This is a genomic window from Ideonella lacteola, from assembly GCF_038066555.1.
Taxonomy (GTDB): Bacteria; Pseudomonadota; Gammaproteobacteria; order Burkholderiales; family Burkholderiaceae_C; genus Ideonella; species Ideonella lacteola.
This window is the reverse complement of the sequence record NZ_JBBUTG010000027.1, coordinates 1-57,463: the sequence shown is the minus strand read 5'-3', so window position 1 is coordinate 57,463 and position 57,463 is coordinate 1. Positions and strand designations below refer to the sequence as shown.

Annotated in this window: 52 protein-coding genes and 1 tRNA gene (1 of these 53 cut by a window edge); 7 read left to right on the top strand and 46 right to left on the bottom strand. The window is 65.0% G+C overall.

Annotated elements, in window-relative coordinates:
* Positions 1-1,700, top strand: partial view of a response regulator gene (locus AACH06_RS26210; RefSeq protein ID WP_341428760.1) — the 3' portion only. 166 nt of this gene lie to the left of the window's left edge; only the last 1,700 of its 1,866 coding nucleotides appear in the window; the start codon falls outside the window, past its left edge; the stop codon is at positions 1,698-1,700.
* 249 nt (positions 1,701-1,949) lie between these two features.
* Here AACH06_RS26210 and AACH06_RS26205 read toward each other — a convergent pair whose 3' ends face one another.
* From AACH06_RS26205 to ppsA, 7 genes are all read right to left on the bottom strand, one after another.
* Complete coding sequence (locus tag AACH06_RS26205; protein ID WP_423222087.1) at positions 1,950-3,086, bottom strand: PA0069 family radical SAM protein; 1,137 nt, start codon at positions 3,084-3,086, stop codon at positions 1,950-1,952.
* Positions 3,087-3,293: 207 nt separating this feature from the next.
* Positions 3,294-4,724: a replicative DNA helicase gene (gene dnaB / locus AACH06_RS26200; protein WP_341428759.1), complete on the bottom strand. Its 1,431-nt coding sequence runs from the start codon at positions 4,722-4,724 to the stop codon at positions 3,294-3,296.
* A 145-nt stretch (positions 4,725-4,869) separates the two neighbouring features.
* Entirely contained in the window at positions 4,870-5,322 is a 453-nt protein-coding gene (gene rplI, locus AACH06_RS26195) for a 50S ribosomal protein L9 (RefSeq protein ID WP_341428758.1), read from the bottom strand.
* A 13-nt stretch (positions 5,323-5,335) separates the two neighbouring features.
* On the bottom strand, positions 5,336-5,620 hold the full coding sequence (gene rpsR, locus AACH06_RS26190) for a 30S ribosomal protein S18 (RefSeq protein ID WP_341428757.1): 285 nt from the start codon (positions 5,618-5,620) through the stop codon (positions 5,336-5,338).
* 48 nt (positions 5,621-5,668) lie between these two features.
* Complete coding sequence (gene priB / locus AACH06_RS26185; protein WP_341428756.1) at positions 5,669-5,953, bottom strand: primosomal replication protein N; 285 nt, start codon at positions 5,951-5,953, stop codon at positions 5,669-5,671.
* Between the two features lie 37 nt (positions 5,954-5,990).
* Positions 5,991-6,353: a 30S ribosomal protein S6 gene (gene rpsF / locus AACH06_RS26180; RefSeq protein WP_341428755.1), complete on the bottom strand. Its 363-nt coding sequence runs from the start codon at positions 6,351-6,353 to the stop codon at positions 5,991-5,993.
* Between the two features lie 154 nt (positions 6,354-6,507).
* The gene (gene ppsA / locus AACH06_RS26175; protein ID WP_341428754.1) at positions 6,508-8,907 is read right to left on the bottom strand and encodes a phosphoenolpyruvate synthase; all 2,400 of its coding nucleotides are present in this window, start codon (positions 8,905-8,907) and stop codon (positions 6,508-6,510) included.
* Between the two features lie 315 nt (positions 8,908-9,222).
* Between ppsA and ppsR the strand changes: the two genes are divergently transcribed.
* Complete coding sequence (gene ppsR / locus AACH06_RS26170) at positions 9,223-10,047, top strand: posphoenolpyruvate synthetase regulatory kinase/phosphorylase PpsR (protein ID WP_341428753.1); 825 nt, start codon at positions 9,223-9,225, stop codon at positions 10,045-10,047.
* Here ppsR and AACH06_RS26165 read toward each other — a convergent pair.
* From AACH06_RS26165 to rpsB, 16 genes are all read right to left on the bottom strand, one after another.
* Positions 10,041-10,823 carry a TrmH family RNA methyltransferase gene (locus AACH06_RS26165; RefSeq protein WP_341428752.1) on the bottom strand — a complete coding sequence of 261 codons (783 nt, stop codon included), beginning with the start codon at positions 10,821-10,823 and terminating at the stop codon, positions 10,041-10,043. The genes ppsR and AACH06_RS26165 overlap by 7 nt on opposite strands.
* Positions 10,820-11,461 carry a ribonuclease HII gene (gene rnhB / locus AACH06_RS26160; protein WP_341428751.1) on the bottom strand — a complete coding sequence of 214 codons (642 nt, stop codon included), beginning with the start codon at positions 11,459-11,461 and terminating at the stop codon, positions 10,820-10,822. Before rnhB ends, AACH06_RS26165 begins: the two co-directional genes overlap by 4 nt.
* Positions 11,433-12,578 carry a lipid-A-disaccharide synthase gene (gene lpxB / locus AACH06_RS26155; protein WP_341428750.1) on the bottom strand — a complete coding sequence of 382 codons (1,146 nt, stop codon included), beginning with the start codon at positions 12,576-12,578 and terminating at the stop codon, positions 11,433-11,435. Before lpxB ends, rnhB begins: the two co-directional genes overlap by 29 nt.
* Positions 12,579-12,586: 8 nt before the next feature.
* A complete protein-coding gene (gene lpxA / locus AACH06_RS26150) occupies positions 12,587-13,375 on the bottom strand; it encodes an acyl-ACP--UDP-N-acetylglucosamine O-acyltransferase (RefSeq protein ID WP_341428749.1) in 789 nt (262 codons plus the stop codon).
* A 10-nt stretch (positions 13,376-13,385) separates the two neighbouring features.
* Positions 13,386-13,838, bottom strand: a complete 453-nt coding sequence (fabZ, locus tag AACH06_RS26145; RefSeq protein WP_341428748.1) for a 3-hydroxyacyl-ACP dehydratase FabZ — start codon at positions 13,836-13,838, stop codon at positions 13,386-13,388.
* Positions 13,835-14,866, bottom strand: coding sequence for a UDP-3-O-(3-hydroxymyristoyl)glucosamine N-acyltransferase (gene lpxD / locus AACH06_RS26140; RefSeq protein WP_423222086.1), 1,032 nt, complete (start codon positions 14,864-14,866; stop codon positions 13,835-13,837). The genes fabZ and lpxD overlap by 4 nt, the downstream gene beginning before the upstream one ends.
* A 38-nt stretch (positions 14,867-14,904) precedes the next feature.
* Entirely contained in the window at positions 14,905-15,408 is a 504-nt protein-coding gene (locus AACH06_RS26135) for an OmpH/Skp family outer membrane protein (protein WP_423222085.1), read from the bottom strand.
* 2 nt (positions 15,409-15,410) lie between these two features.
* Positions 15,411-17,750 (bottom strand): outer membrane protein assembly factor BamA, encoded by a 2,340-nt coding sequence (gene bamA / locus AACH06_RS26130; RefSeq protein WP_341428745.1) that lies wholly within the window; start codon positions 17,748-17,750, stop codon positions 15,411-15,413.
* Between the two features lie 10 nt (positions 17,751-17,760).
* Positions 17,761-19,122, bottom strand: a complete 1,362-nt coding sequence (rseP, locus tag AACH06_RS26125) for an RIP metalloprotease RseP (protein WP_341428744.1) — start codon at positions 19,120-19,122, stop codon at positions 17,761-17,763.
* A gap of 17 nt (positions 19,123-19,139) precedes the next feature.
* The gene (locus AACH06_RS26120) at positions 19,140-20,324 is read right to left on the bottom strand and encodes a 1-deoxy-D-xylulose-5-phosphate reductoisomerase (RefSeq protein WP_341428743.1); all 1,185 of its coding nucleotides are present in this window, start codon (positions 20,322-20,324) and stop codon (positions 19,140-19,142) included.
* A 35-nt stretch (positions 20,325-20,359) separates the two neighbouring features.
* Entirely contained in the window at positions 20,360-21,193 is an 834-nt protein-coding gene (locus AACH06_RS26115) for a phosphatidate cytidylyltransferase (RefSeq protein WP_341428742.1), read from the bottom strand.
* A gap of 7 nt (positions 21,194-21,200) precedes the next feature.
* A complete protein-coding gene (locus tag AACH06_RS26110; protein ID WP_341428741.1) occupies positions 21,201-21,959 on the bottom strand; it encodes an isoprenyl transferase in 759 nt (252 codons plus the stop codon).
* 5 nt (positions 21,960-21,964) lie between these two features.
* A complete protein-coding gene (gene frr / locus AACH06_RS26105; RefSeq protein ID WP_341428740.1) occupies positions 21,965-22,525 on the bottom strand; it encodes a ribosome recycling factor in 561 nt (186 codons plus the stop codon).
* 12 nt (positions 22,526-22,537) lie between these two features.
* Positions 22,538-23,248, bottom strand: coding sequence for a UMP kinase (pyrH, locus tag AACH06_RS26100; RefSeq protein WP_341428739.1), 711 nt, complete (start codon positions 23,246-23,248; stop codon positions 22,538-22,540).
* A 104-nt stretch (positions 23,249-23,352) separates the two neighbouring features.
* Positions 23,353-24,249 (bottom strand): translation elongation factor Ts, encoded by an 897-nt coding sequence (gene tsf, locus AACH06_RS26095; protein ID WP_341428738.1) that lies wholly within the window; start codon positions 24,247-24,249, stop codon positions 23,353-23,355.
* Positions 24,250-24,400: 151 nt separating this feature from the next.
* Entirely contained in the window at positions 24,401-25,147 is a 747-nt protein-coding gene (rpsB, locus tag AACH06_RS26090) for a 30S ribosomal protein S2 (RefSeq protein WP_341428737.1), read from the bottom strand.
* Between the two features lie 335 nt (positions 25,148-25,482).
* On the opposite strand from rpsB, the gene AACH06_RS26085 reads away from it, so the two are divergent.
* On the top strand, positions 25,483-26,775 hold the full coding sequence (locus tag AACH06_RS26085; protein ID WP_341428736.1) for an NAD(P)/FAD-dependent oxidoreductase: 1,293 nt from the start codon (positions 25,483-25,485) through the stop codon (positions 26,773-26,775).
* A gap of 110 nt (positions 26,776-26,885) precedes the next feature.
* Positions 26,886-28,466 (top strand): NAD(P)H-hydrate dehydratase, encoded by a 1,581-nt coding sequence (locus AACH06_RS26080; RefSeq protein WP_341428735.1) that lies wholly within the window; start codon positions 26,886-26,888, stop codon positions 28,464-28,466.
* Positions 28,467-28,530: 64 nt separating this feature from the next.
* Here the strand turns inward: AACH06_RS26080 and rnr are convergent, their stop codons facing one another.
* The gene (gene rnr, locus AACH06_RS26075) at positions 28,531-30,813 is read right to left on the bottom strand and encodes a ribonuclease R (protein ID WP_341428734.1); all 2,283 of its coding nucleotides are present in this window, start codon (positions 30,811-30,813) and stop codon (positions 28,531-28,533) included.
* A 116-nt stretch (positions 30,814-30,929) separates the two neighbouring features.
* On the opposite strand from rnr, the gene AACH06_RS26070 reads away from it, so the two are divergent.
* Positions 30,930-31,014: transfer RNA gene (locus AACH06_RS26070), tRNA-Leu, on the top strand.
* A 130-nt stretch (positions 31,015-31,144) separates the two neighbouring features.
* Here AACH06_RS26070 and AACH06_RS26065 read toward each other — a convergent pair.
* The 20 genes from AACH06_RS26065 to AACH06_RS25970 form a co-directional block, all read right to left on the bottom strand.
* Entirely contained in the window at positions 31,145-31,666 is a 522-nt protein-coding gene (locus AACH06_RS26065) for a phosphoribosyltransferase (RefSeq protein WP_341428790.1), read from the bottom strand.
* Between the two features lie 30 nt (positions 31,667-31,696).
* Positions 31,697-33,043 carry an adenylosuccinate synthase gene (locus tag AACH06_RS26060; RefSeq protein ID WP_341428733.1) on the bottom strand — a complete coding sequence of 449 codons (1,347 nt, stop codon included), beginning with the start codon at positions 33,041-33,043 and terminating at the stop codon, positions 31,697-31,699.
* Between the two features lie 44 nt (positions 33,044-33,087).
* On the bottom strand, positions 33,088-34,251 hold the full coding sequence (locus AACH06_RS26055; RefSeq protein WP_341428732.1) for an ATP phosphoribosyltransferase regulatory subunit: 1,164 nt from the start codon (positions 34,249-34,251) through the stop codon (positions 33,088-33,090).
* A gap of 72 nt (positions 34,252-34,323) precedes the next feature.
* Positions 34,324-34,512 carry a DUF2065 domain-containing protein gene (locus tag AACH06_RS26050; protein WP_341428789.1) on the bottom strand — a complete coding sequence of 63 codons (189 nt, stop codon included), beginning with the start codon at positions 34,510-34,512 and terminating at the stop codon, positions 34,324-34,326.
* Between the two features lie 35 nt (positions 34,513-34,547).
* The gene (gene hflC / locus AACH06_RS26045) at positions 34,548-35,441 is read right to left on the bottom strand and encodes a protease modulator HflC (RefSeq protein ID WP_341428731.1); all 894 of its coding nucleotides are present in this window, start codon (positions 35,439-35,441) and stop codon (positions 34,548-34,550) included.
* A 42-nt stretch (positions 35,442-35,483) separates the two neighbouring features.
* The gene (gene hflK, locus AACH06_RS26040; protein WP_341428730.1) at positions 35,484-36,725 is read right to left on the bottom strand and encodes an FtsH protease activity modulator HflK; all 1,242 of its coding nucleotides are present in this window, start codon (positions 36,723-36,725) and stop codon (positions 35,484-35,486) included.
* Positions 36,726-36,772: 47 nt separating this feature from the next.
* Positions 36,773-37,936 carry a GTPase HflX gene (gene hflX, locus AACH06_RS26035; RefSeq protein ID WP_341428788.1) on the bottom strand — a complete coding sequence of 388 codons (1,164 nt, stop codon included), beginning with the start codon at positions 37,934-37,936 and terminating at the stop codon, positions 36,773-36,775.
* A 94-nt stretch (positions 37,937-38,030) separates the two neighbouring features.
* Positions 38,031-38,273 (bottom strand): RNA chaperone Hfq, encoded by a 243-nt coding sequence (gene hfq, locus AACH06_RS26030; protein ID WP_341428729.1) that lies wholly within the window; start codon positions 38,271-38,273, stop codon positions 38,031-38,033.
* A 144-nt stretch (positions 38,274-38,417) separates the two neighbouring features.
* Positions 38,418-39,758, bottom strand: coding sequence for a ribosome biogenesis GTPase Der (der, locus tag AACH06_RS26025; RefSeq protein ID WP_341428728.1), 1,341 nt, complete (start codon positions 39,756-39,758; stop codon positions 38,418-38,420).
* A 100-nt stretch (positions 39,759-39,858) separates the two neighbouring features.
* Complete coding sequence (bamB, locus tag AACH06_RS26020; protein ID WP_341428727.1) at positions 39,859-40,998, bottom strand: outer membrane protein assembly factor BamB; 1,140 nt, start codon at positions 40,996-40,998, stop codon at positions 39,859-39,861.
* A complete protein-coding gene (locus tag AACH06_RS26015; RefSeq protein ID WP_341428726.1) occupies positions 40,998-41,672 on the bottom strand; it encodes a YfgM family protein in 675 nt (224 codons plus the stop codon). The genes bamB and AACH06_RS26015 overlap by 1 nt, the downstream gene beginning before the upstream one ends.
* 81 nt (positions 41,673-41,753) lie before the next feature.
* A complete protein-coding gene (hisS, locus tag AACH06_RS26010; protein ID WP_341428725.1) occupies positions 41,754-43,076 on the bottom strand; it encodes a histidine--tRNA ligase in 1,323 nt (440 codons plus the stop codon).
* A 104-nt stretch (positions 43,077-43,180) separates the two neighbouring features.
* A complete protein-coding gene (ispG, locus tag AACH06_RS26005; protein WP_341428724.1) occupies positions 43,181-44,479 on the bottom strand; it encodes a flavodoxin-dependent (E)-4-hydroxy-3-methylbut-2-enyl-diphosphate synthase in 1,299 nt (432 codons plus the stop codon).
* 11 nt (positions 44,480-44,490) lie between these two features.
* The gene (locus AACH06_RS26000) at positions 44,491-45,453 is read right to left on the bottom strand and encodes a RodZ domain-containing protein (RefSeq protein ID WP_341428723.1); all 963 of its coding nucleotides are present in this window, start codon (positions 45,451-45,453) and stop codon (positions 44,491-44,493) included.
* 49 nt (positions 45,454-45,502) lie between these two features.
* Positions 45,503-46,303, bottom strand: a complete 801-nt coding sequence (pilW, locus tag AACH06_RS25995; RefSeq protein WP_341428787.1) for a type IV pilus biogenesis/stability protein PilW — start codon at positions 46,301-46,303, stop codon at positions 45,503-45,505.
* A 74-nt stretch (positions 46,304-46,377) separates the two neighbouring features.
* On the bottom strand, positions 46,378-47,553 hold the full coding sequence (gene rlmN, locus AACH06_RS25990) for a dual-specificity RNA methyltransferase RlmN (RefSeq protein ID WP_341428722.1): 1,176 nt from the start codon (positions 47,551-47,553) through the stop codon (positions 46,378-46,380).
* A gap of 161 nt (positions 47,554-47,714) precedes the next feature.
* Entirely contained in the window at positions 47,715-48,140 is a 426-nt protein-coding gene (gene ndk, locus AACH06_RS25985) for a nucleoside-diphosphate kinase (RefSeq protein WP_341428721.1), read from the bottom strand.
* Between the two features lie 316 nt (positions 48,141-48,456).
* Positions 48,457-50,580 (bottom strand): pseudouridine synthase, encoded by a 2,124-nt coding sequence (locus tag AACH06_RS25980; RefSeq protein WP_341428720.1) that lies wholly within the window; start codon positions 50,578-50,580, stop codon positions 48,457-48,459.
* Positions 50,577-51,548 (bottom strand): SMC-Scp complex subunit ScpB, encoded by a 972-nt coding sequence (gene scpB, locus AACH06_RS25975; RefSeq protein WP_341428719.1) that lies wholly within the window; start codon positions 51,546-51,548, stop codon positions 50,577-50,579. Before scpB ends, AACH06_RS25980 begins: the two co-directional genes overlap by 4 nt.
* Positions 51,549-51,887: 339 nt before the next feature.
* Positions 51,888-52,877, bottom strand: coding sequence for an RluA family pseudouridine synthase (locus tag AACH06_RS25970; protein WP_341428718.1), 990 nt, complete (start codon positions 52,875-52,877; stop codon positions 51,888-51,890).
* 81 nt (positions 52,878-52,958) lie between these two features.
* Between AACH06_RS25970 and AACH06_RS25965 the strand changes: the two genes are divergently transcribed.
* Entirely contained in the window at positions 52,959-53,765 is an 807-nt protein-coding gene (locus AACH06_RS25965) for an outer membrane protein assembly factor BamD (protein WP_423222084.1), read from the top strand.
* A gap of 78 nt (positions 53,766-53,843) precedes the next feature.
* Here the strand turns inward: AACH06_RS25965 and yoaA are convergent, their stop codons facing one another.
* Entirely contained in the window at positions 53,844-55,817 is a 1,974-nt protein-coding gene (gene yoaA / locus AACH06_RS25960; protein WP_341428716.1) for a DNA repair helicase YoaA, read from the bottom strand.
* Between the two features lie 163 nt (positions 55,818-55,980).
* Positions 55,981-56,202 (bottom strand): YdcH family protein, encoded by a 222-nt coding sequence (locus tag AACH06_RS25955; protein WP_341428715.1) that lies wholly within the window; start codon positions 56,200-56,202, stop codon positions 55,981-55,983.
* Between the two features lie 26 nt (positions 56,203-56,228).
* Between AACH06_RS25955 and AACH06_RS25950 the strand changes: the two genes are divergently transcribed.
* Positions 56,229-56,996: a PP2C family protein-serine/threonine phosphatase gene (locus tag AACH06_RS25950; protein WP_341428714.1), complete on the top strand. Its 768-nt coding sequence runs from the start codon at positions 56,229-56,231 to the stop codon at positions 56,994-56,996.
* Positions 56,997-57,463 lie beyond the last annotated feature (467 nt).

Genomic DNA, 57,463 nt, shown 5'->3' with positions numbered 1-57,463 from the left:
AACAACTCGAAGCGCGCGAATACGACCTCGTGCTGTGCGAGCAGCACTTCCAGGACGGCAAGGATTCGGGCCAATCGCTGCTCGACGACCTGCGCCGCGCCCAGCTGCTGCCCTTCTCGACCGTGTTTGTCATGGTGACGGGCGAAGCCAGCTACACCGCGGTGGCCGAAGCCGCCGAATCGGCGCTGGACAGCTACCTGCTCAAGCCCTTCGCGGCGGCTTCGCTGGCCGATCGCCTGCTGCAGGCCCGCAAGCGCAAGCGGGTGTTGCGCGACATTTTCATGGCCATCGAATCGGGCGACTACGACCAGGCGGCACGCCTGTGCCTCGTCCGATTCCAGGCCAAGGCCCCTTACTGGCTCTACGCCGCTCGCATTGGCGCTGAGCTGCTGCTTCGGTTGGGCCAGCACGACGCCGCCCAGAAGCTTTACCAGGCCGTGATCGATGCGCAGGCGCTGCCCTGGGCGCGCCTGGGTATTGCCCGTTCGCAGCTGGAGAGCGGCCGCCTGCAACAGGCGCGCCGTACCCTTGAGGTTCTGATTTCCGCCGATCCCAGCCACGCCGACGCCTACGACGTGATGGGGCGCGTGCATGTAGAGCAAGGCTCGCTGAACGAAGCGCTGGAAACCTACCGCATGGCCACGCAGCTGACGCCCAGCTCAATCGAGCGGCTGCAGCGGCAAGGCATGCTGGCGTTCTACTGCGGCGAACAGGCCGAGGCTCGCCGCGCGCTCGAGCGGGCGGCCAGCATCGGCATCACGTCGAAGATGTTCGACCTGCAGTCGATGGTGCTGCTGGCCTTTGCCCGCTTTCGCGACAAAGATGGCAAGGGCTTGCAGCGGTGCGCCGACAACGTGCGCCACGTGCTGGAGAAGAACACTCAAAGCTCACGTCTGCGTCGCTTTGCCGCGGTGATCGAAACGCTGTGCCTCATGCACGGGCGGCAACTGGCCCGCGTGCTCGAAGAGATGCGATCACTGGCAAGGGAGATCCGCCACCCTGGCTTCGACATCGAGGCCGCGCTGAACATGGTGACGCTGCTGTCGGAGCTGGCGGCAGCCGAGCTGCGGCTGGACGAGGCCGACGTCTGGATCGAATCGATCGCGCTGCGATTCTGCATTTCGAAGAGTTTGTCGGAGTTGCTGGCCAAGGCCTGCGGCATCTACCCGCCCTACTCCGAGCTGGTGCGCGTGTCCCACGCCAAGATCACGTCGCTGGCCGAATCGTCGATGAACCACAGCCTGAACGGCGAGCCTCGTGCTGCTGTCCAATCGCTGCTGGCCCACGGCGCCCGCACGTTGAACACCAAGCTGATCGACATGGCCCGCATGGTGCTGCAGCGGCACGCGGAGAAGATCCCCGATGCTGCCGAGCTGCAATCTCAGGCCGACGGCATCTTCGACAAACTGGCCTCATCGACCATGCCCAACCCGGGCAGCGCCGCCGGCCGACAGTCGGGTGGACTCGTTCTGCGCTCAGCAGGCGCGGTGGCACCGAGCGCGTCGTCGCCGGCGCAGGCCACCATGGCCGCCGCCCAGGCGCAAGCCGCTGGGGCCACGAACACCGCTGCGGCGCCTCAGGCCACTGGCGCGCCGGGCGAAGCGTCATCATCTCAATCGCCTGCGCAGGGCCAAGGGGATGACAACCTGGCCAACGAGGCCGCACTGGCCGGCGCGCCGGAGGCGACCCCCGCCGCCTGATGGGTGGCTCGATCGACCGCCGATCAGGCGGACGATGGCCCGACCTGCTCTACTTCGGGCCAGCTCCGGGCAGGCCAAGGGGAAGCCTGCTGGGACGTCGTCCCTCTCGCACCTCGCTGCGCGACACCACATGCCGCACCACCGAGACAGCCGTACGCCACAACGCCAAGGGCCTTGACCCACCACGCGCTGCCTGAGCCGGCGCCGCGCGCGTGTGGCATCCCATTGGCGTCAGTAGAACAGGCGGCGTCAAAACAGGCTTTGCTGCAACGGCATCCAGAGCTCCGGTTGCCCGCCGCGTTTGGCTCTCAACCGGGGGCGCCGGACAAAGCGCGACAGATCCATCGGCGTGCGCTCGTTCAGCAGGCCCAGCCGACTGGCTGCCTTGTGAAAACGCTGTCGGACCAGCTCGGCCCACACCCCCTCTCCGGTCATGCGGCGGCCGAACTGCGCGTCGTAATCTTTGCCGCCACGCATGTCTCGGATGCGGGCCATCACCCGCCTGGCCCGATCGGGAAAGTGCGCCTCCAGCCACTGCTGGAACAGCGGGTTCACCTCCCACGGCAAGCGGACCACGATGCTGAAGGCGCGGGTGGCTCCGGCTTGGGCGGCTGCTTCGAGGATGCGCTCGAGCTCAGGCTCGTTGATGAACGGAATCATCGGCGACGCGCTCACCCCCACGGGGATGCCCGCGCGCGCAAGGCGCTCGATCGTCTTGAGGCGACGCTGCGGCATGGCCGCCCGAGGCTCCAGGATGCGCGCCAAATCGCCGTCGAGCGTGGTCAGCGACACATAGGCCGCTGCCATGTTGTCGGCGGCCATCGGTGCGATCAAATCGATGTCACGCTCAATGCCGGATGATTTGGTGATCACCGAAAACGGGTGCTTGAACTCGCTCAGCACCTCGATCACCGACCGGGTGATGCGAAGCTGCCGCTCGGCCGGCTGGTACGCGTCGGTCGCGGAGCCGATGTTGAGCAGCAGAGGCTCGTAGCTCGGGCTTTCGAGCGCCTCGCGCAGGCGCTGCGCCGCATTCACCTTGGCGAAGATCTTGGTTTCGAAATCCAGCCCGGGAGACAAGTTGAAGTAGCTGTGGGTCGGACGCGCGAAGCAGTAGATGCAGCCGTGCTCGCAACCGCGGTAGGGGTTGATCGACAGGTCGAAGCTGATGTCCGGAGAGTCGTTGCCCGTGAGGATGGTCTTGACCTGCTGCTCGATGATCTCGGTGTGCACGGGAACCACTTCGCGAGCGGCCCGCTGGTCGAGCGTGCCCCAGCCGTCGTCGAAGGCGGCATGCTGCTCACGGCTGAATCGGTGCTGGATCGCCCAGGCCGTGCCGCGCCCCTTGATCGACTTTGCATCGACCACCATCGCGGGCAGCGCCATCGCCTCGTCGACCAAGGGCTGAAGGGCGTCGTCGGCAAGCGGGCGCTGGGTGTGCGGCGTCATACTGTAAATATATACAGTATTCAGCTTGGCGCCAAGCTGCTGGGCCATGCGAACGTCCGGGCCCGGAGGCGCGCACTCGCCGGGCGACGCCGTGCGGGCGGTAGCCGCTCAGCGCGGCGCCCGCTGAACATCAATGAGCGTCGATCAGTATTCCTGGCTGTACGCGTCCGGCGCCAGGTTGTCGAACTTGGTGTTCTGCTTCAGGAACGCGAGCTTCACGGTGCCGACCGGGCCGTTACGCTGTTTGCCGATGATGATCTCGGCCACGCCAGGCTCCTTGGTGGGGTTCGGGCCGTCGGGCTTGTTGTAGTACTCGTCGCGGTAGATGAACATGATGACGTCCGCATCCTGTTCGATGGCGCCCGATTCGCGCAAGTCGCTCATCATCGGCCGCTTGTCGGGCCGCGTCTCGACCGAACGATTCAACTGCGACAGCGCGATCACCGGGCAGTTCAGCTCCTTGGCCAGCGCCTTGAGGCCCCGGGAGATCTCACTGATCTCGGTGGCGCGGTTTTCCCCGCTGGAGCTGGCCGTACCGCTCATCAGCTGCAGGTAATCGATGACGATGAGGCCCAGCTTTCCGCACTGGCGGGCCTGGCGCCGCGCCCGCGCGCGGAGCTCGGCCGGGTTCAGCGCTGGGGTTTCGTCGATGAAGATCGCCGCCTTCGACAGCTTGTCGACCGCTTCGGTGAGACGGCCCCAATCGTCATCGCGCAGGCGGCCGGTGCGCAGCCCGGATTGGTCGATGCGGCCAAGCGAGCCGACCATCCGCAATGCGAGCTGCGCCGCGCCCATTTCCATCGAGAAGACCACCACGGGCAGGCCCTCGTGGACGGCGACGTTCTCGGCAATGTTCAGCGCGAACGCCGTCTTGCCCATGGATGGCCGCGCGGCCAGGATGATCAGGTCGCCGCCCTGCAGGCCCGCGGTCATCCGGTCCATGTCGTAGAAGCCGGTGCGCACCCCGGTCACGTCCTCCGCGCCGTTCTCCGAGAGCTCGGTGATGCGGTCGATCAGCTGCATCACCAGCTGGTCCATGCTCTGGAAGCCTTGCTTGGTGCGCTGTCCTTCCTCACCGATCTTGAAGATCTTGCCTTCGGCCTCGTCGAGGATCTGCGAGACCTGACGTCCCTGGGGGTTGAACGCGGCGGTGGCAATCTCGTCGCTCGCCGCAATCAATTTGCGCAGGATCGCGCGTTCGCGAACGATCTCGGAATAGCGACGCAGGTTGGCGGCGCTGGGCACGGCCTGCGCCAACGCGTTCAGGTACGCGAGCCCACCGCACTCCTCAGCCTTGCCCAGCGACTGCAGCTGCTCGAACACCGTGATGACATCGGCCGGCTTGCTGCCGCTGATCAGCGCCCCGATCGCACCAAATATCAGGCGGTGCTCATAGCGGTAGAAGTCGGTCTCGTTGAGCACGTCGGCCGCCCGATCCCAGGCGCCGTTGTCGAGCAACAGGCCACCCAGAACGCTCTGTTCGGCCTCGATGGAGTGCGGCGGCACTCGCAGCTTGGCGACTTCTTCGTCACGGGGTTCGGAGCGTGGATCGTGGGCGTCGAAGATCGTGGGCATCGGTCGATCATAGGCGCCGGCAAGCCGGGCGCCTGTGGACAAGGCTGTGGACTTCACGGGGAATCGCAGTGCACAACCGCGAGGCCCCAAATGCAAAGGGCCGGTTCGAAAACCGGCCCTTTCGGATCAGGAAGCGATCGAGTGGTTACTCGGTTTCGCCAACGACCTTGACGGTGATTTCCACCACCACATCGGTGTGGGCCGCCACGCTGACCGGGAACTCACCCACAGCCTTCAACGGGCCATTGGGCAGGCGAACCTGCGACTTGGCGATCTGGAATCCACCCTTGTTCAGGGCTTCGGCGATGTCGTGGTTGGTGACCGAGCCAAACAGACGGCCGTCCACGCCAGCCTTCTGGCTGATGGTGACGGTATGGCCGTTCAGCTTCTCGCCCAGGGCTTGGGCCGCCGACAGCTTGTCGGCAGCAGCCTTTTCGAGCTCGGCACGACGGGCTTCGAATTCCTTGATCGCGGCTTCCGTGGCGCGACGGGCGCGCTTGGTCGGGATCAGGTAGTTGCGGGCGAAACCGTCCTTGACCTTGACGACGTCACCCAGGTTGCCGAGGTTGGCCACCTTGTCCAGAAGGATGATTTGCATGGTGTGGGCTCCCTCAGACCTTGTGTTGATCGCTGTACGGCAGCATCGCCAGGAAGCGCGAGCGCTTGATGGCGGTGGTGAGCTGACGCTGGAAGAAGGCGCGCGTGCCCGTCAGGCGAGCCGGCGTGATCTTGCCGTTTTCACCGATGAAATCGCGCAGCAGGTCGACGTCCTTGTAGTCGATCGACTCGACACCGGTCACGGTGAAGCGGCAGAACTTCTTGCGGCGGAACAGCAGCGATTGCTGGTTGCGCTTGGGACGGCGATCCTTGGAAAAACGAGACTTTGGCGGGGGCATGATGACCTCTGAAAATTGTCTATCCGGTGTTCAAACAGGTGCGTGGCTTCAGGCGTCCAGCTCGGTCACATGGAACACGAGACCTTTGCCATTGCGCGAGGCGGCGAGAAACCCGGCAAATTGAGCCGGAACTCCCAGTGCCAGCGCGGCAACAGGCCGCGTGATCGCCCCGATCGCCACCGCCTTGAGCTGCATGGCAACTTGGCGAGGCTGGCCGTCTTCAGTGACCGTGGACTGGTGCTTCAATTGCAGGTCCAGGGCGGGAAGGCCGGCCGGGGTGTAACGCAGAGCGCCTCGTTCCACCACTTCGGCGGCCAGAACCATTCGGTTCATGGCATCACCTCCGGGTGTCGCGACGAGCCACTGTGCTTCAGGCGGCGGTTTCCTGGGCGGCCTTGCGGGCCTCTTCCTTCTCGACCGACTTCATCATCACCGACGGGGTGGTCTCGGCCTTCTCGACCTTGACGGTCAGGTGGCGCAAGACGGCGTCGTTGAAGCGGAAACCGGTTTCCAGCTCGGTCAGCACGTCCTTCGAGCACTCGATGTTCAGGCACAGGTAGTGCGCCTTCGCGAGCTTCTGGATCATGTATGCCAGCTGGCGGCGGCCCCAGTCTTCCACGCGATGAACCTTGCCGCCACCGTTGGTGACGAGGTTCTTGTAACGCTCCAGCATGGCCGGAACCTGTTCGCTTTGATCCGGATGGATCAGCAGAACGATCTCATAGTGACGCATGAACTCTCCTTGTGGGTTCCTTGATGGGAAGCCGCCCGGCGCGTCAACAGCCGGTGCGGCAAGGCGGAAAAGCCCTCGATCATAGCACAGAGGGCGGCCCGATGCCCGCCCGCCCCGCTCGAGCGGGGTCAGCGAGCTCAGCGGGTCGGCAGGCTCAGCGCCTGGCGGCCAAGCGGGTCCAGGTCTCGATCACCGAATCCGGATTCAGCGAAATCGAGACGATGCCCTCCTGGGCGAGCCACTCAGCGAAGTCGGGGTGATCGCTGGGGCCCTGGCCACAGATGCCGACATATTTGCCAGTCGCCCGGCAGGCCGCGATGGCGCGGGAAATCATGGCCTTGACGGCAGGATCGCGCTCGTCGAAGTCTTCGGCCAACTGCTCCAGACCGGAGTCGCGGTCCAGGCCCAGCGTGAGCTGAGTCAGATCGTTCGAGCCGATCGACATGCCGTCGAAATGCTGCAGGAACTGCTCGGCCAGGATGGCGTTGCTGGGCACCTCGCACATCATGATCAGGCGCAGGCCATGTTGACCCCGTTTCAAGCCGCGGTCCGCCAGCAAGGCAGACACGCGTTCGGCTTGGCGCACCGTGCGAACGAACGGAACCATGATCTCGACATTCGTCAGGCCCATGTCGTTGCGCACGCGCTTGAGCGCCTCGCACTCCATGCCAAAGGCATCGGTGAACTCGCCGCTGATGTAGCGCGAGGCACCTCGGAAGCCCAGCATCGGATTCTCTTCATCCGGCTCGTAGCGCGAACCGCCGATCAGCTTCTTGTACTCGTTCGACTTGAAGTCCGACAGCCGCACGATGACCGGCTTGGGCCAGAAGGCCGCCGCGATCGTGGCCACACCCTCGGCCAGCTTGTCCACATAGAAGGCACGGGGCGAGGCGTGGCCGCGGGCGACCGACTCGACCGCCTTTTTCAGGTCCGGATCGACGTTGGGGTAGTCGAGGATCGCCTTCGGGTGGACGCCGATGTTGTTGTTGATGATGAACTCGAGGCGCGCCAGGCCGACGCCGGAATTGGGCACCTGCGCGAAGTTGAACGCCAGCTGGGGGTTGCCCACGTTCATCATGATCTTGATCGGGCAATACGGCAGCTCGCCTCGGGTCACCTCGGTGACCTCGGTCTCCAACAGGCCGTCGTAGACGAAGCCGGTGTCGCCCTCCGAGCAGGCCACGGTGACCAGCGCGCCGTCATGCAGGGTGTCGGTGGCGTCGCCACAACCCACCACGGCAGGAATGCCAAGCTCGCGGGCAATGATCGCGGCGTGGCAGGTGCGGCCACCGCGGTTGGTGACGATCGCGCTGGCGCGCTTCATCACCGGCTCCCAGTTGGGATCGGTCATGTCCGTGACCAGGACGTCGCCCGGCTGCACACGATCCATCTCGGCGATGGAGCTGACAAGGCGAACCGGCCCAGTCCCGATCTTCTGGCCAATGGCACGCCCCTCGGCCAGCACGGTGGAATGGCCTTTGAGCTTGTACCGGTGCTCGACCTGCCCTTCTGCCTGGCTGCGCACTGTCTCGGGCCGCGCCTGGAGGATGTAGAGCTTGCCGTCGACCCCGTCCTTGCCCCACTCGATGTCCATCGGGCGGCCGTAGTGCTTCTCGATGATCAGCGCGTACTTCGCCAGCTCAATGGTGTCGTTGTCTGTCAGCGAGTAGCGGTTTCGCTGCTCAGGCGGGGTATCGACGGTCTTGACCAACTTGCCGCTGGCCGCCTTTTCCTCGGGCGTCGCGAACTCCATGCGAATCAACTTGGAGCCCAGCGCTCGGCGGATCACCGGGAACTTGCCATTCTCCAGAGCCGGCTTGTGGACGTAGAACTCGTCGGGGTTCACCGCGCCTTGCACCACGGTCTCGCCCAGGCCGTAGCTGGAGGTGATGAACACCACGTCCTTGAAGCCGGACTCGGTGTCGATGGTGAACATGACGCCCGCGGATCCGACATCCGACCGAACCATGCGCTGCACGCCGGCGGAGAGCGCCACATCCGAGTGGGCAAAACCCTTGTGGACGCGGTAGCTGATCGCCCGGTCGTTGTAGAGCGATGCGAAGACCTCCTTCATCTTGTGAAGGACGTCATCGATGCCGTGCACGTTCAGAAAGGTCTCCTGCTGGCCGGCGAACGAGGCGTCAGGCAGGTCTTCGGCGGTGGCCGAGGAGCGCACCGCCCAGGTGGCATCCGGCGAACCTGCGGTCACGCGCTCGTATTCGGCGCGCACAGCCGCTTCCAGCGCAGGAGGGAACGGCGCCTCCGTCACCCAGCGGCGGATCTCGGCACCCGCGTCGGCGAGCGCACGGACATCGTCGGTATCCAGCGTGGCCAGTCGGGCGTTGATCCGCTCGGTCAAGCCGCCGTGCTTCAGGAACTCACGAAAGGCGTGGGCCGTGGTGGCAAAGCCCCCAGGCACGCGCACGCCCGAAGCAGCCAACTGGCTGATCATTTCGCCGAGGCTGGCGTTTTTACCGCCCACCGCCTCGACGTCGGTCATTCTCAGGTGTTCAAACGGGGCGACCAGGGCGGTCGCCAGGGTGCTGGATGACATGGGGAAGCTCCTTGATGACAAAAAACCTGGCGCCATGCCACCCCTGTGCACACACCGGGGGCCCACGCTGCAGCGCGTGTCATTCGAGTTTTGATGCTGCAGGGGCTCATCCGAGGCAAGTGTGTGAGTCGGGCCGAGCGGGCGACCCGTCCAAGGAGCACGTCAATTGGGGCATGATTCTACGTACGCGATGCCCGACATCGCTGAACCTTGGCTTAAACGGCCGCGCGCAAAACGAGACAAGCTGCCTGCTTGCCCGTTCTGCCGTCCATCCGGAAGGTGCGCCATATCTCGGAGCCGCCAGTGGCAACTGACATGCCCAATCGAACCGTCTTCTTCGTCTCCGACGGCACCGGCATCACCGCCGAAACCTTCGGCAACTCCATCCTGGCCCAGTTTTCGGCCAAACCCCGCCATGTGCGTCGTCCGTTCATCGATTCCGAGGACAAGGCGGACAAGGTGGTCTCCGAAATCAACGCGACGCTGGAGGCCGAGGGGCTTCGGCCGATTGTCTTCATCACCCTGGCCAACGAGTCGGTACGCAAGGTGCTCACCGCCGAGCGCTGCAAGGGCCTGGTGATGGACATGTTCGCCTCGTTCATCGAGCCGCTCGAAAAGGAGTTCGGCATCAAGTCCAACCACCGCGTCGGGCGTTTTTCCGACGCGGCCAAGAGCGAGGAATACAACGACCGCATCGAAGCGATCAACTTCTCGCTGGCTCACGATGACGGTCAATCAGCCAAGAACCTGGAACAGGCGGACGTCATCCTCGTCGGCGTCAGCCGCAGCGGCAAGACGCCCACCTCGCTGTACCTGGCGATGCAGCATGGCATCAAGGCCGCGAACTATCCGCTCATTCCAGAAGATTTCGAGCGTGGGCACCTGCCCAGTTCGCTGGCACCGCACAAGCGCAAGTGTTTTGGCCTCACGATCGATCCTGAGCGGCTTTCGCATATCCGCCATGAGCGGAGGCCGGGCAGCAAGTACGCAGCGATCGAGAACTGCCGCTACGAGGTTCGCGAGGCCGAACAAATGATGAAGCGCAGCGGCATCTCGTGGCTGAGCTCGACGCACAAATCGATCGAGGAGATCGCCACGACCATCCTGCGGGACATCCGCCCAGACCGACTGATTTACTGACGCTTCGGCCCGACAGTTGCCGCGAAGAAGCAGACGGCCGCGGCGGCGGCCACGTTGAGCGACTCCTCCCCGCCGGGCTGGGGGATGCGCACGGTGTGAGCGCAGCGCCCCATCAAGGCGGCGTCCACGCCCTGCCCCTCATGGCCCAGCACCCAGGCGCAAGGGATGGGCAACGTGGCCTCGCCCAACAGAAGCCCGCCGTGCGAGCTGGTGGCCAGCAACGGCACGTCGAGAACGCTCAAATCGTCGGGCGACAAACCCTCGATCAGATGCAGTCCGAAATGCGCGCCCATGCCGGCCCGAAGCACTTTCGGCGACCACAGCGCCGCGGTGCCCTTGACCGCCAGCACCTGTCGTACTCCAAACGCCGCCGCGCTTCGCAGGATGCTGCCTACGTTTCCTGCATCCTGGAGCCGGTCCAGCACGACGCTGGCCGCAGCGGTGTCGATCGCGGGGGCCGCCGGGACGGCCCACAGGGCCCCGACGCGGGCCGGCGATTCCAGGCCGCTCAAGGTCTTGAACAACGCATCTGGCACGCAGACCACCCGACGCGCCCGTGACACCCAGGCTCGCCAATCGGCCCGCTCGTTCCAGGCGCTTTCGCTGAACAGCAGCTCATCGAGAACGAGGTCTCGGTTCAGCGCGGCCCCGATCAGGTGGTCGCCCTCCAACCAGACTTGCCCGGCCTTGCGGTAGCCGCCCGCGTCCGTCGCGATCTTGCGAATGCGCTGCAGCAGCGGGTTATCTCGCGCGGTGATCAGCAGAGGTTCGTTCACGCACTCATCTCCGCAGACACCTGGCCCAATGCCTCGCGCACCGGCGCGAAACTGCGGCGGTGGACGACGCAAGCGCCATGCGCACGCAGCGCCGCCAAGTGCTCGGGGGTTGGGTACCCCTTGTGCGTAGCGAACCCGTATTGCGGATGGGCCTCGTCCAGCGCGTGGCAAAGGCGATCACGATGCACCTTCGCGAGGATGGAAGCGGCAGAAATGGCCCTCACTCGGGCATCCCCTTTGACGATGGCCTCCGCCGGCACCCTCAGTGGCGGCAGTCGATTGCCATCCACCAGCACCTTGGCGGGCAACAGGCGCAGGCCCTCTACCGCACGACGCATGGCCAACATCGTGGCATGCAGGATGTTGAGCGAGTCGATCTCGTCGACGCTCGCCTCCGCGATGCTGCAGCACAAGGCTTTCGCACGGATCTCGTCGAACAGCGCCTCTCGACGCTTCTCGGTGAGCACCTTGGAGTCTTTCAGGCCAGAGATGGGCTGCAAGTCATCCAGGATGACCGCCGCTGCCACCACCGGGCCGGCCAGCGGCCCTCGGCCCGCCTCGTCGACACCCGCGACAAGGCCCGGCACGTCGAACGACAGGGCAATCTGCTCAGGCTTCGAGTATTTGCGCGATCGCATCGCCAGCCTTGCGCGCCGTGTCCTGGCGCAGCGTCAGGTGAAGTTCCATCAGACGTTCGTTGAGCATGTCGCGGCGTGGAGCATCGTCGAGCCAGGCCAACGCCTCGCGCGACAGGGCATCGGGTGTCGCCGCATCCTGCAGAAACTCGGGAACGATGAATTTGCGGCTCAGGATGTTGGGCAGCCCCACCCAACGCTGATAAGCCCGGCGGCGCATGTACTGCCAGTTGAGCCAATGCATGCGGTAGACGATCACCATGGGCCGCTTGAACAGCGCGGCTTCGAGGGTGGCCGTGCCGCTGGCGATCAGCGTCACATCGCAGGCGGCCAGCGCGTCATGCGACCGGCCGTCAAGCAGCTCTACTTCGGCGGAGCCTGCCAACTCATTGACCAGCGGCCAGACCATGTCGCGCAGGCCGGGAACGATCGGCAAGACAAACCGGATACCCGAGCGCTGCCGGGCCAGCAAGGCGGCCGCCTTCAACAGCACTGGTGCGATGTAGCGGATCTCGCTGCGGCGGCTTCCCGGCAGCAGCGCCACGACCGTGTCGCTGTCAGAGAGTTTCAGCGCCTGGCGGGCCGCGGCACGAGGCGGCTGGAGCGGTATGCCATCGGCCAGCGGGTGGCCAACAAAGGTGGCTCGGATGCCATGCTGCTCGAGCAACGCCGGCTCAAAGGGAAAGAGGCACAGCACATGGTCTGCCGCCGCGGCCAGCTTCTTGACCCTCTCGCCTCGCCACGCCCAGATCGAAGGGCACACGAAATGCACTGTGCGAATACCGGCCTGTCGCAGCGGCGTCTCTAGGCCGAAATTGAAATCTGGTGCATCAACACCGATGAACAGATCGGGGCGCTCAGCGATCAACCGGTCTCGCAGTGCACTGCGGATCCCGACCAGCTCACGGTAGTGACGCAAGGCATCGACATAGCCGAACACCGACAGCTTGGAGCTGGGCCACCAGGCTTCGAACCCCTGCTCCACCATCTTCGGGCCGCCGATGCCCGCGGCCTGGGCATCCGGCCAGCGCTCGCGCAGCCCCTTCAGCAAGAGGCTGGCCAGCAAATCTCCAGAGGCCTCGCCGGCCACCAGGCCCAGGCGGGGATTCGACACGCCCATCGCCCGCCTCAGCGAACAATGCCACGCCGGGAACCGGCGAGGAAACCCAACATGACATCGACGTCCGCATCGATGTCGAGCTGGCCACCCTTCATTGCACCAATCGCCTCGGTGGCCTGCTCCAGCGTCAAGGAGTCGCGGTAGAGCAGCTTGTGCATCTGGCGGATGGCGGCCATGCGTTCGGGGCTGAAGCCTCGCCGCTTCAACCCCGTGAGGTTGACCGCACGTACCGTGAGCGGATTGCCATCGACCGTCATGTACGGCGGCACATCCTGCGCCACATGCCCCTGGAACCCGATCATCGCGTGTGCGCCGATGTGCACGAACTGGTGCACCCCAGACAGCCCACCGATGACGGCCCAGTCGCCCACATGCACATGGCCGGCCAACGTCGCGTTGTTGGCCATCACGATGTGGTCGCCTACGCGGCAGTCATGCGCCACGTGAACGTAGGCCATGATCCAGTTGTCCGAACCGATGCGGGTGACACCCTCCTCCTTCATCGTGCCCAGGTTGAGGGTGCAGAACTCTCGAATGGTGTTGCGGTCGCCGATGACGAGCTCGGTCGGCTCGCCACCGTAGCTCATGTCCTGAGAAATGGCGCCAATGGAGGCGAACTGGAAAATGCGGTTGTCGCTGCCGATCGTGGTGCGGCCCTCGATCACCGTATGCGGCCCCACCGTGGTGCCCGGGCCGATGCGCACATGCGCACCGATCACGGCATAGGGACCGACGGTGACCGTGGAATCCAGCTGAGCCGCCGGATCGATGATGGCGGTGGGGTGAATCGAGGCCATCGCCCGGTACTCAGCCGCCGATCTTGCGCATGGTGCACATCAACTCGGCCTCGGCCACCGTTTCACCCGCCACGGTGGCTTTGGCCTTGTACTTGTGAATGCCGCCACGAACGCGGTCGATCAGGGCCTCGAGTATCAGCTGATCGCCGGGCTCTACGGGGCGCTTGAATCGCGCCGCGTCGATGCCCGCGAAGTAGACCACCGTGTCATCGCCAGGGTCGACATCCATCGACGCGAACGACAGCAACGCGGCTGATTGCGCCATGGCTTCAAGGATCAGGACGCCTGGCATGACCGGGCGATGCGGGAAATGGCCCGTGAAGAACGGCTCGTTGATCGTGACGTTCTTCAACGCCTGGATGCGGACGTTCTTCTCCAGCTCGACCACCCGGTCCACCAGCAGCAAGGGATATCGGTGGGGCAGGCGCTTGAGGATCTGGTGGATGTCCATCACGGTGTTCATGGTGAGCTCTTCTTCTCGAGCGTGCGCAGACGCGCGCGCAGGGTGTGCAACTGGCGCAGCGTGGCCGCGTTCTTTTCCCAGTTGGCATTTTCATCGATCGGGAACACGCCGCTGTACTGCCCCGGCTTCAGGATGGAGCTCATCACGACGCTGGCGGCCGAAATGTGCACGTGATCAGCAATCTGCAAGTGGCCCAGGATCATCGCCGCGCCGCCGAAGGTGCAGTGCTTGCCGATCTTGGCACTGCCCGCCACGCCGACACAGCCGGCCATCGCGGTGTGGGCGCCGATATGGACGTTGTGCGCGATCTGAATCAGGTTATCGAGCTTGACGCCATCCTCGATCACCGTGTCGTCGAGAGCGCCTCGGTCCACACAGGTGTTCGCGCCGATCTCGACATCGTCGCCGATCCACACCCCACCCAGCTGTTCAATCTTTTCCCAACGACCTTGGTGGGGGGCGAAGCCGAACCCGTCGGAACCTATCACGGCGCCGCTGTGAATGATGCCGCGCGCGCCGACTCGACAGCCCTGCGCCAACGTCGATCGGGGCCTCAGCTGAGTGCCCGCGCCCACGTCGGCCCCCTCGCCCACCACGGCGTGCGCCCCTACGACGACATGCTCGGCGAGCACGGCGTTCGCCTCGACCACGGCAAATGGTCCGACGCTCACGGTGTCGTGCAAACGGGCCCCGGGTGCCACATAGGCCGTCGGATGCACACCCACCTGCGCAGCGGGCCGGGTACGCGCCGCCCACCAACGGGTCAGGCGCGCGAAGGCGAGGTAAGGGTCGGGCACCACGATCGCGGCAACGCCCCGCGCCACCAAGGGGGCGCAGGCGTCTTCCCGGACGATCACCGCCCCGGCGTTCGTGCTGTCAAGCAGCGGTTTGAGCCGCGGCTGCGCCAGGAAGCTGATGGTGTGGGGCGTTGCGGCCTCAAGCGGGCCGATGCGTTCAATGACGCGTTCGCCGTCGCCGCGAAGCTCGCCGCCGAGAGCGGCGGCGATGTCAGCCAGACGAACTGCTATCGCGTCGCCTGGCCGCGAAGGCATGGTCAATCCGCCATTCACTTGCCGGCGTTCAGGGCATCGATCACCTTCTTGGTGATGTCGACGCGCGGACCGGCGAAGATGACTTCCTGCAGAATGATGTCGTACTTCTCTTGCTCGAAGATTTGCTTGATGACCTTGTTGGCACGCTCGACCACGGCCGACAGCTCTTCGTTCTTGCGTTGATTCAGGTCTTCCAGCAGTTCACGGCGCTTGCGTTGGAAATCGCGGTCCTGATCGGCGAGATCTCGCTGGCGGCGGGTCCGCTCCGACTCAGGCAGCGTCGGCGCTTCCTTTTCGAGCTTCTCCATCGCACCCCGGAGGCGATTGCCTTGGTCGGCCAATTCGGTCTCGCGCTTTTTGAACTCGGCCTCCAACTTGGCCTGCGCGGCCTTGGCGGGGGCCGCCTCGCGCAGCACGCGCTCGCTGTTGACGTAGCCGATCTTCAGTTCCTGGGCGCTCACGCCCATGGCCAGAGTCAGGGCCGCCGCGGCGACGAGGGTTTTGCTAAGCGACTTGATCATCAGAAGGCCGTTCCGACTTGAAACTGGAAACGTTGGATTTTATCGCCCCGGAAGGAGCGCATTGGTGTGCCGTAGCTGAGTTTGAGCGGGCCCACCGGCGAAATCCAGCTCAAGCCGAGACCCACTGACGCCCGCAGATCACTCAGCGTGCCGGTCTGGCCGCGGTCACGGTCGTCTTGCGTCACCGCGCCGTCATGGTCGCGCCAGACGTTGCCGGCGTCGGCGAAAGCGAAGATGCGCAACGACTTGTCGTTGCCCGAACCCGGGACCGGGAAGTACAGCTCGGAGTTCAGGTTCATCTTCTTGGAACCGCCATCGTAAGCGCCGGTCAGGTCGACGCCACCGAATGAACCCGACTCGAAGACGCGCACAGAGCCCAGGCCGCCGCCATAGAAGTTCTTAAACACCGGATACGGTTTTCCATTCAAACCATACCCCGCCCCCACCTCGCCGTTGACACCCAAGGTGAGCTTGTTGGTGATGCTGAAGTACTGTTGATACTGGGCGTTCAACCGGGCGTAGTGCACATCGCCCGCCACGCTGAAATCCAGGTTGAGGCGCTGATAGCGGCCCTTGGTTGGCGTGAGCGGGTTATCGCGCTCTTCGCGCGCCCAGCCGACCGTCAGCGGAACGCTCAAGGCATGGTTGCCAAACGTCTCGACGAACTTGAAATAGCTGTTCGGCACACCAGACGACGTGCCAATGATCGTCTGCTCGAGGCCCACCCCGAAGAAAACGGTGTCGTACTCGGTGAACGGCACACCGAAGCGAACCGCCGCACCGGGCGTGGCCAGTTGGTAGGCATCGCCTTGGCTGTTCAGTGGCTTGGACGTGCGGTAGTACAAATCGAGCGCGCGTGACACCCCGTCATCGGTGAAATAGGGATCGACCGTGCTCACCACCAGGTTGCGGCTGAGCTTGCTGGTGTTGACTTCGAGGCCCAGATAGTTACCGGTGCCGAAGACGTTTTCCTTCTTGATCGAACCCGAGAAGGACAGACCCGCCGTGGAGTAACCGGCGGCCAACTGCAGGCTGCCCGTCTGCTTCTCTTTCACGTTCAGCACGAGATCCACCTGATCCGGCGAACCCGGCACCTCTTGGGTGTCCACCGTCACTTCTTCGAAGTAGCCCAGGCGTTCGACACGGTCACGCGACAGCTTGATCTTCGCGCTGTCATACCACGCAGATTCGAACTGGCGGAATTCGCGACGAAGCACTTCGTCTCGCGTGATCGTGTTGCCGGCGATGTTCACTCGGCGAACGTTCACGCGCTGGCCCGGTGATCCTTGCAGAACGATGACGACCTGGCCCGTCTTGCGGTCGATGTCTTGACGAGGCTCGATGCGCGCGAACGCATAGCCGTACGTGCCATAGAGGTCACTGAAGGCACGCGTGGTGGCGGTGACCTCATCGCCGCGATACGGCTCACCAGGCGTGATGGTGATGCGCTGCTTGAAGTCTTCTTCGCGGCCGAGGTACTGCCCTTCGAGCTTGACGCCGGTCACCGTGTAGGGCTGCCCCTCCTCGATGCCGATCAGGATGCTGATTTCCTGCTTGTCGGGCGAGATCGTGACCTGGGTGGTCTTGACGTCGAACTCCAGGTAACCCTTGTTCAGGTAGTACGCGCGGATCTTCTCCAGATCAGCGTTCAGCTTGGCGCGCGAATAGCGATCGGACTTCGTGTACCAGCTCAGCCACCCACCGGTGGTGAGATCCATCAGATCGAGCAACGTCGATTCGCTGAAGGCCTTGGCACCCTCGATGCGGATGTCCTTGATCTTGGCGACGTCGCCTTCCACCACCGTGAAGGTGATGTTCACCCGATTGCGCTCAATCGGCGTGGCGGTGGTCACCACCTCGGCACCGTACAGGCTGCGCGTCAGGTACTGGCGCTTGATCTCCTGCTCGGCCCGGTCGATGACGGCCTTGTCGTAAGGCTGACCCTCGGAGATGCCGTTTTCTTTCAGGGCCTTCGCCAGGGTGTCCTTGTCGAACTCGCGCAGGCCGATGAAATTCACCGATGCGATGACCGAGCGCTCTTCGACCACGACCACCACGACCTGCCCTTCGATGTCGACACGGACATCCTTGAACAGGCCCGTGGCAAACAGGGCGCGAAGGGCAGCAGCACCTTTGTCGTCGTTGTATTCGTCACCGATGCGGAACGGCAAGGCTCCGAAGACGCTGCCGGGGTCACCCCGCTGCAGGCCCTCGATGCGAATGTCGCTGATCTTGAACGGTTCGACGGCCTGAGCGGAGGTCGCCACCGTCGCCGCAGCCACGAGAGCCACGTACGCGGGGACCGGACGCAGCGAAGTCAAAGCAAGGGGAAATGGCATCGGGAGGGTGTCACTGCAGGCCCAGCATGCGGGCCATGTCATTGGAGAGAGCGATGGTCACCAACAGCAGGAGAACGAACGCCCCGCTGAGCTGCAGCCGTTTGAGCCACAGTTCCGAGACCGGCCGACCGGTCACGCCCTCGAAAAGATAATACATCAGGTGTCCGCCATCGAGCATCGGCAACGGCAGCAGGTTCAACACCCCGAGACTGACGCTGACCATCGCCAGGAAGGCCAGGTAGTCGGTGAATCCATGCTGGATCGCCTGGCTGGCAAAGTCACCGATCGTCAACGGGCCACTCAAGTTCCGCAGCGAGGCTTGCCCCGTCACGATCCGGCCCAGCATCTTGAGGCTGAAGGCCGACATGTCCCAGGTGCGCTGCACACCACGAACGAAACCATCCCAAGGCCCCAAACGCACATGGACCGTTCGTGCCCGTGAGCTCACTGGCGCATCAATGCGCCCAAAGGTCTTTCCGTTCTCGGTCACCGATCGCGGCGACACCTCCAGCTCGATGCGCTGACCACCGCGCTCAACCACCCAGCGCATGGGCATCACGTCCCCCGTGGGATGAGCGCGGATGCGCTCGACCAAGGCCACGGCATCCGGCACGGGAACGCCGTCCATCGACAGCACCAGGTCGCCCGCGCGCAGCGCCGCGCGCTCGGCCGGCCCGCCAGCCACCGGCCTGCCCATTTCCGGAGGGCTGAACGGCGCTCCAATACCGATGCGCGCCAACGTCGCCGGCTCGACCTCTTCACCCGCCAACTGCGACAGCTGAAGCAGGACTTGGCGGCGATGCCCCCCGTCTTGGTCGCTCACCTGGAGTTGCAGATCCTCGCCCCGAACGGTGGCCTGGGTCAGTTGCCATTGCAGGTCGCGCATCGTTGCGACGTCGTGCCATTCCCCGTCCACCGAACTGACCGCCATCACCTGATCTCCCGCGCTCAGCCCGGCGTCCGCTGCCAAGGTGCGGGCCGGCGGTGTCGCCAGGACGGCCATCGTTTCATCGACGCCGATCCAGTGAACGGCCGCGTAAAGCAGCGCTGCCAACAGCAGATTGACCAGCGGCCCGGCCGCGATGATCGCCGCGCGCCGGACCAGCGGCTGCGCATCGAAGGCGTACCGCGCTTCGTCGGGCCGATAGGGCTGGTCATGCCCCAGCATGCGCACATAGCCGCCCAGCGGCAGCGCCGAAATCACGAACTCGGTCGCCTGCGGGCTCGACTGACGGCGCCAAATGACCTGGCCGAATCCGAATGAGAACCGCAACACCTTCACGCCACACCAGCGAGCCACCTGATAGTGGCCGAACTCGTGCACCACGATGAGGATGGGCAGCGTGATCAACAGGCCCAGGAGGATGTTCACGGCGCGCTCCGATTCCGTCAGCGGCGCAGGGCCTTCACGAACGTGCGTGCACGCTCGCGGGATTGGCGGTCCAGCTCCAGCAGTGCTTCCACCGGGGCGTGCAAGTCAAGACTCGGTATCAGCGATTCGAGCGTCTGGGCATTGATGCGGTGGATGGCATCAAAACCAATTTGCCGATCCAGGAAGGCCGCCACTGCCTCTTCATTCGCCGCATTCAATACTGCCGTGCTCCCATGCGGACCACGAAGCGCGTCCCAAGCCAGGAACAACCCTGGGAACCGCTCGCGTCGGGGCGGCTCGAACGTCAACGCACCGAGGGAAAGGAAATCCAACGCCTCGGCACCGGATTCGATTCGCTCGGGGAAGGACAGGCCATAGGCGATCGGCACGCGCATGTCGGGCGTGCCCAGTTGCGCCAGTACCGACTGATCTCGGCAAACCACCATCGAATGGATGATGCTTTGCGGGTGGATCACCACCTGGATCTGCTCGGGCGTCAGGTCGAACAGCCACCGCGCTTCGATCACCTCCAGCGCCTTGTTCATCATCGTGGCGGAATCGACCGAGATCTTGCGCCCCATCACCCAGTTTGGATGGGCACAAGCCTCCTCGGGCGTCACGCTCGTCAACGTCGAAGGCTCGCGCTGCCGGAACGGCCCACCGGACGCCGTCAGCACGATGTGATCGACGCGCTGCTTCCACTGGGAGCGGTCTTCCGGCAGGCACTGAAAAATGGCCGAATGCTCGCTGTCGATCGGCAGCAATGTCGCGCCGCCCTCTTCCACTGCCGCCATGAATTGGGCCCCACCGACGACCAGTGCCTCCTTGTTGGCCAACAGCAGTCGCTTGCCCGCGCGAGCGGCCGCCATGCAGGGCGGCAACCCGGCAGCGCCAACGATGGCGCCCATCACGGTATCGACATCGGGATGCGAAGCCAGCTGAACGAGCGCGTCGGCGCCCTCCAGCACTTCGGTCAGCAGGCCCGCCTGCCGTACCCGGGCGCGCAGCTCCGCGGCGGCTGAAGCCACCCCCATCGCCGCGAACCGCGGCCTCCACCGAAGGCACTGGGCAAAGAGTTCGTCGACGCGCTGCTGTCCCGTGAGCGCGACCACCTCGAATCGATCGGGATGGCGTGCAGCGACATCCAGGGTGTTGCTCCCTACCGAACCGGTGGAGCCGAGAACGCACAGACGCTGTCGCATCACCACTGCCCTATCAAGCCTTGGAATAAGAAGACTCAGATCGACACCAGGGCCATCACCGCCGGCAACACCGGCAGCAAGGCATCGATGCGATCGAGGACGCCACCGTGGCCGGGCAGCAAGCGGCTTGAATCCTTGGCACCGACTGCGCGCTTGGACATCGATTCGATCAAGTCACCGACCACACTCAACGCGCAAAGGCCAACAACGCTGACAACCAGCCAAGGAATGCCCCGCTCGGCCAACTGGGCGAACACACTCGGACCGGCGGGGGCCCAAGACCGCTCCACCGCCAACCAAGCGGCCGCCAGCGCCAGCGCCCCCACCATGCCCGACCAAACGCCCTCCCAGCTCTTGCCAGGGCTGATCGACGGCGCCAGCTTGCGGCGCCCCAGTGCTCGCCCACCGAAATACGCGGCGATGTCAGCCGCCCAGACAATGCACATCGCAGACAGGATGAACCCCAACCCGCGCTGCTTGGCTGCCGTCAATGCCAGCCACGCGACGGACAACATCAGCCATCCGAGCAGCAAGCGAGCAGCCTGCGGCAACTTGGGCCAGGCCGGTGGCCCGGCGCGCAGCGCCAGCCCCCCACCGATGGCCCATCCCACACAGGCCACCCACCAGAGGGCGGGTGGTGTCTGGATGGCCCACCCCGCTCGCCACGCGGCCGCGCAGGTGGCAACCACGGCCAAGCCCAAGGCCACGGCGCGCGCCCCTGTCCAGCCATTCAGCCGCCCCCACTCCCAGCCAGCGGCACCAATCATCACGAGCGACAAAGCGGCGAAGGGCCACCAGCTGTCTGCCAGCAAAGCCGGCAACAGCAGGGCCAGCAACACCAACGCCGTGATCACGCGTTGAAGCAGCATGGGAACCTCAGGCCGAAGAGGCCTCGTTGGAAGGGGCGGCAGCAGGAACGCCACCGAAACGACGCTCCCGGCTGGCGAAAGCGGCGATGGCCTTGTCCATCTCGGCCGCGTCGAAATCAGGCCAGAGACAGTCGGTGAAATAGAACTCGGAATAGGCGACCTGCCACAGCAGGAAATTGCTGACCCGAACCTCGCCACCCGTGCGGATGAACAGATCGGGATCGGGCGCATGAGCCAAGGCCATGTAGCGGCTCAACGCGTCTTCGCTCAATGCGTCAGGCGCCACGCCATCGGCCAGCGCCCGTTTGCACGCCTGGACGATGTCCCAACGTCCGCCGTAGTTGAAAGCCACGGTCAACGTCAGGCCCGGGTTGTTCTTGGTGAGTTCCTCGGCCTCATTCCAGGCCTGCCGCACCTTCTCGGAAACGACCGTGCGATCGCCCATCACCTTGATGCGAATGCCGTCCTTGGCCAGGCGCGTCAGGTACTTCGAGACCCCGACCAGCACCAGATTCATCAGGCCGGAGACTTCTTCATCCGGCCGTTTCCAGTTCTCGGACGAAAACGCGTAAACGGTCAGGTATTCGATGCCGCGCCGTGCACAGTCGTCGATGACGCGCACGACGGTTTCCATACCGTACTTGTGGCCGAACACGCGGGGCATGAAACGGCGCTTGGCCCACCGGCCATTGCCATCCATCACGATGGCCACATGGCGCGGCACGGCCTGGTCGCGGCCCGAGGCCGTCTTGGGCGGAGTGGCCATCAGGCTCAAACCGCCAGAACTTCAGCTTCCTTCGCTTGGACCAGCTTGTCGATCTCGGCGACGGTGCGGTCGGTGAGCTTCTGGACATCGTCCTGCGCACGACGTTCGTCGTCCTCGGAGATCTCCTTGTCCTTGAGCAGCTTCTTCAGGTGCTCGTTGGCGTCGCGGCGCAAGTTGCGCACGGCGACTTTGGCGTTTTCGCCTTCATGACGAACGACCTTGGTCAATTCCTTGCGGCGCTCTTCGGTGAGGGCCGGCATCGGAACACGCAGGAGGTCGCCCTGCGACGACGGATTCAGCCCCAGGTCGGATTCGCGGATGGCCTTCTCGATCTTCTGACCCATGCCCTTTTCCCAGGGCTGAACGCTGATGGTGCGGGCATCCAGCAGGCTCACGTTGGCCACCTGGCTGATCGGCACCATGGACCCGTAGTAGTCGACATGCACCTGATCCAGTATGCCGGGGTGGGCACGACCCGTGCGCACCTTCTGCAGGTCGTTCTTCAGGGCCTCGATGGACTTGGCCATCTTGGTCTCGGCGGTCTTCTTGATATCGGCAATCGTCATGATCGGCTCTCCTCAGACATGCACCAAAGTGCCTTCGTCTTCACCCTGTACCACGCGCTTGAGGGCGCCGGACTTGAAGATCGAGAACACCTTGATCGGCAGCTTCTGATCCCGGCACAGCGCGAACGCTGTCGCGTCCATCACCTGCAGGTTCTTGGCGATGGCTTCGTCGAACGAGATGTTGGTGTAGCGGGTGGCGGTGGGGTCCTTCTTCGGGTCGGCGGTGTAGACACCGTCGACCTTGGTCGCCTTCAGCACGATCTGGGCACCGATCTCGGCGCCGCGCAGCGCTGCCGCGGTATCGGTCGTGAAGAACGGATTGCCCGTGCCGGCGGCAAAGACCACCACCTTGCCTTCTTCCAGATACTGAAGGGCCTTGGGCCGAACGTAGGGCTCGACCACCTGCTCGATGCTGATGGCGGACATGACGCGAGCGGTCATCCCCTCCTGGCGCATCGTGTCGGCCAGGGCCAGCGAGTTCATCACCGTGGCCAGCATGCCCATGTAGTCGGCGGTGGCGCGATCCATGCCGACAGAACCACCTGCCACGCCGCGGAAGATGTTCCCGCCGCCGATCACCACCGCCACCTCGCAGCCCAGTTGCGTCACCTCTTGCACCTCGCGAACCATGCGAACGATGGTGGCGCGGTTGATGCCATAGGCGTCGTCGCCCATCAGGGCTTCACCGGACAGTTTCAGCAGAATGCGACGGTATGCCGGCATGCAGGGCACTCCCTTGGGAACGAGTAGGCGGGGATCTTTTGAATCGGCTGGAAGTTTACGCGGCAGCCTGGATCACAGGCCGCCGCGCGAAGCGCCTGGGGCGCTTACTGCACCTTGGCAGCAGCGACCTGGGCGGCCACTTCGGCCGCGAAGTCGTCAACCTTCTTTTCGATGCCTTCGCCGACCACGTACAGGGTGAAGCCCTTCACCGTGGTGGCCTTTTCCTTCAGCATCTGGCCGACGGTTTGCTTGCCGTCAGCGGCCTTCACGAAGACCTGGTCGAGCAGCGAGACTTCCTTCAGGAACTTCTGCACCGAGCCCTCGACCATCTTGGCGACGATCTCGGCCGGCTTGCCCGACTCGGCCGCCTTTTCGGCAGCGATCTTGCGCTCCTTCTCGACCAGGTCGGCCGGCACTTCGGCAGACGACAGCGCCGCGGGCTTCATCGCAGCCACGTGCATCGCGACATCCTTGGCCGCCACATCGTCACCGTCGTATTCGACGACGACGCCGATGCGGGTGCCGTGCAGGTAGCTGGCGAGCTTGCTGCCGCCGGCGTAGCGCTTGAAGCGGCGAATCGACATGTTCTCGCCGATCTTGCCGATCAGGCCCTTGCGCACGTCTTCGACCGTCGGGCCGAAACCGTCTTGCGACAGGGGCAGCGCGGACAGGGCGGCAACGTCAGCCGGGTTGTTGTCGGCGATCAGCTGTGCGCACGACTTGGTGAAGGCCAGGAACGAATCGTTCTTCGAAACGAAATCGGTTTCGCAGTTCGTTTCCAGCAGAGCGCCGGTCGTGCCGTTGACGGCGGCGCTGATCACGCCTTCGGCGGTGATGCGGGCGGCCGCCTTGCCGGCCTTGTTGCCCAGCTTCACACGCAGGATCTCCTCGGCGCGGCCCATGTCGCCATCGGCCTCGGTGAGTGCCTTCTTGCACTCCATCATCGGGGCGTCGGTCTTGGCACGCAGTTCGGCAACCATGCTGGCGGTAATTGCAGGCATCTTCATTTCTCCATTGCTGAGGTGTCGGGTCGGAACCCGTCACCGGAAGTTCCGTCCACAGCCCATCGGCTGGGGCGTCACTGGATCACTGGGTACGAAAAAGGGGCTGTGACAGCCCCTCGTTCGACAAGGCGCTTTCGCGCGAAGGGGATCAGGCGTTGTCGCTGACTTCGACGAATTCGTCGCCGTCGGCCGCCACGGCTTGCACCAGATCGGTGGTGGCGTTGGCCTTGCCCTCCAGCACGGCATCAGCCACAGCGCGCGCGTACAGCGCCACCGCCTTGGCCGAATCGTCGTTGCCGGGGATCACGTAGTCCACGCCTTCGGGCGAGTGGTTGGTATCAACCACGCCGATCACCGGAATGCCCAGCTTCTGCGCTTCGGCCACGGCGATCTTGTGGAAGCCCACGTCGATGACGAACAGAGCGTCAGGCAGCGCATTCATGTCCTGAATGCCACCGATGTCCTTTTCCAGCTTGGCCAGTTCGCGGTCGAACAACAGCGCTTCTTTCTTGATGCGCATTTCGGCGCCAGAGTCTTTCTGGGCCTGCATGTCCTTCAGCTTCTTCAGCGAGCCCTTGACCGTCTTGAAGTTGGTCAGCATGCCGCCCAACCAGCGCTGGTCGACATAGGGCATGCCAGCGCGCTGCGCTTCCATCGCGACGACTTCGCGGGCTTGGCGCTTGGTACCCACCATCAGGATCGTGCCGCGCTTGCTCGAGAGCTGGCGCACGAACTTCATCGCTTCCTCGAACTTGGGCAGCGTCTTTTCGAGGTTGATGATGTGGATCTTGTTGCGATGGCCGTAAATGAACGGGGCCATCTTGGGGTTCCAGAAGCGGGTTTGGTGACCAAAGTGGACACCGGCTTCCAGCATTTCACGCATCGAAACGGACATGGATACTCCGAAGGTTGGGTCTAGAATCCCGGCGCACATCGCTACAGCGCTTTCCCCTTGTGACAGGGACCTGCCGCTGCACGCGACACCTTGAAAAAGCCGGGTTCGCGAACTTCAGAAAGCCTCGTGATCGAGCTGTTGCCCTGACAACACGGGCTTTCCGGTCTGCCAGCCACCCGTGCGATTCCTTCAGAACCCATGGGCCACCAGCAAAACCCAAAGATTATAGCAGCCTTGGCGCCCACTTCCGGCGATTTTCACGCCGAACACGCCCTCCCCCCGGACAATTCAACCCCGCGACTGCCGCCGGCCCCAAGGCCGATGCGGCCTGAGTGATGCGTATCGCCGTGATCGGTGCCGGCCTGGCCGGCGTAACCACCGCCTACGAGTTGGCGCGCGATGGCCACGAGGTCGTTGTGTACGAACGCCGCGGGGGCATCGCAGCCGAAGGCAGCTTTGCGCCAGCCTGCGTGGCAGCCTCCGGGCTGTGGCTGGCCCACGCCGCCGTCAACGCATGGGGCGGGCTCGACGCGCTCAGCGCGCCTTTCACCGGCTGGCCATGGCTTTGGCGCCGATGGAATGCCGTGCGCCAGACACAGCATGCCATGCGCCTGACCTTCATGCGTGACCTCGCGGCCATGACGCTGGAGCGTCTGAAGACCATCGAAACAAGCTGCGCGCTGGAGTATGACCACCACCCCGGGGTGACGGCGCTCATGCGCACACCGCGTCATGCAGCCCGCGCGCAGGCTCTGCTTGCGCAGCATCAAGCACTGAACCTGCCCGTCAAATGGCTGGATGCGGATGAAGTGCGCCGCGCGCAGCCTGGCCTGAGTGCCAAGTCGCCAGTAGCCGGAGCCTTCCACTGGAGCGGTGGGCGCACCGCCAACGGGCGCCAATTTGCGCATGCGCTGAAGGCCGAAGCCCAGCGACTGGGAGCGCGCTTCCAGTTTCACCAGGAGGTCATCGCACTCCAGGCGACCGGAGCCGCCCGCCAGCCATGGGAGGTCACGGCCCAACGGCGCAGCGAGGTCAGCGAGAGCCGCTCAACAGCCAGCGCCCTCGGGCAGACGACGATCGTGGACGATGGCCCGCAAAACGTGGATGCGGTGGTGCTGTGCAGCACCGAAGCTGCCACACGGCTGCTTCCGCCGGCGTTGCGCCCGACGACGATGCGAGGCCACGTGCATTCCGTGACGGCCCCTCGCCACCAAGGAGGCGAAGCCGAATCGATACTTGGCCCGACGGGCGCCGTGGTCGACCCCGCGGCGGGAACGACCATCACTCCGATGGGCGACCGTCTGCGCGTCGCCGGGGGCGCGGCCATCGGGCCCGCACCCGCCCGCCCGTTGGAGGCAACGCTGCTCCAGCTGTACGGGGCACTCGAGGCCGACTTCCCCGGCGCCACCCGCACCGCCCGTGCCCAGCCCTGGGTGGGGCGACAGGCGCACTGCGTGGACGGACTACCGGCACTGGGCCCCGTCCAGTCCGGCCTGTGGTTGCATCTGGCCCACGGCACGTCCGCATGGGCTCATGCCCCGGCCTGCGGCAGGCTGCTGGCGGACCAGATCAGCGGACGATCGCCCGCGCTGGACACCACCCTCATCTCACCGGCCCGGCTGCGCTAAGCTCCGCAGAGCGCCTCGACCTCGGCTCGACGTCCATGGGCCAACCGCCGTCGAGGCGCCTCACGGAAGAGCGACACGGGAGCCCACTGGAGCCCACTGGAGCATCACGCATGAACGGTCCGCGACGGGTGATACCCGGTGACGGGTGCGACGCACTTCACGACACCGGATCCAGCCGCGCCATCGAACGCGCCGCACTGGCCGCGGCTGCGCCTCACGAATTGATGGAGCGCGCGGGCCTGGCCGTTGCACGCCTGGCGTTGTCGATCGCGCCGCACGCGCAGCGCTTTTGGGTGGCCGCCGGTCCGGGCAACAACGGCGGCGACGGCCTGGTGGCCGCTCGCTGGCTGCTGGCTGCGGGGAAAGCGGTTCTCGTGAGCTGCACGGGCGATCCGGATCGCTTGCCGCCCGATGCGCGGCAAGCCCGCCACCGGGCACTGCTGGCCGGCGTACCGATCGAATCAATGGCTTCTTCGGCTGCCACCGAGCAGGACGCCCGGGATGATCGCCGGTTCGACGTGGTCATCGACGCGCTTCTCGGCCTGGGTCAAACGCGCCCGGCAGAAGGGGCGATCGCCGAACTGATCCATGTGGTGAATCGGCACCGACGTCAAGGCGCGCTGGTGTTGGCCATCGACCTGCCCACAGGCCTGTGCGCCGACACAGGTCGCCTTCTTGGCAGCGCCGTGGTCCAGGCGGATGTGACGCTGTCATTGCTCACACTGAAGCCGGGTCTCTTCACGGGGGCGGGACGTGACTTGGCCGGCGACATCTGGTGCGACGACCTCGCAGTGCCCCCGGCGGCTCAGGCAGCCGCCTATCGCCTGACCGGCTCAGCCGATGCCCGCGCGGCCCTGGCCCCCAGGCGGCTCGCCGACCACGCCTCGCACAAAGGACGGTTTGGCGATCTCTGGGTCGTGGGTGGCGATCAAGGAATGCAAGGCGCCGCGCAATTGGCCGCGCAAGCCGGCTTGCGCGCGGGCGCTGGACGGGTCTACCTGAGCTGTCTGGCCGATGCGAGCCCCACGGCGCCTCCATCAGGTGCCCCTGAATTGATGGTGCGGTCACTCGAATCAGGCCTGGCCGCTGGTCTGGCCGATTCGGCCACCGTGGTGTGCGGCTGCGGGGGCGGGATGGCGGTACAAGGCGCCCTGCCCCTGTTGATCGATCGAGCGCCGCGTCTGGTCTTGGACGCCGATGCCCTGAACCGCACCGCCGAAGACCCGTCTTTGGCCGCGCAGCTCGAGGCCCGCGGTAAGCGCGGGCTGCCGACCATCCTCACACCTCACCCGCTCGAAGCAGCCCGGCTGCTTGGCACCGACACCGCCACGCTGCAGGCGGACCGCCCGCAAGCCGCGCGGCGCCTGGCGCAGCGATTTGGTGCTGTCGTCGTGCTGAAAGGCTCCGGCAGCATGGTGGCCGCGCCAGTCCAGGCGATGGCCATCAATGCGAGCGGCAATGCGCGCCTGGCCACGGCCGGCACGGGTGACGTGCTGGCCGGCCTGATCGGCGGATGCTGGAGCAGCCATCCAACGTCAGATGGATCATCAGGACTTGAGCAGGCCTTTCAGGTCGCTTGCGGCGCCACCTGGCTTCATGGCCGCGCAGCCGAATCGTCCAACGAGCAACTGCCATTGATCGCTCACCGACTGGTGGAAGCGATCGCCGACGCAGCCGACGCGCTGGGCTGAAACCAAGGGCCCAGCCCCGCACGGGGGCAGCCCCTCGCACAAGACCACCCGGGCACCCCGACGATCAACCCGCGCGCTTGGTGCGCGACTTGCTGCGCGCCGGATCACCAGCCCCCTTGCCGTTCTTGGGCTCGGATGATTTGGCCCGCGCACCGGACTTGGCCGCCGCGCCAGCCGATCGCTTGCTCTTCGACGACACCTTTCCCGACTTGGCCGACTTGGTCGCCCGCTTGTGCGCACGGTCTTCGGATTCGACCTGCGCCAGCGCCTCGGTGGCACTGGATGGCTCCGCCTTCACGCCGGAGCGCCCTCGGGCCAGCAGGCGCTCACCCTCACCTTCGCGCACCATGCGAAAGTCGATGCGCCGCCCATCCAGATCGACACGGCTGACCTGCACCCGAACCCGCGCCCCGATCGCGTAGCGGATGCCGGTGCGCTCGCCACGCAGCTCCTGCCGCATCTCGTCGAACCGGTAGTACTCGCCCCCGAGCTCAGTGATGTGCACGAGGCCATCCACGTACAGCGCGTCCAGCGTGACGAACAAGCCAAAGCTCGTCACCGCGCTGACGGTGCCCGCAAACTCCTCGCCCAGGTGTTCGCGCATATAGCGGCACTTGAGCCAGGCCTCGACGTCGCGCGAAGCTTCGTCCGCACGACGCTCATTCGCACTGCAGTGGATGCCCGCGCCTTCCCAATGCTCCTGCTCGGTGATGTGGGCCTTGGTGGCCTTGCCGCCTTTGCGAACATTCGTCGCACGCGCCGACACCTCAGCCAGCTCGCCACTGGCCAAGTGGTAGCGCTTTTTCGAAAGGATGGCCTTGATGACCCGATGCACCAGCAGATCGGGGTAGCGCCGGATCGGGCTGGTGAAGTGCGTGTAGGCCGCGTATGACAGCCCAAAGTGCCCGCTGTTGATCGGGGTGTAGATCGCCTGCTGCATCGAGCGCAGCAACATCATGTGGATCTGCGCGGCATCCACCCGATCCTTCGTGGCTTCGGCGATGGCCTGGAACTCTCCGGGCGCCGGATCCTCGCTGAGGGTGATGCCCACCCCCAGGCTCTTCAGGTAGTTCTGGAGGGTCGTCCGCTTCTCAGGCGTGGGCCCCTCGTGCACCCGGTAGAGCGACGGGTGTTCGGCGCCGGCGATGAACTCGGCCGCGCACACGTTGGCCGCCAGCATCGCCTCTTCGATCAGCCGGTGGGCATCGGTGCGCACGCGCGGAACGATCTTTTCGATGCGCCCGTTGTCGTCGCAAACGATTTGAGTCTCCGTGGTCTCGAAATCGATGGCGCCACGGCGCTGCCGAGCCTTCAACAGCGCACGGAACACGTCGTGCAGGTTCAGCAACTGCGGCATGATGTCTCGCCGCTTGGCCGCCTCGGGCCCACGGGTATTCGCCAGCGCCGCGGCCACTTCGGTGTAGGTCAAACGCGCATGCGAGCAGATGACGGCTGGGTAGAACTGATAGGCCTGCAGTTCGCCGTCACTGGCGATGAGCATGTCGCAGACCATGCTGAGCCGGTCCACCTCCGGGTTGAGCGAACACAGCCCGTTTGAGAGCTTCTCCGGCAGCATCGGAATGACGCGCCGGGGAAAGTAGACCGAGGTGGCGCGCTCGTAGGCATCGTCGTCCAGCGGCTCACCTGGCTTGACATAGTGGCTCACGTCGGCAATGGCCACGAGCAAACGCCAGCCTTCAAACGCAGCCTTGCCTCGCCCGCTCTTGTGAGGCTCGCAGTAGACGGCATCGTCGAAATCGCGGGCATCCTCACCATCGATGGTCACCAGCGGCACATCGGTGAGATCGATGCGGTGCTTCAGGTCCGCAGCGCGCAACTTGTCCGGCAGCGCAGCGGCCTGCGCCAGCGTCTCCGGCGAGAAGCGGTGCGGCACCTCGTACTTGCGCACCGCGATCTCGATCTCCATGCCCGGGTCGTCGATCTGGCCCAGCACCTCGGTGACGCGCCCCACCGGCTGCGAATACATCGAAGGTGGCTCGGTCAACTCCACCGCCACCACTTGCCCCGCGGCAGCGTTGGCAGTCGCATTCTTCGGGATCAGGATGTCCTGTCCGTAGCGCCTGTCTTCCGGCGCCACCAGCCACATGCCGTTCTCGTGCAGCAGGCGCCCGATGATCGGGACCTTGCGTCGGTCGAGGATCTCGATGATCCGCCCTTCCGGACGGCCCTTGCGGTCGTAGCGAATGATGCGCACGCGGACCTTGTCCTTGTGCAGCACCGCTCGCATTTCCTGCTGGGCGAGGTACACGTCCGGCTCACCGTCGTCTCGCTGCAGAAAACCGTGGCCGTCTCTATGGCCGAGAACCACGCCCTCGACTTCACTCATTAATACCCCACCGAGAGTGGGGGTACTTGCGCTTGTTTTTGTCTTGATGATATAGTCCTATCTTTCGTTGCAACGCAGTCAGTCAAGCAATTGAACGACAGCGAAACAGCGACAAAGCCCAGGTGGCGGAATTGGTAGACGCACTAGTTTCAGGTACTAGCGGGTAACTCCGTGGAGGTTCGAGTCCTCTCCTGGGCACCAGATCAAGAGCAATAAGAACAGAAGAACAAGAACAGATGCAAGAGGGCCAGCGCGAAAGTGCTGGCCCTTTTTTCATTCTCGTTGCGCCGATCAAACTGCTCGCGAAAGAAAAGCCCGCAGGCATGCGGGCTCAGACGGACAACTTGCGCGCCAGAGCTTCTGGGCGCAGGTTGTCATAGTCTTCGAAAGGCTGATGAATCCACGGGCTCGTGGCCAGCATCTCAACGTAGTAGTCCGGCGTGTAGCTCGACACCGCCTTGGTCCAGATCACGGCGGACCGCAGCTCAGAAATCGCCGGCAGCCCGCGCAGTCGCTCCACGACCGCCTTGAGCGTGACACCCGAATCGGCCAAGTCATCGACCAACAGAACGCGGCCTGCCAACTCACCCTTGGGCATGGTGATGTACTTGGCCAGATCGAGCCTGCCCTGGATCGTGCCGGCCTCGGCCCGGTACGAGCTTGTCGACATGATCGCCAAAGGCTTGTCGAAGACGCGGGACAGCACATCGCCCGGCCGCATGCCACCACGCGCCAGACACAGGATCTGGTCGAACTCCCAGCCCGAGCTGTACACCTTCAGCGCCAGGCGCTCGATCAACAGGTGGTACTCATCCCAGGAAACGTACAGGTGTTTGCCGTCATCGGTCAGCATCGTGGTGTCCCTCGTGTCGTTCATGGAGCGTCACGTCCCTTGGTACGGGTGGCGCAACAAGATGGTGTGGTCCCGATCCGGACCGGTCGACACCATGTCGATCGGCGCACCGATGAAGCCCTGCACGCGTTCGAGATAGCGGCGCGCATTCAACGGCAGCTGATCCCATTCGGTGAGGCCGGCGGTCGAGCCCTCCCAGCCCGGGAAAGTCTCGTAGACCGGCTGGCAAGCGACGATGTCGTCGGCATCCAGCGGCAGGATGTCCACGGCCTGATCGCCGAGCTTGTAGCCCACGCACACCTTGATCTCTTTGAGGCCATCCAGCACATCGAGCTTGGTGATGCACAAGCCCGAGATGCCGTTGATGATGATCGAGCGCTTGAGCGCTGCCGCATCCAGCCACCCACACCGACGAGCACGCCCCGTCACCGTACCGCGCTCCTGCCCGATGGTCGACAGGTGGTGGCCCACGGTTCCCGGTTGGTCGATGGGCAGCTCCGTGGGGAACGGGCCCGAACCCACGCGCGTGGTGTAGGCCTTGGTGATGCCGAGGATGTAGTGCAGCATCTCCGGCCCGACACCGGCACCCGCGGCGGCGTTGCCCGCCACGCAATTGCTCGACGTCACATAGGGGTACGTCCCGTGGTCGATGTCCAGCAGCGTGCCCTGCGCGCCCTCGAACAACAGGTTGGCCCCTTGTCGGTTGGCGGTATGGATGCGGTAGCCGACGTCGGCCATCATGGGCTTCAGGGCCTCACCCATCTTCATCGCCTGATCGAAGATGGGCTGGAATTCAAGCGGCGTACTCTTCAGGTAGCCACCCAACGCAAAGTTGTGCAGCTCCAGCAGTTCGCGCAGCCGGGCCGCGAATCGCTCCGGGTGTTTCAGGTCCTGCACGCGCAAGGCACGGCGGGCCACCTTGTCTTCATAGGCCGGGCCGATGCCTTTGCCCGTGGTGCCGATCTTGCCGGCGCCGCTGGTTTCGCGCAGCGCCTCGCGCGCCTTGTCGACCTCGACGTGGAAGGGCAGGATCAGCGGGCACGACTCGCTCACGTACAGACGCGAGCGGACGTCCAGTCCGATCTTCTCCAGGCGTTCGATTTCGCTCAGCAGGTGAGACGGGTCGACGACCACGCCGTTGCCGATATAGCAAGCCACCCCATCTCGCATGATGCCCGAGGGGATCAACTGCAGCGCCGTCTTGACGCCCTTGATCACCAGGGTGTGGCCTGCGTTGTGGCCGCCCTGGAAACGGACCACGCCTTGCGCATGGTCGGTCAGCCAGTCGACGACCTTGCCCTTGCCTTCGTCGCCCCATTGGGTGCCGACGACGACGACGTTGTGGCCGCGCGCAGCGGCAGAGGTGCTCTGTTGCATCGATGTCATCAAGTCAGAGGATTCGGATGGAGGTGGTCGGACGCTCAGAGCGCCCGCACCACCCATTCGCCGCCGACCGCGGCCAACTCGCGGTCGCAATCAAATTCCTGGGTCTCGTGTTCGTGGCCCGGCAGGATGCAGACCACGGTTTCGCCCTGGGCACGCAGGTGGCGCACCGCGGCACGAAGGCCGGCGTCTTCGCCCCAAGGCGCACGCACGGCGGCACGCGGCGGCGCGATCGGCGTCACCGCGGTCAGACCCTTCAAGTCGAGGCTGCAGCCCACCGCGGGGCGATTGCGCCCGAACACGGCACCGACCTCATCGTAGCGCCCGCCACGCACCAGCGCATTGGTCGAGCCGGCGCCATAGATGGCAAAGCGCACACCGCTGTAATAAGCGTAGCCGCTCATGTCGGAGAGATCGAAACCGACGCGCACGCCCGGATTCGACTGCCGCAAATGGCGAACCAGCCAGGACAGGTCGTCCAGCGCAGCCGCGATCGGCGCGCGAGCGGGCAAGCGGTGGCGGGCCTGGTCCAGTACCTCGTCGCCGCCATAGAGCTCGATCAAGGTGGCCAGCCCAGCCCGCGTTTCCGCAGCGCAGTTCCGCGCGATGGATTGGACGGTGCTCCCATCCTTCGCGGTCAGGGCAGCGACCAGCTCGGTCAGGGCTGCGGCGTCGAGCGGAACGCCCGCCAGCACCGAACGGACGACCCGTGCATCGCCCAGATCGATGGTCAGCTCCCGAGCACCAATGGCCGCGAGGCCATCGAGCGCCAGTTCCTGCACTTCGAGATCGGCTTCCAGCCCGGCGTGCCCAAAGATTTCGGCACCGAACTGCAAAGGCTCTCGCGTCATGTGCAGGCCGGAGGGCCGCGTGTGCAGCACCGGGCCGCAGTAGCAAAGGCGCGTCACACCCTCGCGATTGAGCAGGTGAGCGTCGACGCGTGCGACCTGGGGCGTGGTGTCGGCGCGCAGGCCGAGCGTGCGGCCGGAAAGCTGGTCGACCAGCTTGAACGTCTTGAGATCGAGCTCCCGGCCCGTGCCTGACAGCAGCGAATCCAGATACTCCAGCAGCGGCGGCATGACCAGCTCAAACCCGTAGCCACGTGCCCGGTCGAGCCATTGGCGCCGCAATTCCTCGATGCGCCTGGCCTCCGCGGGCAGGACATCAGCGATGTGCTCTGGCAACAGCCAAGCAGAGGACATGAAAATGCACCGGGGTTAAAACCGGCATTGTACAGGTCGGGTTTCACCCAGAGGGTGACAACCCTGGGCGGATCAGTCGCCCAGGAACAGCAGCAGGGCCAACCCGATCAACATGCTGGTCAGCCCGACGAAACGGATCTGACCGTCACTGAGTTGGGTGGCGCGGAGGAACACCTCGCGCCACCGCCCAGGGCTCAGAAAGGGCAGCAAGCCTTCGAAGACGAGCATCAAGGCCAGCGCCGGCAGCAGCAGGTCAGCCATGTCCCAGTTCGGCATCGATCAGCGGAAACTGACGCTCACTTCTTGGGCGCCGGCGCGGCTGCGCCACCACTGCCGCGCATGGCCTTGAAGAAGTCGGACGATGGATCGACCACCATCACGTCATTCTTGTTGCGGAAGCTCTGCCGATAGGCTTCCAGGCTGCGATAGAACTGGGCGAACTGCGCATCACGGCCAAAGGCACTGGCATACAAGGCCGAAGCCTTGGCATCGCCCTCACCCTTGATCTTCTGCGCATCGCGGTAGGCCTCCGCGATGATCACTTCACGCTGCCGGTCGGCATCGGCACGGATACCCTCGCCCTCCGCCTGGCCGGTCGACCGCAGCTGGTTCGCCACCTGCTGACGCTCGGACTGCATGCGGCGGTAGACCGAATCGGTGATGCTGGCCACAAAGTCGACCCGCTTGATGCGAACGTCGATGATCTCCACGCCAAAGCTCTTGGCCGGATCCCCCAGACGCGTACGCACGTCGTTCATGATCTTCTCGCGTTCCGTGGCAAGCACCTCGCCGACAGTGCGCTTGGTCACCTCTTCGTTGAACGCTGCCTGCACCACCGGGCTGAGACGGTTCTCCAGGTTGCGAAGGTCGACCCCGCTGTTGCGAATGAACTGTTTGGGATCGGCAATGCGCCACTTCACCAGCCAATCGATCGACAGGGTCTTCTTCTCCTTGGTGAAGATCGACTTCGCCTCAGGGCTGTCCAGCGTCTGGATACGGCGATCCAGGAAGACCACGTTCTGCAAGGGCGGAGGCAACTTGACCTTCAGCCCGGGTTCGGTGACGACATCCTTGATCTCGCCAAGGGCGTACACCACCGCGATCTGGCGCTGGTCGACGATGAACAGGGTCGAGGCGGCCAGCACGAGCAGCACCAGCAGGCTGCCGACAATGACGGCGAATCGGTTCATGTGGATTCCAATGGGTTCGACACGGGCGAGCGGAGAGAGACCTCAGCGGCTCTCACGATCACGGCTGCGGATGTCGCGGCCTCGGTCGGCAGAGTTGTCGACCGTCGGCGTCGGCGTGGAAGCCGGTGCGGCGCTGGCCGGAGTGGCCCCGGCCTGTTGCATCAGCTTGTCCAGCGGCAGGTACAGCAGATTGGACCCGTTGCGGCTGTCCACCATGACCTTGCTGACGTTGGAATACACATCCCGCATGGCATCGATGTAGAGGCGATCGCGCGTCACCGCCGGGGCCTTCTGGTACTCGGCGTAGACCTGGTTGAACCGTTCCGCGTCACCTTCAGCGGCCGCGATGATTCGGGAGCGATAACCCTCTGCTTCAGCTCGCAGGCGCGAAGCAGCGCCTTGCGCCTTCGGAATCACGTCGCTGGCGTAAGCCTGGCCTTCGTTCTTGAAACGGTCACGGTCAGCGCCCGCCTTCACCGCGTCGTCGAACGCGTTCTGCACCTGCTCGGGCACCTGCACATTCTGCAGGTTGACGTTCTTGATCGTCACCCCGGCATCCAGGCGATCCAGCTGTTTTTGAATGGATTGCACCAGCTCGGCCGCGATGGCATCCCGACGCTCGTACAGCACCGAATCGACCTTGCTGCGACCCACGATTTCGCGCACCGCCGACTCGCTGGCCTGCACCACCGCCTGGTCGGTGTCACGGTTCTCGAACAAGAAGGCCCGGGCGTCCTTCAACACATACTGGACGATGAACCGGACGTCGACGATGTTCTCGTCCTGCGTCAACATCGACGAGTCGCGCAGGCCGGTGCTCTGCCCGACCGTGTTCCGCCCGACTTCCACCGAGCGCAGTTGGGTGACAGGGACCGTCTCGTGAGCCTGGAAGGGGTACGGCAGCCGGTACTGCATGCCAGCGGACACCGTGCTGCTGTACTTGCCGAAGGTTGTGACCACGGCCTGGTTGCCTTCCTGCACGATGAACAGGCCGCTGCCCGCCCAGATCAACACGACCAGCCCGACGATCAATCCAAGGCCGATACCCGCACTCTTCATGTCGGGCTGGTAGTTGGGTTCGTCCGGGCCGTTGCCACGAGGGCCAGTGGCCCCGCCCTTGCCGCCAAACAGGCCGGACAACTTGCGGTTGAAGTCGCGCCACAACTCGTCCAGATCCGGAGGGCCGTCATTGCGGCCGTTCTGCATCACGAGAGCGCGGGCGGCGCGGGCCAGAGCGCCCAATCGGGCGCCGAAGCCAGGGGCGTCAGGTTGTAGGGTTCGCATGCTCATGCCATGAGGGCCCATAGGGATGGGACGGTGTCTCCGGGGTTTCAGTGATGCGGCGGCGCGATGCTGCCATCAGGCAATGTGAAGGCAGCGGGTTCAGAACTCAAGGCCGGGGGAGCGGCAAAACTCGCAATCAGTTCTCGCAGCGTGCCCAGACCCTCGCCTGTCAACGCGCTCACGAAGACCCGTGGGACGCGCAAATTGGGCGCCACCTCGAGTTCATCGGCCAGACTGCGCGGTCGCATGGCAGGCTCAAGACGGTCGAGCTTGTTGAACACGAGAATCTGCGGGATGCCCTGCGCGCCGATCTCATCCAGCACGCGCTCGACTTCGACTTGCTGCTCGTGCTGTACCGGGCTGCTGGCATCGACGACGTGCAGCAGCAGGTCGGCATCTGCCGCCTCTTGCAAGGTGGCCTGGAAGGCTTCGACCAGTTTGTGTGGCAGGTCTCGGATGAAGCCGACGGTGTCCGACAGCGACACGGAACGTCCAGCCTCGCCCAGATAGAGCGAGCGGGTGGTGGTGTCCAGCGTGGCAAAGAGCTGGTCTGCCGCGTAACTACGGGCCTTGACCAGGGCGTTGAACAAGGTCGATTTGCCAGCGTTGGTGTAGCCCACTAACGAGACGCGGTAGGTGCCACTGCGCTCGCGCGCGCGTCGCTGAGTCCCGCGCTGACGCTTGACCTTTTCCAGCCGCTCTTTGACCGACTTGATCCGATCGCCAATCATTCGGCGGTCGAGTTCGATCTGCGCCTCGCCCGGCCCACCACGGTGGCCGACACCGCCTCGCTGCCGCTCCAGGTGGCTCCATCGCCGGACGAGCCGTGTCGACAGGTATTGAAGCCGGGCCAGTTCCACCTGCAGCTTGCCCTCGTGGCTTTGCGCTCGCGCTGCGAAGATCTCGAGGATCAACGCCGTGCGGTCAGCCACGGGCACGCCCAGGTGGCGTTCCAGGTTTCTTTGTTGTGCCGGCGACAGGGCCTGATCGAAGATCACCCCGTGGGCGCCATGCGCCTGAACCATCAGCTTGATCTCATCGGCCTTACCCGAGCCCACGAACAGGGCAGGATCAGGCGCTTTCCGCTTGGCGATGACACGTGCCACTGGTTCGTCACCGGCCGATTCGGCCAGCAACGCCAGTTCATCCAGGGTAGGGTCGAACGACGAGCCTGGCCCCAGATCGACGCCGACCAGGACGGCCCGCGCCAACTCCTGCCCCTTGGGCGCAGGCGAGTGTGCGTCGGAGCTCAAGTTCGAAGGTGAAGCCAAGTCGCCAACGGCAGCGACAGGGGTTGAACGGCGATCAGCTGTTGTCGCCTGCGTCAGCCGCGTGGAAATTGACGGCGCGGCCCGGCACCACGGTAGAGATCGCGTGCTTGTAGACCATCTGCGTCACGGTGTTGCGCAGAAGAACCACGTACTGGTCGAAAGATTCGATATGGCCCTGCAGCTTGATACCGTTGACCAGATAAATCGAAACCGGAACATGCTCCTTGCGCAGCAGGTTCAGGAACGGGTCTTGTAGGAGTTGCCCTTTGTTGCTCACGATATGCTCCGTGTTGGAAAAAGTGTTGGAGTAGTCACGTTAACACAGTAGGCCGTCATTCCGGCCCACCCCGGCCTTCGGCACTGTCTGCCGAATGGTTCCAGCTGCGAGAAGCAGCTCGGCGGGCCCAACGCCCGCCATGATTCAGTGTTCCGCGTCGGCGAAAGGGTTCCGCGAAAGTTTCATTTCTATGCGCATCGGCGTGCCGACGAGCTTGAAATGTTCCCGGAATCTCCCCTCGAGATACCGCTTATAAGAATCGGTCACGTGCTCCAGCGAATTGCCATGGATCACGATGATCGGCGGATTCATGCCCCCTTGGTGCGCATAGCGCAGCTTGGGTCGGAACGCCCCCGCCCGCTTGGGCGCCTGGTGCTCGACTGCCTCGTGCAACAGGCGGGTCAGCACGGGGGTCGGCAGCTTCTTGGTGGCCGAGGCATGGGCATCGGCGATGGCCTTCCACAGCGGACCGATGCCTTGCCGCTTCAGTGCCGAGATGTGAAGCAAGGGCGCAAACTTCAAGAACGCCAGCCGCTGCTCGATCGAACGCTCGAGCATTTGGCGCTGGTAGCTGTCGATCGCATCCCACTTGTTGATGGCGATCACGACCGCCCGGCCGGAATCAAGGATGTAGCCTGCGATGTGGGCGTCCTGGTCGCTGACACCCTGGGTCGCGTCCACCATCAGAACCACCACGTTGGCATCCGCGATCGCCTGCAGCGTCTTGACGACCGAAAACTTCTCGATCGCCTCGAAGACGCGCCCCTTGCGCCGCAAGCCGGCCGTGTCGATGAGTTCGAAGCGCTTGCCGTCCCGCTCGAACGGCACGTGGATCGCATCGCGCGTGGTACCGGGCATGTCAAACGCGATCAGCCGCTCTTCACCCAGCCAGGTGTTGATCAAGGTCGACTTGCCCACGTTCGGACGGCCCGCCACCGCCAGGCGGATCGGTGCGTTTTCGTCAGGCTCGGCCGCCTCAGCGTCCTCGTCCTCCGGGAAATCCACCAGCGCCGCCTCGAGGAGGCTGCGGATGCCTTGACCGTGGGCGGCCGACACGGGGTGCGGATCGCCCATGCCCAGTTCATGAAACTCGCCCAACAAGGGCGAATCGGCCATGCCCTCGGCCTTGTTCACCGCCAACAGCACGCGCTTGTTGGCTTGCCGCAGATAGCGCGCGATGTCGTGGTCCTGGCCCGCTAAACCGGTGCGTACGTCGGTGACGAAGATGACCACGTCCGCCTCGGCGACGGCCTGTCGGGTCTGGCGCGCCATCTCCTTGACGATACCGGTCGAGCTGTCCGGCTCGAAGCCGCCGGTGTCGATGACGATGAATTCGCGACTGCCCAGGCGCCCGTCGCCATAGTGGCGATCACGGGTCAGGCCGGCAAAGTCCGCCACGATCGCGTCGCGGCTCTTCGTCATGCGGTTGAAGAGCGTCGACTTGCCGACGTTGGGGCGCCCGACGAGGGCAATGACGGGTTTCATGAAGCTTCCACTTCGGTCAAGGCGTAGAACGCCGCGGCCGCGAGCGGCCCCACACCGGGGCTGCGCACGAGCGCGATCGCGAAGCGAGCGACTTCAGCCATCACTCGGGGCGAAACGCGAACACGCCGCCTGCTCGGGTGACGACCAGCAGGTTGTTGTCGGACAGCACCGGCGCAGCCACGACGCGAGAGCCGTCGGTGGGCAGGCGCAGCAGGGGTTTGCCGCTGTCTTGGGCCAGGAAATGCAACAGGCCTTCGTAGTCGCCGAACACCACCGTGGTGCCCATCGCGACCGGCGCACTCACGGCACGATTGAGCAACACTTCGCTCGTCCAGGCCTGTTCACCGCTGGCACGCTTGCGCGCGCTGATGCGATCACTGCCATCAGCGCTGAAGACGTACTCGTCATTGCCGCCGACGCCCTCGATGCCACCGCCGTTCTGCACCCACTTCAGGGTGCCCCGCTCGGCGTCGATGCAGCCCACGGCGTTCTGGAACGAGCGCATGCAGAACACGCTGCCAGCGCGAGAGGCCGGCCCCACCAGGTCAGCCAGTCGCTCGACCTCGTTGGTGCCACGCGGGGTGGTCAAAGCGGTGTCCCAGCGAACGGTGCCCTTGAGCGGATCCAGCCCCAACAGACGAGCGCCCTGCCCGACCAGCAGTGTGTCCTTGTACGACGTGAGCACACCGGCTTGGGACAAGGTCAAGGCGTCACCCGGCCGCTTGAGCGTCCACAGCCGGCGGCCGTCGAGCACGTCGAATGCATGCACGATGCGGTCGACACCGACGATGAACACCCGCTCACCGGCCACCAGGGGCGCAGTGACCACGGGCGATTCCAGCTTGGCGCGCCAGGTGACATTGCCGCCGTCCATGACGACCAGCTCGTTGCCACGGGTCACCACCGCCGCGTAGCGACCATCGCTGCCCACGCCCGCCGAAATCCGACCACCGGCGTCACCACGCCAGATTTCCCGGCCCGTCGCGGCCTCCAGCGCCACCACCGTGCCGTTGTCCGACGCCACATGGAAGCGGCCAGCACGAACCGTCGCGGACAGCGGGAACGTGACATCACTCAAGCGCGCATTCCAGACCTGCCGACCCGCAATCTGAGGCTCAAGCGGCTCCAGCTTGGCGGGCTTCGGTTTGTCCGCCGCGCAGCCGGCGAGCACGGCGGCCAACGCCATGCAGCATGCCGCGAAGAAGGGGCGGCGCTGGAAGCGGCCGAGAAAACCCGCCATCACTTGGCCACCCCGCTGGCCGCGGCATCGGCTTCGGGCGCAGCCGCCAGGCTGGCCAGCTTGGCCTCAACGATGCGGCGATAGTCCAGCTTCTCGTTCAAGCCCTTGTAGGCGGCCAAGTACGCCTTGACCGCGTCGTCCTTCTTGCCCTGGAGCAGAAGGATGTCGCCCCGACGGTCATCAGCCAACGCAGCAAACTCGGGCGACTTCACGCCATCGAGTTGCTTCAGCGCTTCGTCGTAGGCCTTCTTGTCCAGTTGCAGGGAGGCCAGCCGCAGGTGAGCCAACGACTTGTACTCGTCGTCCGTCCCTTGATCGGCCACCCAGTTCAGGCTGGCCAGGGCATCGTCGGCCTTGGATTTGTCGGCCTGCAGCTTGGCGGCTTGGAGCCCGGCCTGCTGGGCATAGGCGGTGCGGGGATAGCGTTCCTTCAGGTCATTGAAGACCCGACCAGCCTGGTCGACATCGCCGGCCTGGAGGGCCTTGTCGAACTCGTCGTACATGACCGCGGCCTTGCCGCCCTGATTGCGCTGCCAGGCATCCCAGCCGTTGATGGCGGCGAAAGCGCCAAGGACCAACACCAGCCCCCAAGTGATCAGGTTGCCGTATTGGTTCCAGAACGCCTTCAGCTCATCGAGCTGTTCCTGTTCCTGCAGGTCGAGATTGCTTGCCATGAACCGATCAAACCAAAGGGCCCGTTCGTTTCGAACGGGCGTGTGAATCACAAGCCCACGGGGCGTGGGCGAAAGCCGGGATTATGCGTCCCGCGACGAGCAGGTCAGCGTCGACGCCCACTCGGGCACTGCATCCAGTGGCCGCTCCACCTGCGCGACGGACGCATCGCGAAGGGCTTTGACGCTGACGGTGCCGCGTGCCAGCTCGTCACCACCGAAGACGAGCGCATACCGCGCGCCACTGGTGTCAGCCTTCTTGAACTGTGCCTTGAAGTTGCCACCGCCTGCATGCATCTGCACCGACACACCCTCGGCGCGCAAAGCTTCGATGGCCCGCATCGCCTTCGGCAAGCCTGCGGCATCCGGTATGACGGCATAGGCATCCGGAGCGCCATTCGGCACTGGCAGGCCGAGCTCCTGGATCAGCAACAGCAAACGTTCGATCCCCAGGCCGAAGCCCACGGCAGGTGCGCTCTTGCCGCCCAGCTGGGCGATGAGACCGTCGTAACGCCCCCCACCGCAGACCGTGCCCTGCGACCCCAAATGGTCGGTGACCCACTCAAACACAGTGAGGTTGTAGTAGTCCATGCCCCGCACCAGCCGGGGATTCACGCGGTACTCGAGGCCGGCCGCGTCGAGGATGGCCCGCACGGCGTTGAAGTGGGCCAGCGTCTCCTCGCCAAGAAAATCCATCAGCTTTGGCGCGGCTTCGACCAGCGGCTGCATCGCCGGGTTCTTGGTGTCGAGGATGCGAAGCGGGTTGCTGTGCAGCCGTCGCTTCGCGTCGTCGTCCAGCAAGGCGGAGTTGGCCTCGAAGTAGGCGACCAAGGCGGACCGGTGAGCAGCGCGCTCAGAAGGCTGCCCGAGGCTGTTCAGCTCCAGGCGAACATGCTGGCCCTCGACGAGGCCGAGCTCTTTCCACAGGCGGCGCACCATCAGGATGATTTCCGCATCGACATCGGGGCCGGCAAAACCCAAGGCCTCGACGTCAAGCTGGTGGAACTGGCGGTAGCGCCCTTTCTGCGGACGCTCGTGGCGAAACATCGCCCCCATCGTCCAGAGGCGCAACGGCCCGTTGTAGAGCGCGTTGTGCTCCACCATCGCACGGACGATGCCGGCTGTGGCCTCCGGCCGCAGCGTCAGTTGGTCGCCGTTCATCGAATCGGTGAAGGAGTACATCTCCTTCTCGACGATATCGGTCACCTCACCCAGTCCGCGTACGAACAGCGCGGTGGGTTCGACGATGGGCGTCAGGATGTATTGGTAGCCATAGCGAGCCAGCACCGATCGCACAGTGGACTCGAACCAGTGCCAGAGCGCTGAATCGGGCAGCTTGTCCTTGCGCGGGACGCTGCCCGGCAAGATGTCGTTCATGCCTTTGATGGCTTGGAGAACCTTGGTCATGTTGGGTTCGCAGGGAATCGCCGACACATGGATGGATCGGCAAATGACAGGCAGGCGCGGGCAGTCCGCACCCAGCGGCATCGGTCAGGGACGTTCGGCCAGCGTCAATGCGCGGCCGTCACCGTGCCGTAACGGCGCTCGATGTATTGCTCGACGATGGTTTGGAACTCGCGCGCGATGCCCTCGCCGCGCAAGGTCATGGCCTTCTCGCCGTCGATGAACACAGGTGCAGCGGGTGCCTCGCCGGTGCCGGGCAAGCTGATGCCGATGTCGGCATGCTTGCTTTCGCCCGGGCCGTTCACGATGCACCCCATCACCGCCACCTTCATCTTCTCCACCCCCGGGTAACGCGCACGCCAGACCGGCATTTGCGCGCGCAGGAAGTCGTCGATCTGCTTGGCCAGTTCCTGGAAGGTGGTGCTGGTCGTGCGACCGCAACCCGGGCAGGCGGTGACGCTCGGATTGAAGCTGCGTAGACCCAGCGACTGCAAGATCTCCAACGCGACGACCACCTCTTGGGTGCGCGCCTCGCCCGGCTGTGGGGTGAGCGACACGCGGATCGTGTCGCCAATGCCCTGCTGCAGCAGCACCGACAAGGCGACCGCTGATGCCACGGTGCCCTTGGTGCCCATGCCGGCTTCGGTCAGGCCCAGGTGCAGCGCGTAATCGCAGCGCTGCGCCAAAGCCTGGTAGACGGAAACGAGATCCTGGACCCCGCTGACCTTGCAACTGATGATGATCTGGTTCGGATCGAGGCCGACATCGCGCGCTGCTGTCGCGGATTGCAGCGCCGACTGCACCAGCGCCTGGTACATCACCTGCTTCGCGTCCCAGGGCTCAACCCGTCGGGCGTTGTCGTCCATCAGCGCCGCCAGCAGTTCCTGGTCCAGCGAGCCCCAGTTCACGCCGATGCGTATCGCCTTGTCATAACGGCATGCTGCTTCAACCATCTGGGCGAACTGCCTGTCACGCTTCTCGCCCTTGCCCACGTTGCCGGGATTGATGCGGTACTTGGACAAGGCCTCGGCACAAGCCGGATGCTCGGTCAAAAGACGGTGACCGTTGTAGTGGAAGTCGCCGACCAGTGGCACGTCGATGCCCATGCGGTCGAGCTGATCGCGGATGTGAGGCACGGCCGCCGCCGCTTCCGGCGTATTGACTGTGATGCGAACCATTTCAGAACCGGCGATGGCCAGCTCCTTGACCTGGATCGCCGTCTCGATCACATCGACGGTGTCGGTGTTGGTCATCGACTGCACCCGCACAGGGGCATCCCCGCCCACCGTGACGATGCGGCTGCCCCAGGTGACGCGGGCCTGACGCGAACGGCGTGCCGCGGGTGCTGCCGCCTCGATCGGCGACTCGTCGTTCTGAAACTGGGAAGAATCCGGCAGGGCAGTCATGCGGTCGAAAGCTATTTGAGTTCGAACTTGGCGACGTTGTCGCGGTGGAGCGCACCCAGGTCGACCGGACGCCCACGGAAGGTCACATCGGTACCGGCCGCATTCCCGATCTTGACACGCAGTGGCAAAGCCCCATCCAGGCCCACGGTTTCACCGACCGCCAATGTGCGAGACAGCAACACTTGGGAGCGTCCGTCCACCACCTCGACCCATGAAGCCGCCCGTGCCTGCAGCCTCAGCACGCCGCTGCCGGCCGCCGCCGAGGCCGCAGGCGAGGTCTGAAGTGCCCCAGAGGAAGGCGCGGCCAGACCCGTTGGTGCGGCCTGCGCCACGGACAGGGGGCTGGAAGCCGCGGGGCGCGGCATCGCAGCAGGCATCGGAAGCGCCGAAGGCGCCGACGCGGCAACGCCGGTGCCGTGCGCGAGGTTCGGAATGCCGGTGGAAGGCGCGGTCACCGAGGCGCCGTTCTGATCGGCCGTCGAGGTCGCGGCGACGGATGACGCCGCCACCTCAGCGGATGCCATAGGCGCACTGACATGGACGGGCGCATCCCCGGCCGGCATTGCTGACGACGACGAGTCGCGCCACCCCTGCCAGCGCCAATCGGCCGGCCAGAACAGGAAAGCCAGCGCACCAAGCAGAAGCAGAGCGACCACCACCACGACCGTCCGGCTGGCGATGGGAAGATCCGGGGCGTCACGCCGGGCGCCCTTTTCGCGGAACGGCGTGTTGAGACCACGCTCCAGCTGGCTGAGCGCCCCGTTGTCTAATTCAGGCAGCTTGTCCAGCACGGGAGCCGGGTCGATCTTCAACGCGCGGCATGCGGCCTGAGCCAAGGCCCGCACGAAGGTCGCCCCTTGAAACTCCTCGAGTCGATCGTCCTCCAGCGCCTCCAGCTTGCGTGGCGGCACCTTCAGCATCGTCGCCAGCGCCGCCACGTGCAAGCCCTGCGCTTGGCGAGCAGCTCGGAGCATCGCCCCGGCGCTCGGGGCTGAGGTGGGGGGCGGCGTCGAGTCGCCGGACTCACTCATCGAATCGACCCTTTTCGTACCGCAGGGCTTCAGAAGACTGGGGAAAACGGTTGGAGAGCTGGGTCCCGAGGTTCTTGACCTGGGCGTCCTGGCCCAACTTGTTCTCGATTCGAACGGCCAGCCACAAAGTCTGCGCGCTGACGAACTGCTCGACGGCATTGACCCGCCGCACGTAGAAGCGCGCTCGCTCGAAATCGCCTCGCCGGTACAGCACTTCGGCCAGGTTCAAGGCCGTGGTCGGGTTGGCGGGATCCAGTTCGTACGACTTTTGCAGCGAGCGCTCGGCCTGCTCCAACTGGTTGTTGCGCGCCTGGCAGGCCCCCATGGCCATGTAGGTGCGAACGGCTTCGCGATAGTTCGGGGTGGCCAAAGCCGCATTGAATTGGGCTTCCGCGTCTGCATAGCGACGATTCTGGCAAAGGAACCAGCCGAAGTTGTGCATGGTGTCGGCGTCACGCGGATTCAACTGCAGCGCGCGACGAAAGCTCTCCTCCGCCAACGCGGGTTCTCCCATGCTGGCGTAGATCAATCCGCGCAGGTTGTAAGCATCGGCAAAATCCGGCTGCGCCTGGAGTGCGAGCTTGACTTCGTCCAGCGCCGTGTTCCATTGGCCGCGCCCGAAATAGGCAACGGCGAGCTCCATTCGAACTCGGGCACGTCGCTCAACGTCGGTCGTGTCCGACTCGGTCTGAACCTCACCCGGCGTCTTGGCAACCGACGCACCGGCACCAGCGCCTGTGGTGGTACATCCTGACAGCAGCCCCAACGCGGCCAGGAGGCCCAGGCTGGCCATCAACCAAGGGGCGCGGTTCTGTCCGCAGTGCTTGAACGTCAACGCAGTGTCTCCTTCGGCGATGGATCGGATCTTCAACGGGACTTCGGCAGCGGATCCGGTGGGGCTGCCACCACCCGCACCGGCAGGCGCTTCATGCGCTCAGCGGCCCGGGTGCGGTCTTGTACCTCACCGGCCAGTTGGCCGCAGGCGGCATCGATGTCGTCGCCGCGCGTCTTGCGGATCGTCGTCACCACGCCAGCGTCCTGCAGCACCTTGGCAAAGGCTTGAACCCGGTTGCGCGGCGAGCGCAACAGGCCAGATTCCGGGAAAGGGTTGAACGGGATGAGGTTCAGTTTGCAAGGGACCCGATCCGCGCCGCCTTCGCCTCGACCATCGATCAGCGCCAAGAGCTCCCTCGCTTGGTCGTCGCTGTCGTTGACGCCGTCAAGCATGCAGTACTCGAAGGTGATGAAGTCGCGCGGAGCAGCTTCGAGGTAACGGCGGCAAGCGGCCATCAACTCGACGAGCGGATACTTTTTGTTGAGCGGAACGAGGTCGTTGCGCAAGGAATCGATGGGCGCATGCAGCGAAACCGCCAGCGCCACAGGGCAGTCTTCGCGCAGGCGATCCATCATCGGCACGACGCCGGAGGTCGAGACCGTGACCCGGCGGCGCGACAGTCCATAGCCGTGATCGTCCAGCATCACTTTGAGGGCCGGCACCAGCGCGCTGTAGTTCTGCAGCGGCTCTCCCATGCCCATCATGACGACGTTCGTGATGGCACGCTCGCCTGGAGCCAGCTTCAGGCGCTGGCGCAGGTGGTGTTCGGCGTACCAGAGCTGGGCCAGGATCTCGCCCGTCGTGAGGTTGCGAGAAAAGCCTTGGTGCCCGGTAGAGCAGAAACGACAACCGACCGCGCAGCCGGCCTGCGAAGACACGCAAAGGGTGCCCCGATCGTCTTCGGGAATGAAAACCGACTCGACGGCGTTTCCGCCCCCGACGTCAAACAACCACTTTATAGTGCCATCCGCCGAGGCCTGCTCGGTCGCCACGGGCAGCGGGCGAATTTCGGCGACGCCTGCAAGCTTGTCGCGCAACGACTTGGCAAGATCCGACATGGCACCGAAATCGGCGGCGCCCTTTTGATGGATCCAGCGGAACAGCTGGGTGGCACGAAACCGCTTCTCACCCAGGCCTTCACAGTACGCCGCGAGACCATCGAGGTCGAAATCGAGCAGATTGACTGCCGGCTGGTCAGACCCCGTCAATGGATCGGCGCCCCCCTTGGAAGCGTCGGGCGCTCGGTTGTCTTGGGCCCCTCGGCTGGCTGAAGCGCCAGCCGATCCCCCGGGGGGAATCGGACCGGCTTGGGAGCGGCCCGGCGCTCGGTCCGTGGGGCTCATGGCTCGACAACTACCAGGCGCTGGAATCAGCGCGCGTGGATGTTCATGCCGGGGAAGAAGAACGCCACTTCAACGGCGGCGGTTTCTGCGGCGTCTGAGCCGTGCACGGCGTTGGCGTCGATCGAATCGGCGAAATCGGCGCGGATGGTGCCCTTCTCGGCCTTCTTCGGGTCCGTTGCGCCCATCAGGTCGCGGTTCTTCAGGATCGCGCCCTCGCCTTCGAGCACTTGCACCATCACGGGACCGGAGATCATGAAGTTGACCAGGTCGTTGAAGAACGGACGGGCCTTGTGCACAGCGTAGAAGGCTTCGGCTTCAGCGCGCGACAGGTGCATCATGCGGGCGGCGATGACCTTGAGGCCGGCGCCTTCGAACCGGGCGTAGATCTGGCCGATGACGTTCTTGGCAACGGCGTCGGGCTTGATGATCGAGAGAGTGCGTTCGATGGCCATGATGAGATCTTCCTTGAGTTGAGTCTGGAGCCTGCGGCAGCCACGATCGAACACCGATCGCGGCCCTGCGCGGCCGGCTTCTTGCGTGAGCAAAGCCCTTAATTCTAGCCTTGCCGCCCGAGGGCGCGGCTGGGCGACAACAGGCTGTTGCCGCTAGTGCGGTGGTTGACACCAGGCGAAACGCAAGAAAACCGATGGATCCGGGCGTCTGGGCAGGCGCAAACCGCAGCTATACCGGCCGGTGTCGCGAGGATTTGCAACGACGCCGAGCGGCCCAACGCTCGATTTGATGTTCCGCACTGCAGCGAACAATGCACTAGCGTCGGCCGCCGCGCCGCCCGCCCTTGTTGCCTTGCACCTTGCGGATGAAGGTATCGGCACCGATGTAGCCGACGGAGGTCTGCATTGGATCCGGTTCGCGCTGCGCCCCACCGCCGCCACCGCGGTTGCCTTTGCCTCCGCTCTTGCCAGCGAGGCCTCGCTGTGGCTGAACGAAACGCTTGTCGTAGGTCTGCTGCAACGGATTGGGAATCGGGCCGTTCTCGTAATCCTCTTCGCGGCGCGGTGAACGCTCGCGCTGGATGGCCCGGCGGTCGAAGGTCTGCTGCAGCGGATTCGGGATGCGAGACGGATCGCCCGGCTCACGCAGTTCGCCTGGCAAACGGTCGCTATCGACCCGGTCGCGTCGCGGCATCGGCGGCTTCTTCTTGCCCTGCTGCGGGCGATCATTGCGGTCACCACGGTCGTTGCGATCACCTCGATCACCACGGTCCGTGCGGTCGGCCTGGCGCGCCTCGGGCCGCATCTCGCCACCGCGCTTGCCGCCCGAGCGACCGCCGTCACGTCGCTCACCGTCGCGCCGATCGCCGCGGTCGCCACGAGAGTCCTGTCGACCTTCGTGGCGGCCGCCATCGGTCAACTGGCGCAGCGCACGAAGATCGCCCTCGTCCAGATCGACGCACACTCCCCGCTTCAGCCCACGCGGCAGCACGATGCAGCCGTACCGAATACGGATCAGGCGACTGACGGTCAAGCCCACGGCGTCAAACAGCTTGCGCACCTCGCGGTTGCGGCCCTCGGTGATGACAACGCGGTACCAATGGTTGACGCCTTCGCCACCACCGTCTTCGATCGACTTGAACGCGGCCTGCTGCCCCTCGATTTCGACGCCGGCGATCAGCCTTTCTTTGGCTTCCTTTTCCAGCGTGCCGAGCACTCGCACCGCGTATTCGCGCTCGATGCCGAAACGCGGGTGCATCAGCTTGTTGGCCAGATCGCCGGAATTGGTGAACAGCAGCAAACCTTCGGTGTTGATGTCCAGTCGACCCACCGACTGCCACTTGCCCTGTGCCAGGCGCGGCAGTTTTCGAAACACCGTCGGGCGCTGCTGCGGGTCGTCGTGGGACACCACCTCGCCCACCGGCTTGTGGTAGGCGATGACTCGAGCCGGCGGCGGGGCGATGCGAACACGCACCGGCTTGCCATCCAGCGTCACCCGGTCACCGAATGAAATCCGCATGCCGGTGTGGGCCGTCTCGCCGTTCACGGCCACCCGACCATCGATGATGGCCTGCTCCATGTCGCGCCGCGAGCCGATACCGGACTGCGCCAGAACCTTGTGCAGCTTGGGTGCATCCGGATCAGGCAGCAGGACCCGCTTGTCCGAGCCCTCCTCGACCTGTGCGGCCTCGGCCGGCTGGGAACCAGCCTCCAACGCCGGCGCATCCTCCGAGCCCGCTTCAGCGACTGCAGGCACCGCTTCGGCAGCTTCTGCCGCTGCGGACTCGTCACCCGTGTCGAATTCGCCAGCGATGACGGCGGCGAACAATTCGCCAGCGTCGACCGAAGGCACTGCGGGCACTGCCACCGGAGGACGTGCTGCGCCGGGCTGCTCGTCGCGATCCCCGCGTTCAGCCCCCCGCTCGCCGCCCCGACGACGACGGCGATTGCGGCTGCGCTCGCGCCGCGATTCGCCCTCGTCACCCGCCCCACCCGCTTCGGCAGCCGGCGCCGCCTCGGGAGAACCGTCAGCGCCCCCTGTGGCTTCGTGAGCAGGCGCCCGCTCGACGCGATCACTCACCGATGAAGAGGCCGGCGCAGGCGCCAGCGGCAGTTCAGGCTGGACGGACACGGCCACCGTCGGCGACGCTGGTGCATCGGATGCCGCGACCGCGTCATCGCCGGCGGGCTTCTTCGCCCGAGGCGAGCGCGGCTTGCGCGCGGGCTTGTCCACGGCGAACAGCGACTCGGCCGACGGCGCCTCGGGCGGCGTGCCCACACCCTGCTCGGCCGTGACGGCAGCCTCCCCGGCCTCCGCAGCAGGCTTTCGCGCGCGGCTTCGACGCTTGGGCGCCTCCGGCGCCCCGCCGTCGACAGCGGCATCGGGTGCCGGCGCCGAATCGGCGGGCAACGACGGGTCGGACTTGGAATCGGTATTCATGCTTGGGGCGCGTTCGTGGGGGTGTCAGGAAAAGAGGCCGGGTCTTCACCGGCCGAGGGGGATTCATCAACGGCGGCCGATGTGGGCACCGGCGCCTCACCTTCAGAGGCGGGCGTCGGCGACGCGGCATTCGCCGGTCGATCTTCATCGGCGAATGCCTCGGGGGAGGCATCGGGCGAGGCAGGGGGCTCCGACTCAGCTGCCGGCTCCGCGACGTCAACGACTGGCTCGGAGGAACTGCCGGGCTCGACCACCGCCGCATCGGCGTCGACCGAGGCCTCGATGTCGCCCGTGGCATCCGGGAGCAAAGTGCCCGCTTCATCCACCGGCAGATCGTTTCGCTCCACCGAGGACGGCCCGGTCACATCGGATGCGGGCGCTTCCAGCGGCAACTCGCCTTGGTCGCTCAACAGGTCAACCTGCTCCGCCGCCAAAGCTCGCAATGCCTCGGCGCCGGGCGGCCCATCGAGCAGCGGCAATCGATCCAGGCTCTCGAGACCCAGATCGTCGAGAAACTGTCGTGTGGTCGCATACAGCGCCGGGCGCCCCGGAGCATCCCGGTGACCGATGGCTTCGATCCAATTGCGGTCTTCGAGCTGCTTGATGATCTGGCTGGAAACCACCACGCCCCGGATGTCTTCGATGTCTCCGCGCGTCACCGGCTGACGGTAGGCGATGATCGCCAGCGTCTCGAGCACCGCCCTCGAATAACGAGGGGGCTTTTCGGGATTGAGACGATCCAGGTACTCGCGCATCTCGGGTCGGCTTTGAAAACGCCACCCCGTGGCCAAGGCGATCAGCTCCACGCCACGGCCCGTCCAATCGCGGCCCAACTCGTCGAGCAGCGATCTCAAGGTGTCAGATCCCAGTTGGTCTGCGAACAGCGCACGCATGTCGCGCAGCGGCATGGGCTGGCTCGCGCAGATCAGCGCGGTTTCAAGCACGCGCTTGGCGTCCTGGGTATTCATCGATCAGATATCGACAGGGGTCGCAGGCTGCAGTCTGGCAGCGGTTGTCTTCAACAAGCCCGTTGGCGGCGGCAATTGCCGGGCGCAGGCGTGGCCAGCGCGGGCGATCGCACGGACGGCGTGACGGTGCGGTTCGTTGGCGATGGTCGGCGGCGGCGCCACGGTTCGTCTGGTTCAGACGACGGCAACACCGGCCCGACTCCATGAGCTCGACGGGCGCCCCGCAGGACGGCATGAGCCGGTGCGGCAAAGTTTGGCGGATCCCTCTGGATCTGTCGGCTTGGAGCGGCATTGTAGACCCGTGCAGCCCCCAAAAAACGTCAGGTGTCGCCCGAAATGTCAAGTCCGCGCCACATCGAACCAAGCTTGAGCGAAATCTTCGGGTGGCGGCGCCCTGAAACTCAAGGGTTGCCGGGAGATTGGATGCGCCAGCTCCAGTTCGGCAGCATGCAGGGCTTGACGACGCATCCCCAGCGCCGGCTTGCCGCCATAGACCGCGTCGGCCACGAGAGGATGACCGCGCGATGCGAGGTGAACCCGGATTTGATGGGTGCGCCCCGTGTGCAACTCGCACTTCACGGCACTGACGCCCTCGCGAAATGCCAGAGGAAACACATCCGTGCGGGCGGGTTTGCCGGCGGATGTCACCGCCATGCGGATGCGCGTGACGGCATCGCGCCCCACCGGCGCATCGACCGTGAACGGCGCAGAGCCCACGTCCCCGTGGGCTAGCGCGAGATAGCGACGCTTGATGTCACGCGCCGCCAAATCGCGGATGAGGGCAGTCACAGCCTCCAGACTGCGGCCCACCACCATGAGCCCGGAAGTGTCCTTGTCCAGGCGATGAACGATGCCGGCGCGGGGCAGCCGTGCAGCCTGTGGGTCATGCGCCAGCAAGCCGTTGAGCAAGGTGCCCGACCAATTGCCAGCAGCAGGATGCACCACCAGGCCAGCGGGCTTGTGAATCACCAGCAGGTGCGGGTCTTCGTGAACGATGTTCAGCAACATCGCCTGGGGGGTGAAGGCGCGGGCCTCCGCAGGCGGCACCAGCGTGATGGACAGCTGCTGGCCGGCCTTGACCTTGCGTGAGGCCACCGCGGCGGTCGCACCGTCCAGTTTCACCTCGCCAGCAGCCAGCAGCGATTGCAAATGGCTCCGCGAGAACTCAGGCACCAGGCCGGCCAGCACCTTGTCAAGACGCTGCCCGTGCCTGTCGGCGTCCAGCCGCCACTCGCGGGTCTCCGGCCCGGCATCAACCTCGATATCGCCCACGGACGGCTCGCTGCCCTCGGCCACGGCCGTGCCCCGAGGCACTGAAAGGGCCCCCATATAATCCTTTTCGTTGCTTGGCAAAGACCACCAGCGCTGCGAGCTCCATCGCCGCGCGCGCCCCCACCGATGATCCAAGACTTGTTCCGCCGGCCGCTGGCTCGTGCCGCGATGATTTCCCTGGTTGTGATGACGGCGGGCTGCAGCTCGTTCTTCAGCAAGGACGACGGAGACATCCAGGGTACGGCGGAGAAATTGTATGCAGACGCCAAGGAAGACATGGCGGCGGGCGGCTGGCTGAACGCCATCAAGTTGCTCGAACGCGTCGAAGGGCGCGCCGGCGGTACGCTGCTGGCGCAGCAAGCGCAGCTCGATTTGGCCTACGCCAATTGGAAGGCTGGCGAGAAAGCGACCGCCCTGTCGGTGCTGGATCGGTTCATCAAGCTCAACCCTTCCAGCCCGGGGCTGGACTATGCGCTTTACCTTCGCGGGTTGGTGAACTTCAACGACAACATCGGTTTTCTGGCCGCCTTGTCGAACCAGAAGCTCTCCGAGCGTGATCAGCAGGCCGCGCGCGACGCCTACCAATCCTTCAAGCAATTGGTCGAGCAGTTCCCCGAGTCCAGGTACACGCCTGACGCCAAGCTGCGGATGGACTTCACCGTCAACGCGCTGGCTGACTACGAGGTCCATGTGGCGCGCTACTACCTGCGACGCGGGGCCTACGTGGCCGCCGCCAACCGCGCCCAGCAGGCGATCACCACCTACCCACAGACGCCAGCGATCGAAGAAGCCCTCTACATCATGGGCCGCTCGTACGAGAAGCTCGGCTTGGCCGAACTGCGAGACGACGCAGACCGGGTGTTGAAGCTCAATTTCCCCAAGAGCCGATTCCTGGCCGACGGCAAGGTGCGCGGCGATGACAGGGCGTGGTGGCAACTCTGGTGAACGGCGATTCGGCTGATTCGCCTCACCTATCAACGGCCCTGCGGGGCCGTTTTTCATGGCCGCTGCGGGGCGGTGACCTCATCGCAAAGAGCGCAGGAAGGCCAGCGCTTCTTCGCCACTTTCCAGCGGCTGCATCGGCGGCAGTGCCCGAAGCAGACGCGCGCCATAGCGTGCCTGGCGCAGGCGCGTGTCGCATATCACCAGCAATCCGCGATCGGATTCCGTCCGGATGAGGCGACCGGCGCCCTGCTTCAGCGAAATGGCAGCTTCGGCCACAAAGTAGTCGTTGAAGGCGTCGCGTCCCTGCTCTTTCAACTGACGCACCCGCGCCTCCACCAAAGGATCGTTCGGCGGCGGGAAGGGCAGCTTGTCGATCAGCACGCACTGCAACGCCTCACCCGGCACATCGATGCCTTCCCAGAAGCTGTGGGATCCGACCAGCACGCTGCCGCCCTGCTGGAAGCGTGACAACAGCGACCGCTTGGCGGCAGTGCCCTGCACCAACACCTGCAGCGACTGGCCCAGGTCGGACAGCTCCTTCGTGAGCGCTTCGGCAACCACCTTCATGGCCCGCAGGGTGGTGGTCAGCACGAAGGTGCGACCCCCGAGCGCCGCCGCGCAGTGCGCCGCCGCGCGTCCGACCATGGTGTTGTGGGCCGCCTCGTTGGGCGCCGGAAACCGGGGCGGCACGTACACGCGCGCATGCTGCTCGTAGTCGAACGGGCTGCCCACACGCAGGTGCTCGGCATCTTCGAGCCCGGCGGCTTCGCAGAACCAGCTCAGCTCGTCATCGTCTCCGAGGGTCGCCGAGGTGAAGACCCATGAACGGGTCGCCGCGTCGCGCTGCTGCGTCATCATGCTGCGGATGTCGAGCGGCGACTCCACCAAGCGCGCCTGATGGGGCGTGAGGTCGACCCAGCGCACCTGGTCAGCCGGGCTGGGCTTCTGAAACCGGGCCGCCTGGGCTACCAGCTCTTTGGCCCGCTGCTGCAACCGGGTGAAATCCGGTGCCGTTTCGACCACCCCTTGCACCGCGTCTCCCGCGGCCGTCAACGCCGAACACAGGCGATCCAAAGGCTCATCGAGCACGTCGTCGCGGGCCGCCTCGTCCCAGCGCCGCTTCACCAGGGCCCTCACGTCGGGCAGATCGCCAGCCGCCGCCAGCCTCAGGTCGCGAGCGGCCTTCTCGCAGGCGCCGGCCACCTCCGCCCACGGCATCAGCCCGCGAGCGTGCTGCAGCCCGGCCGCGAGCAGATCACGAGAGAAATCGAGCACCTGCCCGGTACCCAGCGTCTGGCCCAGGAATTGGATCCCTGCTTCGACCATCTGGTGCGCTTCGTCGAACACCGCCACGTCCACCGTCGGCAGCAACTCCGCGACGCCACTGTCGCGCAATGCAAGATCCGCGAAGAACAGGTGATGGTTGATCACCACAATGTCGGCCGCCATCGCCTCGCGGCGAGCTTTCATCACGTGGCACGCGTGGTACTCGGGACACTCGCTGCCCAGACAGTTCTCGCGCGTCGAGGTGACGATCGGAATGACATCGGAACGCTCGTCCAGGCCTTCGAGCTCGCCGATGTCGCCGGTGGCCGTGGCCTGAGCCCAGGTTTCGATGCGGGCCAAAGCGCGCACCGCCATTCGGTCTGGAAGGACGGCCCCCTCCCGGGCCTGCTGCAACCGGTGTCGGCACAGATAGCTGCCCCGCCCCTTCAACAGGGCCACGGTCGCCGGCAGCCCCAAAGCCTCGCGCAATCGCGGCAGATCGCGGAAGTACAACTGGTCCTGCAGATTCTTGGTCGCCGTGCTGACCAGGGTGCGTTTGCCCGACAGCAGGACGGGAACAAGGTAAGCAAAGGTTTTGCCGACACCCGTACCAGCCTCGACGACGAGCGCACGACGCCCATCGATCGCTCCGGCCACCGCCTCGGCCATTTGCAACTGGGCGTCACGCGGCGAATAGCTGCCATCTGCCCGGCCTAGAGGCCCGTCGGAGGCAAAGCTCTGCGCCACGGCGAGGCGAAGCCCACCGCTCGGGTGCGAATCGGTCATCTAGTGCAGTGTTTGATGTTGGGCGGAACTCAAGAAAACCGATGGATTTGGTCGTCGGGCGAGGCGCAAACCACAGCGATGCCCGGTGGCATCGCGAGGATTTGCAACGACGCCAGGCGGCCAAAGGCACGGTTTGATGTTCCGCATGGCGTCGAACACTGCACTAGGCAGGCTCGGGCGGCTCCAGCCGCGCCTCCAGCTGGGCAATCAGGTCTCTGAGCAGCAGCCGACGCTTCTTCAGCCGGCGCAAGGTCAGCTCATCTCCCCCACCCTGGGCGTCGACCTGGTCGATCAGGTTATCGAGGTCGGCGTGCTCTATCCGCAATTCGATGAGCCGGCGTTGCGGGGAATGCAGGTTATCAGGGGGTTCCAGGGCGTCGGTCACAGCGGCCGCAGTTTATATTGCCGGTCATGATGACTCCCTCCCAAGGATTCCGCCTTTCCGCCGCAACCGGCCTGCACAAGGGCGACCGTGCCTACCAGCAGGACCAGGTGGAAGTGCTCCCACACGGTCGCGTGCCCGGATGCGCCCTGGCGCTGGTGGCCGATGGCATGGGCGGCAAGAGCGGCGGGCGCACGGCCGCCGATCAGGTGGTGATGATCGCGAGGCAGGTTTTCGAGCGCTTTGCGCCGAACACCGACGACCCCGCCACCATGCTGCGTCAACTGGTGGTCGAGGCCCACTTGATGATCAAGCTGACGGCGATCACCGCCGACGAAGAGCCCCACAGCACCTTGGCCGCCTACCTGGTGCTGCCCGATCTGAGTGCTTGGACGGTGCACGCCGGCGACTCCCGCGTCTACCACTTTCGCGGCTCCGAGTTGGTTCGGCGAACGATTGACCATTCGTATGTGCAACGCCTCATCGACGAAGGCAAGATCACCGAAGCCCAGGCCAACACGCACCCGCAGTCGAACCTGCTGACCGGTTGCCTGGGCACCCAGCAAGATCCCCCCGTCGAGGTGACGCAGATCGAGCGCCTGGAAATCGGTGACACCCTGCTGGCCTGCTCGGACGGTCTCTGGCACTACCTGAGCCAGAAAGAGCTGGGGGCCATCGTGAATGCCTTGAACCCGCGTGAAGCCAGCGAGATGCTGATCAGCAAGGCTCGGCAGCGGGCGCGTGGCACCGGCGACAACCTTTCGCTGGCGATGATCCGGGTCGAAGCACTGAAGTAGCCAGAACTAGCCAGGCGCCGCAACCCAGGCGGCCTGTGGCTCAAGGGGCCAGATGTCGGGCTTGGGAAAGCCCATGAGCGTTGGGCCCCAGCGCGCACTGCGCTGTGCGCGCTCCGTCCCCCCAGAAGCGGTCACCGGGTTAGGGAGTGGGACACGTCCGCTTTGTGCACGGCAGGGCGTCCTTAGAGAGAGGGTCTGTGAATGGTCATGGGCCCTCTACCCTGATACGCATTCCCAACGGGAGATTCGCATGTTCACTGTGAAAGCCTTGCCCTTGTTCGCATTGGTGGCCGTTTCAACCTGGGCCCATGCGGCCGCGGACTTCACGACCATCCGGCGCACCGCCATCGTAAGCAGCCAGGGAACACATGTTGATCTGACAGCGCCCTGGTAGTGAACATCTGTCCGCTTAGAAGGAGTCGGACACGTGAACACTTATGGGGTCGATCTGATGGGCCGGCGGCGTC

What these genes read in the sequence shown, in the direction of transcription:
- AACH06_RS26205 (WP_423222087.1), bottom strand. Translation starts at nt 3,086, where the DNA reads ATGGCGCTGCCCGCGATGGTGGTCGATGCAAAGTCGATCAAGGGGCGC.
- dnaB (WP_341428759.1), bottom strand. Translation starts at nt 4,724, where the DNA reads ATGCCCACGATCTTCGACGCCCACGATCCACGCTCCGAACCCCGTGAC.
- rplI (WP_341428758.1), bottom strand. Translation starts at nt 5,322, where the DNA reads ATGCAAATCATCCTTCTGGACAAGGTGGCCAACCTCGGCAACCTGGGT.
- rpsR (WP_341428757.1), bottom strand. Translation starts at nt 5,620, where the DNA reads ATGCCCCCGCCAAAGTCTCGTTTTTCCAAGGATCGCCGTCCCAAGCGC.
- priB (WP_341428756.1), bottom strand. Translation starts at nt 5,953, where the DNA reads ATGAACCGAATGGTTCTGGCCGCCGAAGTGGTGGAACGAGGCGCTCTG.
- rpsF (WP_341428755.1), bottom strand. Translation starts at nt 6,353, where the DNA reads ATGCGTCACTATGAGATCGTTCTGCTGATCCATCCGGATCAAAGCGAA.
- ppsA (WP_341428754.1), bottom strand. Translation starts at nt 8,907, where the DNA reads ATGTCATCCAGCACCCTGGCGACCGCCCTGGTCGCCCCGTTTGAACAC.
- ppsR (WP_341428753.1), top strand. Translation starts at nt 9,223, where the DNA reads ATGCCCAATCGAACCGTCTTCTTCGTCTCCGACGGCACCGGCATCACC.
- rnhB (WP_341428751.1), bottom strand. Translation starts at nt 11,461, where the DNA reads ATGCGATCGCGCAAATACTCGAAGCCTGAGCAGATTGCCCTGTCGTTC.
- lpxB (WP_341428750.1), bottom strand. Translation starts at nt 12,578, where the DNA reads ATGGGCGTGTCGAATCCCCGCCTGGGCCTGGTGGCCGGCGAGGCCTCT.
- lpxA (WP_341428749.1), bottom strand. Translation starts at nt 13,375, where the DNA reads ATGGCCTCGATTCACCCCACCGCCATCATCGATCCGGCGGCTCAGCTG.
- fabZ (WP_341428748.1), bottom strand. Translation starts at nt 13,838, where the DNA reads ATGAACACCGTGATGGACATCCACCAGATCCTCAAGCGCCTGCCCCAC.
- bamA (WP_341428745.1), bottom strand. Translation starts at nt 17,750, where the DNA reads ATGCCATTTCCCCTTGCTTTGACTTCGCTGCGTCCGGTCCCCGCGTAC.
- AACH06_RS26120 (WP_341428743.1), bottom strand. Translation starts at nt 20,324, where the DNA reads ATGCGACAGCGTCTGTGCGTTCTCGGCTCCACCGGTTCGGTAGGGAGC.
- AACH06_RS26115 (WP_341428742.1), bottom strand. Translation starts at nt 21,193, where the DNA reads ATGCTGCTTCAACGCGTGATCACGGCGTTGGTGTTGCTGGCCCTGCTG.
- AACH06_RS26110 (WP_341428741.1), bottom strand. Translation starts at nt 21,959, where the DNA reads ATGGCCACTCCGCCCAAGACGGCCTCGGGCCGCGACCAGGCCGTGCCG.
- frr (WP_341428740.1), bottom strand. Translation starts at nt 22,525, where the DNA reads ATGACGATTGCCGATATCAAGAAGACCGCCGAGACCAAGATGGCCAAG.
- pyrH (WP_341428739.1), bottom strand. Translation starts at nt 23,248, where the DNA reads ATGCCGGCATACCGTCGCATTCTGCTGAAACTGTCCGGTGAAGCCCTG.
- tsf (WP_341428738.1), bottom strand. Translation starts at nt 24,249, where the DNA reads ATGCCTGCAATTACCGCCAGCATGGTTGCCGAACTGCGTGCCAAGACC.
- rpsB (WP_341428737.1), bottom strand. Translation starts at nt 25,147, where the DNA reads ATGTCCGTTTCGATGCGTGAAATGCTGGAAGCCGGTGTCCACTTTGGT.
- AACH06_RS26085 (WP_341428736.1), top strand. Translation starts at nt 25,483, where the DNA reads ATGCGTATCGCCGTGATCGGTGCCGGCCTGGCCGGCGTAACCACCGCC.
- AACH06_RS26080 (WP_341428735.1), top strand. Translation starts at nt 26,886, where the DNA reads ATGAACGGTCCGCGACGGGTGATACCCGGTGACGGGTGCGACGCACTT.
- rnr (WP_341428734.1), bottom strand. Translation starts at nt 30,813, where the DNA reads ATGAGTGAAGTCGAGGGCGTGGTTCTCGGCCATAGAGACGGCCACGGT.
- AACH06_RS26065 (WP_341428790.1), bottom strand. Translation starts at nt 31,666, where the DNA reads ATGCTGACCGATGACGGCAAACACCTGTACGTTTCCTGGGATGAGTAC.
- AACH06_RS26060 (WP_341428733.1), bottom strand. Translation starts at nt 33,043, where the DNA reads ATGCAACAGAGCACCTCTGCCGCTGCGCGCGGCCACAACGTCGTCGTC.
- AACH06_RS26055 (WP_341428732.1), bottom strand. Translation starts at nt 34,251, where the DNA reads ATGTCCTCTGCTTGGCTGTTGCCAGAGCACATCGCTGATGTCCTGCCC.
- AACH06_RS26050 (WP_341428789.1), bottom strand. Translation starts at nt 34,512, where the DNA reads ATGGCTGACCTGCTGCTGCCGGCGCTGGCCTTGATGCTCGTCTTCGAA.
- hflC (WP_341428731.1), bottom strand. Translation starts at nt 35,441, where the DNA reads ATGAACCGATTCGCCGTCATTGTCGGCAGCCTGCTGGTGCTGCTCGTG.
- hflK (WP_341428730.1), bottom strand. Translation starts at nt 36,725, where the DNA reads ATGCGAACCCTACAACCTGACGCCCCTGGCTTCGGCGCCCGATTGGGC.
- der (WP_341428728.1), bottom strand. Translation starts at nt 39,758, where the DNA reads ATGAAACCCGTCATTGCCCTCGTCGGGCGCCCCAACGTCGGCAAGTCG.
- bamB (WP_341428727.1), bottom strand. Translation starts at nt 40,998, where the DNA reads ATGGCGGGTTTTCTCGGCCGCTTCCAGCGCCGCCCCTTCTTCGCGGCA.
- AACH06_RS26015 (WP_341428726.1), bottom strand. Translation starts at nt 41,672, where the DNA reads ATGGCAAGCAATCTCGACCTGCAGGAACAGGAACAGCTCGATGAGCTG.
- hisS (WP_341428725.1), bottom strand. Translation starts at nt 43,076, where the DNA reads ATGACCAAGGTTCTCCAAGCCATCAAAGGCATGAACGACATCTTGCCG.
- ispG (WP_341428724.1), bottom strand. Translation starts at nt 44,479, where the DNA reads ATGACTGCCCTGCCGGATTCTTCCCAGTTTCAGAACGACGAGTCGCCG.
- AACH06_RS26000 (WP_341428723.1), bottom strand. Translation starts at nt 45,453, where the DNA reads ATGCTCCGAGCTGCTCGCCAAGCGCAGGGCTTGCACGTGGCGGCGCTG.
- pilW (WP_341428787.1), bottom strand. Translation starts at nt 46,303, where the DNA reads ATGGCCAGCCTGGGCCTCCTGGCCGCGTTGGGGCTGCTGTCAGGATGT.
- ndk (WP_341428721.1), bottom strand. Translation starts at nt 48,140, where the DNA reads ATGGCCATCGAACGCACTCTCTCGATCATCAAGCCCGACGCCGTTGCC.
- AACH06_RS25980 (WP_341428720.1), bottom strand. Translation starts at nt 50,580, where the DNA reads ATGAATACCGATTCCAAGTCCGACCCGTCGTTGCCCGCCGATTCGGCG.
- scpB (WP_341428719.1), bottom strand. Translation starts at nt 51,548, where the DNA reads ATGAATACCCAGGACGCCAAGCGCGTGCTTGAAACCGCGCTGATCTGC.
- AACH06_RS25970 (WP_341428718.1), bottom strand. Translation starts at nt 52,877, where the DNA reads ATGGGGGCCCTTTCAGTGCCTCGGGGCACGGCCGTGGCCGAGGGCAGC.
- yoaA (WP_341428716.1), bottom strand. Translation starts at nt 55,817, where the DNA reads ATGACCGATTCGCACCCGAGCGGTGGGCTTCGCCTCGCCGTGGCGCAG.
- AACH06_RS25950 (WP_341428714.1), top strand. Translation starts at nt 56,229, where the DNA reads ATGATGACTCCCTCCCAAGGATTCCGCCTTTCCGCCGCAACCGGCCTG.